The organism is Pelagicoccus mobilis (genome assembly GCF_016595505.1).
GTDB classification, from domain to species: domain Bacteria; phylum Verrucomicrobiota; class Verrucomicrobiia; order Opitutales; family Opitutaceae; genus Pelagicoccus; species Pelagicoccus mobilis.
The window spans coordinates 1-57,671 of record NZ_JAENIL010000016.1; the positions used below are offsets into that span (position 1 = coordinate 1).

The window sequence follows — 57,671 nt, forward strand, 5'->3', positions numbered from 1 at the left end:
ATCAAGAAGCCACCAATCACAAAGTTGATCACAAACGCCGCCACTCGTTTGTGGTATGATGATGGTTTAAGCTGGTTCATTTATTTCTTCCGAACAAGTGATTCAATGATTTGTGGATAACATCCTGACCGAAACGGTCAGAGGCAAATCTTTTCTAGGTAAATACGCCTAATCCCAATTATTAATCATCCCTTTTGGAGTGATATCTAAACGTTTAGATATCATTCTATGATCAAAATACCAAAAAACGTCCTGAACCTATTCCAGGACAAACTCGAACAGGAGCAGATCCCCGAAAGACAAAGGCCATTCTACGAGATGTGGCTCAGGTTCTATCTCGATTTCTGCGACAGGAACGACTGTCCGGAAAAGGCCCCCAACAGCGTCGACCTCTTCGTTATCAATCTAGAAAGCAGAGGAAAGGGCCAGTTCCAGCAGCGCCAGGCAGCCAGGGCGGTGAAAATCTTCCAGGCTCTAAGTGAACAGGTCCCCCCTTCCCTTTGGGACCAGACGATCGAACATCTGGAGCGCAAGATCGCCACTCTGCAATATTCAGGCAAAACTCTGTCGACCTACAGGCACTGGGTTCGCGCATTCAGAGACTATCTCGAGGAAAAGGATCCCGGTTCGGTAACCGCTGCCGACGCAGCCAAATTCTTCACTCATCTCGCCGTCGACCGGAAGGTAGTAGCAGCCACACAGAACCAAGCATTCAATTCCCTGCTCTTCCTGTTCGCGAAGGTCTGGGATCGACCATTCAAAGGCTTTGACGGAGTGGTCAGAGCGAAGAGATCAAACTATATCCCAACGGTATTATCCAGAAAAGAGGTGGATCTCGTTCTGGACAAGGCCAGCCATCCAATGGGCCTTATCATGCGGATGATGTACGGGTGCGGGCTCAGGCTATCGGAATCGGTAAACATAAGGATAAACAACCTGTGCTTCGAGACCGGCTTGCTTACGATCCGAAACGGCAAGGGAAACAAGGACAGGACGGTACCCTTACCGCGATCAATAACCGACGAGCTCCGGAAACAGATTCGCAGAGTGGAGGCGCTACACGTCAAGGATCTTGAAAGCGGATACGACGGAGCGTTCATGCCTACCGCGATGTCCCGCAAGTTCAGGAGCGCTTCCAAGCAATTGGGTTGGCAGTGGCTCTTCCCGGCCCGGCAGCTGACCCACGTGCCCACCTCCGGCGAGACGCGACGCTACCACGCTCACGAATCGAAGGTAAGCGCCGCGATTCGGCAAGCCGCGCTCGAAGCGGGCATGCACAAGCGCGTAACAGCCCACACCTTCCGGCATACCTACGCCACTCATCTGCTTCAAGCCAACTACGACATACGCACGATCCAAAGGCTACTAGGCCACAGCGACGTCAAGACGACCATGATCTACACTCACATCGTCGACTCTGGAACCGTCAAGGAGCCCAAGAGTCCTCTGGATTTCTGACTTTAACAAATGACGGTGGCGGAGATCAGCTTCGCCACCCAAGAAAAGCTCTGATTCGGGCTAGTTGATCCGTAAACAATCGAGAATACCGCCTCCCTCGCCTCTCGAGCGCCAGCGAAGCTGTCACGCGAGCGGCATCCCTGCAGTCCGGCTTCGCCCGTACAAGCTGACATTATGCCCAATTCGCTCACGCTGCGCTCACCCTCGCTCGACGCGGCAGCGTCTTCGGCTCGGTCGCGAACTTGACATAATGTGGGATTGTACGCTTCCGGGCCGGTCGGCTCAAATTCGAGGCGTACAAAGAAACCTCCGCAAACGTATCTACGATACAGATACATGAGTCGACGGGCCTGCCGTAACCCAACTCGTCAATAGGAGGACGGATTCGCGAGACGGGTCCTTCATGCCCGCCTTCGGCAGGCAATCGGACGCCACTAACCCTGTTTTTTGAACGAGTCGGGTTTACTCAGTGACGCGAACAAGTCGCGGCGCGGCCTGGCTCCGCAGGCTTCAAGAGCCTGAAGCTTCAAATAACTATGACACTTCAAGACATTTGCGACCTCCATGCCAAGGCGGTCCTTTCCGACGCTCCCGCATCCTGGGAGGAAACGCTCCACAATCTGGTCAAGCTGCCGCAGTCCGACCTCGACAAGGAAATAGCCCAAGCCATACGCATGACCTGCTACCTTCAGTTGGAACGCTGGCAGGAGCTGGAAACCTTCTCGAGATGCCTTATAAGTCGCTTCGGTTTCGATCACAGGGAAGCGCAGGTAGGATACTGCATCTCCCAGATCTACCAAAAGAAGTACGAAGAGCTCCTCGGCTATATCGACTCGCTGATCTCGCGCTGGCCAAATGAGCCCAGGTTCATATTTTTCCGAAGTCGAGCCAGATTCGAGTCAGGTGACGCAGAGGGAGCCGACGACGACGCCCGCAGGTACAGCGCGTTGGATCCTCACTGCGCATGGGTTCTATACTTCCTGGAGCTTGAGAACCGGATGCACGCGCGAAGAAGCCAGCCGTAGATCAGGCCGCGATCTTGATCCTTCTGATTACCTTATGGGGAACGTTGCAGTGAATCGACGTATAGCGGAACCCGTTCGCCAAAACCGTAGTCTGCTCCCGCTCCTCGAGGAAGACGGCCCATTCCTCGCGAAATTCGTCGATGAAGCTCACAAGCTCGACACGTCTTACCAACACGGTCCGGCGCGTATCCAGATACACCCACATCACGTAGTCGGCCTCGCCCGAGTACCCTTTCCTGTCCGCTTCCTTAACGGAGTAAAGTTCGATAGGGATGGTGTCCCGTCGGAACCGTCGAGGATCCCTCGATAGCAGCTTCAAGTCGATTCCTACCTTTCCGCCCGGAAGGGTCAGGACGACGTCCACACCTCTACGGTCAAGTTCCGGAGCCGCGAGCTCCAACTGCCGAGCATCGGGAAAGTAAGGCCTCAAAAGGTCCTGCAGAGGTAGTTTCGCCGAATCTTCAAGCGACTTCCTGAGACGTTTCTCGAACGGGATCGCGGTCTTCATTCTTCCCCTATCGGACGCGCGATAGCGACTGTCCAGAGAAAAACATATCCAGTTCATCGATACGCATCCCCCTGCATCTATCTGCACGTCGTTTCATTTCCTCCGGATTCGCGAAGGAAGCGCTCACGGCGCTGAAACGACTCCCCTGTCCACCAAACAAAACCTCAACCTAGCAATCCTATGATCACAAGCATCAGCCTACAGAAACTCAAAAAGGCTATCGACATCGTCGACCACATATCCACCAAGACGAACCTAAACAGGCAAAGCGTCTCCTTCCATCACGGAGTCTTCACGTTCCCCCAACTGGGCAAGCGACGAATCTACGTTTCGCGATCGCTCCAGTGGTTCAAATACCAGGGAAATCTCGAACACTACAACGTCATCGAATTCGAAATGATGTCGGAAGGGCTGAACTTCTGGCAGGCCGCCCACAAGCTCGCCGAGGAGTACGACATCGAGCTGACTTACACTTGGTCCGCCAGGCTCGAGGACTACTGCTCCGCAGAGGCCCGAAGATCGAGAAAAGCGAAACGGCAGTTTCGAAATAGTCATGGCTCACGACAAAGATAAGCTGGTCGACGCCCGAGGGCTTCTCGAAACGATCTTCCATCCGAATTCCCGCCCTTCCTTGCGCTGGCTCCGCCAGCTGCAGGCGGACGGCAAGATCCCCTACTACAAGGTCGGGAACCTCGTCTTCTACGACGCCAGCGAGGTACGTGACACGCTTCATCGGCTACAGCGAAAACCGACCTGATCGCTCAACGAGCCCATGCCCTGAAGGCATGGGCTTTTTTCAATTCGAACCCCTAAAGAAACGGAAATCATCTCACACTATGAAATTTGACCAAGCAGCGCTGAACTACCGCATCGCATCGGCCTGCGACTCACCCAAGGCATTTGCTGACGCTCTAGCCGCGCTCGAACAGGTACCGCCCTCATCCGACTACGAGGAAGAACTGCTCTGCATGAAAATGGACTGCCTCATCCGCCTGCGCCGCTGGACAAAGCTGATAGAGCTTACTTCGGCTCTAATCAAGAAAGACAAAGTCGCCGATCCAAACGTCTGGATCGGACTCATCACAGGGCTCGCTTCCTCGCTCCAACATGGCAAAGCGCTGGAGAGCGCGGACAAAGCGCTTTCCGTATGGCCGGATGATCCACACTTCATCGTATTCAAGGCGCGTATACAGGCGTTGCGCGAGGAATGGGATCAGGTGGACAGTCTTCTGGTCCAATACCACGAACTGGACGCCTACAAAGACGCTTACACGGAGCAATTGGCGAGCACCGTTCGAATCGAATGGATTCATAACCTCTTCGACTGCGGCCCCTCGAACAACTAGCACAACCGAGGCTGGGCAAACTCTATTGCCCAGCCTTTTCATTTCCCCGAGCGCTTTCTTTTTCTTCTTTCGCCAGCTTTCTTCTTTTTCTTTTCCCAGCATCCCCCCGAGCGCATTTTCAATCTCCAAACTACCCATAATCAATTCCTCAACCACCCATATCCCCTGAGGTATTCAGTTCAATTGGACAAACAGAGCTTCAGCAAAACGGAACACACCCGAATCACCTAGTTTTTAGATGAAGGAACTTTCCAGCACGCCCACCAATCCCCTGCTACAGATCCCCAACCCAAAGGAAATTGAAACGAGAGAGATCCTTAAAGAGTGCATCGAAGCGAGAGCTTCTCTCGCTTACCTGAGCCGGGTCTACGATTCCTTCAAGCCTCAGAAAGTCCTCTTTGAGAACCTCGCTACAATCGAAACACTATCGGTTTTAACAAAATCAAAGGCTTTCGAAACTGCTAGATTTGATGTGGTTGCTGAACTCAAGAAGCTCTATGTGGGCCAGAACTCAAGAAGCAAACTGAGGGACATTCATCTCTTCCTACAGTCCAGCCACCAAAGTACTTGGGTGAAAAAACCAAGCGTTATCGAGCTTTATGAAGAAGCAGCAAAGACTGTAATGCTAAGTGAACAAGACGAGGTGTTCACAGCAATGGAAGATCTAATCGATCCAAACAATGCTCACTTTAAGAACGTGAGCGCCTGGGTGGATTTCGAGCTGTCATTTAGGGAAGACCATTTGGATCCATTAATTAACCAAGCGATCAGTCACGTATCCTTTCGAAAACTCAATCACTACAAGGGCAATGCCGAATTAATCGGCAGCCTAGCCGATCCTCTCACAATGAAGCTCCGAAAGCTACTTTCCTACCCATGCCTGACATTACACCATTACTTCTTTGAGAACAAAGACGAATACGAGGCTTACCTCTCCGAGTTCAGGCAGCAAGGTCACTGGCGCCAATGGGTCAGCTTCTACTGCTCGGCAACATCGGACAGAGCTCAAAAGATAACCAGATGGTCAGATCAGCTAGTCAACCTGTATTCAAGAACCGCTCATCAGATTTCTAGACTCATCCCCGCGAACAAAGCGAAAGACATTACCGAACTAATCTTCACGCGTCCCTTTTGCCAACGGAACGATGTCGAACTCTGCCCCAATATTGCAGACAACGAAACCCTAGCAAGACACCTCAAACGCCTAGTAGAGCACGGCATCCTAGAACAAGAAAAGCACAGCTACACCGTAGTATACCGCAACCGAGCGCTAGTTGACCTCATCCTTGAAGCGATCGAGTAGACTCTAGAATCAATCGCTGACCAACGAACAGGGCCGCCCAATACAGCCCTTGGATAGCGAGCCCCCAGGGGCGTAACCGAACTGTAGAAATGCATCTCGCTTGACAGCTCCGCTAGCACCCGAGATGCGTGTCAACTATCCTCAAAGTCCAAGAATCCCCCAAACAGCCAGCAGCTAACGAACGCAATCCCATAGCCTTCAACGTCTTCCCTTCAGGCTTGGAACCGGAGCAAACTGAGTAGCAATAGGTATACCAAAGATTCCTAACGAGAATGCGTTATTGAAGCTCACGTTTGTAACAAAAATCGGCCAGTTCGTGGACGTGAATAACAACTGGATGCCCTCGTATTAGCGGGAAGAAGTTGTTACTCCAGCGAACATCCGCATCATCTTTCAGACAAGAAGGAAATTGAGACAAATGAGAAGGTGAAGTCCCTTCATTATTCTTAACCTATCGCTATGAAACTAAATACGATTCAGCCAAAAAACCGCGTACATAGAGATTGTCATGGTGTTTGGGATTCTGAGAACCTTTTCGATTTCGAGATGCTAACAATAGTCGTCGCCAACGACGAGGAACGGGAGATTTTCTTCCCGTTTGGCTATACGGGAAAACTTTTCTTCAAGTTCGCGGAACTGCACGAATGAAGCAGTACTCGAAGAAGGTCCGAGAACTTTCCGAGGACGAACGTTTCGCGGGAGTTTTAAGGGATGCGAGCTTTGGAGCTTTTAGCGTTGGTCCAGCCAGGTTTGGTAGGCCTGGACTAGGCGGGCTATAGTCTCGCGACAAAAGGATCCTCGAAGTTTATTGATCTTTCCCTCTGGAGGACTGAGGCGTGTATCCGAATCGATGAGACCGCTTGATTTTTGTGTTCAGTTTCTAGATACTTGGCTTGTGCGGTCCAGTCTAAGTTGTTCACAAGGGGGGCGAGAACTCCGAAGGAGGAAATTCGCCGCAGCCCCCTTGTGAGTAAGTTTAACCTGCCATAAGTGCAGGCAGCACGAGTCGTGATCCCGAGATGCGAGGAGATCGTTATTGCATTTTTATTAAACCAGTAATGGACATACTTAAAGGCACGTCCTAAAATGCGTCTTTGCGTAGCGCCAAAAGAGTTCCGGCTGCAATGCCTTCAAGGCTTGGTGCGCAAATGTGAGCACGTCCATCGAACTGTGCATCACCAACAGCAAGACATTTCATGTTTCCTGCTATCGCAGCCGCAACACCTGCTTTCGCGTCCTCGACCACCAGACACTCTTCGGGTGCAATGTCTAGCTTTCTTGCAGCAAGCAGGAATACCTCCGGATCTGGCTTGGAGTTCTTTATTTGATTTCCATCTGCAATGGCATCGAAAGTGTCTGCCATCCCTATGCGAGCGAGAATCGTGGGAGCGTTGCGACTACTAGACCCTATCGCTACTTTGATGTTAGCTGTTTTGAGTCCGTCAATCAGTTCCCTTGCACCAGCTAATATATCAACCCTAGAAAGGTTGCTTAACGAATCGCTGTAATAACCATTCTTTTTAGTCGCCAAATCAATTTTTTCTTCCTCACTGAAATGACGATCTGCTTTTTCAAGTATGATATCGACACATTCCATGCGACTCACACCACGAAGGCGATTATTGATATCACGATTAAATTCAACACCCGCCTCATCTGACATTCGCTGCCAAGCCTTGTAGTGAAATTCATCCGTAGACACGATGACGCCGTCCAAATCAAAGATTACTGCCTTTATATTCATAATTGTTTGTTCGTTAAAGGAATTTTCAGATTTTAGGAATCAGGTGTAAGTAGCCTGGCGAGCGAGATTAAGCCCGTCTGTTCTGTCTTTTGGTTTCGCACCACTGGCTCCTTCCTCGACTGGGTTTTGTATTCCAGTTTGATCCCGGTGGGTATTGGGCAATGGAATACATATGCCATCCGAAGTAACGGAATAGAGTTCGGAGAAAACAGAGATTTTAATAAAGCCAGTGCCCTCAAGCTTGAAAGAAACAGTCTCTGTATTGATTTTGACAGATAGAACGGCATCGTCTTCCACGTGAATTTTAAATCCGAAGCCATTCCAACTCGCAGGAAGTGTTGGACAAAATGACAGTATATCACCGTCAGTTTTCATCCCACCAAAACCATAAACTAAATTCATCCACGCACCGGCCATACTCGTCACGTGCAATCCTTCACATGTGTTGTTATTGTAATCATCCAGGTCGAGTCGAGAAGAGTAACGGGCATACTCATAAGCTTTTTTATGGCGACCCAAGCGAGCTGAGAGGATACTATGTATCGCTGGAGATAATGAAGATTCGTGTGAACACCGTGGTTCGTAGTAGTCCAAGTTTTTCTCTAGAGCTTCTTCCGAGTATTCGCTACCAAATAGAAAAAAGAATAATAAGACATCGGGTTGCTTGATTAGGTCGAAACGGAAAAGGTCTACATATGGCCATTTTTTCTGAACCGGAAACTGATCATCGGGAATATCCAGATAGTCGATATGTGGCATATTGAAGAACCCCTCATGCTGTTCAAAGATACCGGAGGATTCATCCAACATGGTATCCATATTCTCAGCCTTTTTTTTCCAATCCGACAACTCCGCTTCTTGAAGTTTCGTTTTGGCTTTGATTGCAGAAAGGGCTTCGGGGGCTTCTTTAGATAATTCATCCAACACCTCCAACGCCCATTCAAAACTCTTTTTAGCTAATATATTGGTATAGGCGTTATTATTAACCATAGTGTGCATTTCATCAGGCCCCATAACACCCCAATAACCGAATTTTCCGGTGCGTTGTCCCCACCCTCCCCTGGAAGCGTAAAACCGCGCCACTTCGATCAAAATTTCCGCACCGTGATCCCTGAGAAATTCTTTGTCTCCTGTGATATGGACATATTTCCAAATACCGTAGGCAATGGCTGCGGAAACATGGATTTCCAGGTCTCCATGTTGCCAGACATCGCAAATTTCATCACCGTCGATAGTACACATGGGATAACGGGCCCCTTCCAAATGGAGTTCCCTGGCACGTTTTTGGGCACCCGGTAGCGTATGGTGGCGATAGGTCACTAAGTTTTTGGCGGCCCGGCGATTATTGAAAAGATAGAACGGCAAACAGTATGTCTCCGTATCCCACCAGGTAACCCCCCAATAGTGCTCACCCGTAAGCCCCTTTGCTCCTATATTATGCCTAGGATCTTCACCACGATAGGTCTGGAGCAGGTGGAATATGCAAAATCGAAAACCTTGTTGGTTCTCATCATCGCCTTCAATTGTAACATCAACCTGCTTCCACACGCTCTCCCAGTAGGAGCGTTGATTTTTTAAAGCACTTTCCCAAGTCGTATTCTTTTCAGCTTTCAACTTGAGGAAACCCGAAGTCCAAACTGTATCATCACTCAGATCCGAATCTTTTTCACTGTGGTTGGCGGCGATTCGAGTGATCGTTTCAACTTTATTCGGTTCCAACTCCATTTTGACAGTTGCTCCAACCAATCGGTCAAGATGGAAAGTGGAAGTCTCGACATCGCGGGAAGTTTTTAAGTGAAGAGATGAAAACACCCGATGACCGCTTGATGAGGTTCTGCCAAGAGAAGCAGCATGGGTTGATGATGCTTCGTGTTTTAACAAAGACCATGGCTGCGATTGGCGGAGATTATAGGTGACACCAAAATCAAGCCCGACGTCGATCTCCACTACACCGGTAAAATTAATGGCTTCTAGCGATATTTGCTGCACGCCAAGATGTGACGTGTGCATCGAAAGCATCCGTTCAAACTTGATCCTTATGGATTTTCCTGACGCTGAATCCCAAACAAAGGACCGTTCGACGATTCCTGTGCGCATATCTACTTTTCGACTAAAATCGCGAAATGAGATCTTTGCTAAATCAAGCAACTCATCGTCGAGTCGAATGCGCGTATATAACCAATCGACGCTATTGACCATATAAGTCCAGCCATCAGCAAACCCCTTAAATTTGGTAGAATAGATGTGCTCCCCACTCTCATAAATACCATTGAAGAAGCTTCCTTGTGTTGTTTGGCCAGAATAGCCTTCTTCGAATGAACCTCTAACCCCCATAAATTCATTAGCCAGCGCGAAGATGGATTCACTCACTTCCGAGCGTTCTTCATTGAACCCCCTCTCTTCTACGACCCAGGGTGCTATCTCCAAATACCTATGTGCTGTTTTCGCCATAACATTATACTTTAATAAGTTATAGCTACAGCATAGATCCGTTGCTAAAAATGAGCCTTAACAATACAAACAACGATTAGCACGATACCGTGTTGGCACTATGAACACATTGGAACTTCGTGACTATTTACCTGGTTTGTATTTCGTAGGTACTGAAATATGGTTCACCATCATTTTGCGGGGAAAGCGTGTTTGATCTTCAGGAAAGAGAATTCGGTGTCCCGATACCCGTAGGCCATTCTCTTGATTGCCTTTATCTTGTTGTTCATCCCCTTCAGCACGCTGGTGTTGAGCGGATTCTTCGCCGACGCTAGGATGCCTCAGCAGGCAGGGCCACAGCTCTTAGAGCTGTTCCTTCAGCACGTAGACAGTCGCCAAAGGCAGGTCGGCCTCTATGAGCGTTTCAAGTTTAGCCCTTTGCTTGCGGTTTAAGTTGTTTCAGTTCCTGAGCAGAAGCCAACGGCTTCGTTTCACCGCCCCGGTACGCCGGCTTGTCGGATCGCAACGCGTCGGCGAGCACCGTTGCGTAACGATGCCCCTTGTGCAGGGCGAACTCGTCGATGACCAGGCGGCGAACCTCGCTCCAGAAGACCGAAGTCAACATGCGTATCAGCCTTGTCTATGCGTTTGACCGTGTTCCACGAGTGAATACATCCCTGACAGGAAGCAGCTCGCAAAGCTCCTCAACGTAGCAAACCAGCTGCGGCGAAGCCGCAGTCTGCCAATCCTCGAGAGGATCGAGTCAATGTTCGAATCCGACGCCGACCGCTACCTCGCCAAAACCGGCATGGCCGACGCGGTACGCTACGCCTGGGGGCAATGGAGGAAGCTTCGCGAAGATCTTCGAGCATGGCGAAGCCTGGATCGATAACAACCTCGCCGAACAGACCATACGCCCGACCGAGCTGGGGATGAAGAACTGGCTGTTCGCCGGCAGCCCCAAAGCTGGTAAGACGGCCGCCATGACCTACACGATCCTGGAGTGCTGCCGCCGCTGCGGAGTGGAGCCGACAACCTACCTTGAGGACGTGCTTGAAAAGCTGCCTAAAATGATGGAAAGCGAAACTAACCAACTCACGCCCGCGAGCACAAAGAAGAACCAAGTCAATCGGCACTTGGACAGACGCTCGCCTACGGATATCTTTCCTAAATAGGGTTTCTAGGAAAACTACTCAACCACCTTACGCATAGCATCCCTAAGCTCTGCAACGACTTCAGGGTCATGAGGAGCTAGATTTCTGACCTCACTGGGGTCCTCTGCCAGGTCGTACAATTCCCAGTTGTCAGTATCACCGTTAGTCTGGACGATCTTCAAGTTGCCCTTACGAAACGAATAGAAACCTTTATAACCACCAAATAAATACTCTCTCTCGGGGGAAGGCTCACCAAGGAATGCAGATTTCATACTGACTCCAGCAAGAGGACTTGTGGGAACGCCATCGACCGACTCCGGGTACTCAGCCCCAGCTAACTCCATTAAGGTGGGAGCCAAGTCTACTACAGAAAATGGAGAGTCTTCGATACGGCCCCGATCAATGACCCCCGGCCAAGAAGCAATACAATGCGTTTGCATACCTCCTTGATGGCCGAATTGCTTGAAGTAGCGATATGGGGTATTTCCCAATGCAGCCCACGGCGCTGAAAGCGAACGATATCCTTCCGCCGGCCCAGGCGGCATCGCCATATCGCGATTAAAATCATAGGGACAGGCTCCATTATCAGAGAAAAAGAGAACAAGAGTATTTTCCGCTTCTCCAGAATCTTCCAAGTACTTCAAAAGACGCCCTATATTCCGGTCCATCCTCTCAACCATAGCTGCGAAGACCGCCATCTCTAGACTGTAAGCATCTTTCTCTTCTATGCTTAACGCGTTCCAAGGGCGATAATAAGAGGCCTTGATGCGTTCGGTAACATAATTATCCACGGCAGGAGGCTGACGAGCAATGTTTATATTGTTACTAGGGGAGCTAAGCACAGCCCCTTCTTTTAACACACCCAGATCGAGCTGCTTTTGAAAGCGCTGCTCACGAATCACATCCCAGCCAGCGCGATATACATCACGATAAATCGCGATATCCTCAGGAGTAGCCTGGAGGGGAAAATGTGCCGCGTGATAAGCAAGATAGAGAAAAAAGGGCTGGTCCGAGTCGTCCCTCTCTCGAAGAAAACGTAAGACATAATCAGTCGTCGCATCAGTCTTGTGAAACGGCTTTGAGGTTTGTAGTTCCAAAACGTCCAGTTCCTCACCATCGACCTCAAAGATGGCGCGCTTGTCGCCTCTATCATATTGAGGGAAGCCACCATCGTCACGGAGCATGAAAGGCGAGAAAGGACTTAGAAACCAACGATCAAAGCTATTCTTAGCGTAGACGCGCTCCGGAACCCACCTCATTAGATGTTCTTTTCCAGCAAAAAAGGTGCGATAACCTGCGTCTCGCAATAGCTGAGGAAAGCCAACAGCTCCCGAACCCTCCCGATACAAACCAGTCATGATTGCCGAGCGAGTAGGATCACATTTTGAAAGGTTGTTAAAATCTGCGAATCGCATCCCCTGGCTGGCCAACCTGTCGAGATTCGGCGTGTTGATCTCTGCACCATAAGCACCGATATCCGAGAATCCAATGTCATCACCAACGATGATTACAATGTTCGGGCGCTCGCCTGAAGCGGATAAACTAAACGCTAGGACTCCCCCAAGAGCTAGCAGTAACAAGAGATAAGAGTTCTTCATAAATCTAAACATTCAGAAAAATCACAGTTGAAGCATACTGCTGGTGAAAGCAGTTGCGGTCGGGTTCAGGTTCATTGTCGCAAAAAACGCTGCACGGTCCTTCCGCTTCACGCTACTGCCTTTCCGCTGCTTTTGGAGATGGACCTGAAATTAATCAGAGAGTTTCCCCACGGCGATCCAGCATCTCTTTTTCAATTTTCTCCATCGTTTTGCTGTCGAGTTTATAGAAAATCATTAGCCCGGCGGCTGCAAAGAAGAAAACAGAAGGCACTATGCTCCACATGAAACTTATGCCTTGCAGCGCTCCAGGGGTTTGCTCCTGCCCCTTAACAAAGCCAGCAATGTCCAAAATATAGCCCGGAATCGCACTCCCTACGGCTGACCCGAATTTGATGGCGAACATAGAGGCTGAAACTGTTAAGGCAGCAATGTTCCGCCCGGAAATCCACTCGCCATATTCCGAGCAATCTGTATACATAACAAAGAGCAGCGTGATAATTAACCCAAAACAGAATAAACCAACGGTATATACAACAAGCGTTAACGCGTATTGCTCAACGGGAACAAAATAGGTCAATACAACCGAAACGCCAAACAGTGTATTTACCAATATCATCAGTATTTTTTTGTCGACCAATTTCAAAACATAAGGTGTCAACAGTGCACCGAACAACTGAGCTACAGTTCCAGTTGAAAATATCAACGAAGTGCCATCCATCCACCAGAGCACCTTCTCATCGACTAGCCCCATATTATATTTCGTATAAAATGCCGTACTGGAAATCCTTGCCACAAACCCAACAATCGATATAACAGAACACAATGCTAAGATGATCCAAGAGGTGTTATTCTTAAGAATAGCGAAATCCCCTTTGATACTAGATTTATTTTCTCTGGGACTAATCCTTTCCCTTGTGGCTGCAAAGGTAAAAAAGAACAGGGCCATAGATAGGATGGCAAAAAGAATGATAGTTAGCCTGAATCCAAGAACTTCATCCCCTCCGCCGAGAAAAGCAACGAGGGGTTTCGCGCAGGCTCCGACAACTAGCGTGCCCAACGCTGCAGAAACGAATCTAAATTGAGTTGCTTTGGTTCGTTCCTCAGATACTGGCGAAATCACTGCTAACAATGCAGAATACGGAACATTGATGGCAGTATAGGCCAACATCACGAGGGAATAGGAAACATAAGCAAAGACTAGCTTACCCGCTCCAGATAATTCAGGCCCTAGAAAAAGCAAGTATCCAAGTAGGGCATAAGGAAGCGCCACCCATAGAAGAAACGGGCGATATTTACCCCACCTAGTATTTGTACGGTCTGCGATTAGCCCCATTGCTGGATCACTAACAGCATCGATCACCTTAGTCACCAAAAACATAGTCGCAGCACCAGCTGGCGATATCCCCCAAACATCAACGTAATAGTACAACAGGAAGATGTTAAAGAATGTCATGTAGAAATTTGAAGCCATGTCTCCGGAGCCATAGCCTAATTTTTCTACAAAAGATAGTGGGGCAGTATTCGATTTGGAGGTAGCCATTATTTTCCTGTATGATCGCTGATTGACTAGGTATCAAATATAGGGATTAATCGAGTAATCAACCATAACAATAAGTATATCGATTAGCACAAAAAACAAGACGATAGTTAAGTGCCCTGAGAACGATGATAATCCGCTAGAGCGGAGATTTCAGATTCTAAATTTCGTGTTGAAGCCAATGATTTAGCCAAAACTTATCCGATCATGCTCGATGACTGTCTAAACTGATCTATTTCGCCCAAACTTCAAGGGTGTTGGCGCCGGCGATGAGGTCGATAAAAGGGCCCACAATCGTGTGGCATTTGGGAACCGGGACTTTGAAAACAATCACTGACGATTTCATAGGATGTAGTGAATTTTCGATACTTAGGGCGGCTGCCTCCCCGGTTCCGCCGAGGATCAAGCTCTGCGTTCTCGCTCAGCTTTACAAGCTCAGACCTAATACGACCTTACTTTACTAGACTGTGGTGGTCTTTTTGTTTGTTGTGTTCAGTTTCTAGATACCCGTCTTGCGCTCTCCAGTACGAGTCGTGACCCCGAAATGCGTTTAAGCTGGCGGACGAAATGGATGCGTGCCCTTCAGTGATCACTTTTCCTGCGCTACACCCCTTTGTTTGAAAATCGCTTCGAATTTAGCGGTGACACTCCTAAAGGCGTCATCTCTAGAGATATCCTTGGTCTCGTGTGGGTCGCTTTCGTAGTCGTAGAGTTCGGTTGCGATCACTTTTCCCGCACGTTCTCCCGCCCGATAGTCCATTTGCAGCCATTTAGTGTAACGGAAGCGTTCGTCCCTGAGCGAATAGCCCATCACTGGATCTTTTTTCGAGCCGCGAGGGTACTGGGCTAGGGCCGCGGATCGAACCGAGGAGGATGGATCCTTCATGAGTGAAACGAGGCTTTTACCCGGAAGATGTGGGGGGATTTCTAATCCGGCCAGTTCGCAAAGGGTTGGGAAAACATCCACGAATTCGGTAGGAGATTGGGTTTGATTTGCCTCATAACCTACCGGGCTGACGAAAACGAGGGGTGATCGGACGGATTGCTCATAGTTCGTATGTTTCGTCCAGAAACTATGGTCTCCCAGATGAAACCCGTGATCGCCCCAAAGGCAGATTATCGTCTTTTCGGTCAGGCCAAGTGTGTCCAGATGCTCGAGAACCTTCCCGACCTGTGCATCCATGTATGTAACGGAGGCCATGTATCCGTGGATGAGACGTTTTTGAAGATCCTCCGGTAGATCGGGTATCCTGGGAATATCGCTGTACTGTCCTAGTTCACCACTTTCAGCGCCCCTACCTTTGTGCCCAATTACCGGGGAGCCCATGGGAGGATCGCTAAAGGCAGCTATCTCAATTTTCTCGGGATCATAAAGATCCCAGTACTTTTTAGGTGCGGCGAATGGCAAGTGTGGTTTGTAGAAACCTACAGAGAGGAAGAAAGGCTGCTCTTTCTCGGCCAAGAGGTTCAGTGTTTTGATTGCAGCACTAGCCACTGCACCATCGTCGTAGGCATCGTCTGGAACGTCTAAACACTCCGTGGAAGGCAATACCTCCGAACCACCGAGTTCTACCATTTTCCTGGCCTTAAGGTATTTTGGGTGGAACACCTGTCCTTCTAATTGTTTTTCTATTCGTTTGGCCGTTTCGATGGTTTCTTCACTCACATAGTCTCTATAGTGAGGCATTGAGCGGACTACGGGTATACTCTCATAGGGGACGCTCCAAGACGGAGCATCTTGATCAGTATTGTTGTCCACGCAGCGAGGGTCATAGGTTTTTCCCAAGCCAGTTGTTTGATAGCCTTGCTGACGAAAATACTGAGGGAGCGACAAGACGTCAGGGTTGATGTCTCTCATCTTGGTTACCAGATCCCAAACCCGGGTCTGATCAGGATATAGGCCAGTCATAATGCTTGCTCGCGAGGGACCGCAAACCGCCTGCTGGCAAGAGTTGTTAAGGAAGACAGTTCCCCGCTCGGAAAGTCGATCGATATTAGGTGTCTGAATGACCTCGTCCCCGTAACAACCGAACAAGGGCTTAAGGTCATCTATCGGGATAAACAACACATTTAAGCGTTCGGAGTCTTCAGCATAGATAAAGCCTCGAAGACAGAGCACGAGCGAGAAGGAGAGAATGAAATAGCTCTTCATAAAATCAGAATTATATTTTTATCTTGCATGGAAGGCTCACTGCCTTCGCTGCAGCTTCTGGGGCCACTGATTGCGAAGATTCGCTAAGGATCCTAGTCCGCCATGGAGAGCGACCGCTGTAAAGCTCTTGACGATATTGAGCGCACATAGCCACAGCTGCATAAAGAGTATCAAAGCGTATTCCCTCTTGGGCAAGCCGATCGATATTCGGTGTTTTGCAATCCAAGCTGCCGTATGCGCCCAAAGTGTCCCGAATCATATCGTCGGCCAAAATGAAGACCATATTCAACTTAGTTTCCGCATGGGCGGATAGGCAAATGATTACGACGGTGAAAGACAGAGTGACCCAGCGGCTAAGAAAAAAGCCACCAAGACTAGCCGTCCGCTCATATGGGATGTACTCGCTCACAGCGAAGGCGACGCGCCAAGATTTACTACATGGTCCAAAGCGATTTCACGCGAGGAATGTCCTGCCATGATGCGATACCGACTTTCATCGACAACAAAGGCCTGCTTCTCCACATCCCACCAAGCTAGGGATTCGATAGGAATTTCAAGCTCTACCGAAACGGATTGACCTGCCTGTATTGCTACTTTCTCAAACGCTTTCAATTGGAGGTCCGGTTGATATTGCAGGGAATCCAAGTTCTTTACGTATATTTGCACTACATCTTGCCCATCGATATTGCTTTGATTAGTAACATCGAGGGAGATCCGAATATCGTCTACGTCGTGCTCAACCTTCATATTCGAATACTCAAAGGCACTATAGCTGAGTCCTTCTCCAAACCCATAGGTTATATTATCGCGAGCATACATGTAAGTTCGCCCTTTTCGTGGCTCATAGTCATCGAAATCCGGAAGTTTCGATGCATCCTTATACACAGTCAAAGGCAGATGGCCAGATGGGTTGACACGCCCCGTGACCAGCTCGGCGAGCGCGTTTCCGCCCTCCTGTCCAGGAAACCATTGGTAAAGAATAGCTGAGACATGCTCACCAACTTTGTCCAGTTGCGCCGTCGTTCCACCATTCACTACCAAAAGGATATTCGGATAGGTTTTCGAAAGTTCGGCTATCTCTTCAAGCTGCTCCGCCGGGAAGCTCAGATCCATAATATCCAATCCTTCGCGTGCCATGGAGTGGGTCAGACCGCCACAGTAAACCAGCAAATCCTTGGCCTTATCGACCTTTTTCTGTGTCAGGACGGGCTCCATCCAGCTCAGTTTAACAAAGATTTTTTCACCCGGCTGGATGCCACCGTAGCGAGGCGGCTTGTCGTAATACTCAATCCTCACATCAACGCTTTTGCCCGCTTCCAGACGAATCGGTTCACTAACCTGATGTTCCGCCGAGCGCCCCCACCAAAGGTCGAGGATCTGCTTTCCGTCAATCCAAACGCGGGCTCCCAATTTGGCCTCCAGCGAGAAGATATGCTCGCCAGTACGGTTCGGCACCAAGCTACCAGTCCAGCGAATGGACACATTAGGTTGCGGAACGAATGGATCCACATGAGTCAGAGGCTTGAGCCACTCAAAATCGATCACCGGGTCGACGCGAGTGCCTGCCGGAGAGCCTTCTAATTTGATATTTGAAAAGTATTCCCCCCTCAGACCGCGGGTGGCTGGATCGCCCGGCACGTGTAGGTTCGCTTCAGGCACGACACCCCATGTTCCACCCATCAAGGTGGAAATTTCAAAGTCTCCAGCAGCTATATTAGCAAACCCATCGAGAGGCGATACTGTGGGCTTCGTGGGCGTACCACTATATCCGCCGAGCGGCGTTGCGGTGACGTACGGTCCTGCCAATACAATACGATCATATTTCGATTTAACTGCCGGAAGCGTTTTGTTTTCGTTCTTCAGCAACACGGCACCTTCACGGGCAATTTGGCGAGCGATAGCTACGTGCTCATCGCAGCCGACTACGTCGGTGGAGATTTTGGTGAACGGATTATCTTCATCCGGACGCAACAAGCCTAGCTTGATGCGCGTGGAGAGGCTTTGAGTGACAGCCCGATCCAACTCAGACTCTCTAAGCAAACCACTTTCGATTGCCTGTTTCGCCCATGCAGGCTCCCCATCGCAATAGACATCGCATCCGGCGTTGATCATAGCCGCAGCGGAAGTAGGTCCGTCCTTCGTGAAATGGTGCTCCTTGAACATCCACCTCGGAACAAGTACATCGGTCACTACGGTTCCGCGGAAGCCCCATTCGTCGCGCAAAACGTCTTTCAACAGCCAGGAATTCGCAGAGCAAGGGGCGCCGTTAACCCCATTATAGGCAGACATGAAGGACTCCACACCCGCCTCATGTATCGCCGCTTTGTAGGCCGGAAAATAGAACTCCCGCAACGCCCTTTCAGTCACTCCTGGGTTGGTTTCCAAGCGGTTATACTCCGTGTTGTTGCAGACAAAATGCTTCACCGTGCCCACCGTCTTCAGAAAATCTGGATGATCACCCTGAATCCCAGATACAAACGCTACACCCATGCTCTTGTTCAGAAGCACATCTTCTCCGTACGTTTCCTCAGTCCGCCCCCATCGTGGATCACGAGCAATGTTGACTACTGGACTCCATATTGTGAGGCCATGATAAATTCCCGCAGCGTCCCCAGGAGTATCGGCGTGGTGTAACGCACGGGCTTCGTCACCGATCGCTGTCGCCATGGAATGAATTAAATCAGTACTCCAGGTAGAGGCCATCGACAATGTGATGGGAAACTGGGTTGCCTTTCCACGACGTGCCACGCCATGGAGAGCCTCGTTCCACCAATGGTGGGCAGGAATGCTGAAACGCTCCACAGCTTTGTTCTGCATCTCGATGAGTTTCAATTTTTCATCCAGCGTCATTTGAGCAACTATCTCGGCTGCCATTTTGTCTGAGCGATCATTCAAGGCAGTTCTATCCGGAACAGCCGCAGCAGCGCTAGCCATCGTCAGTAGTGTCAATAGAATTTTAAGTTTCATTTATTTGCTATAAAGTATATAATTCTGAATACAGCCCTCAAGGGGCCTAAGTAAGAAGGAACGCACCAACAATTTGCATAGCAATTATAGGCCCACCCTAGGTCGCGTGATGCTCAACTACCGCTGCTAGAACATTGATATTAATCAGGTTTTCCTCAGTTGATCCCCTCAGCCCGTCATTTTTTCCAATTCACGTCCTTTCGTTTCTGATACGAGCTTTGCAACAAACAAAACGGATAGCAGGGCGCAGAAACCATAGAGTCCGTAAGAGCCACCCAAGCCGACGGTAGCCAAGAGGACAGGGAAAGAAATGGTGATGGCAAAATTAGAAATCCATTGGAAGAGTCCGCTGACTGCCAGACCTGAGCCTCTCAATTGATTTGGGAACATTTCACCGAGCATTACCCACATGACAGGCCCCCACGAGAGGTTAAAAAAGAATACATATAGATTGGCAGAAATGAGAGCGACGGGCCCAGTAGTACCCCCCAAGACTAGCCCACCGTTTTCATCTACTCCCGAATTCACAAATGCGACCGCCATCGCCACCAAGCAAACAAACATACCGAGAGAACCACCCAACAACAGGGGTTTCCTTCCAATTCGATCTATCGTGAGGGTTGCCACGAAACAGGCTCCAATGCTCACAGCCCCGCTAATTACGTTTATCATCAACGCTTGGTCCTCAGAAAACCCAGCAGCTTGCCACAAAACGCTTCCATAATAAAAAACCACATTGATACCAACCAATTGCTGAAAAGAAGCGAGGCCTATACCAACCCAAACAATGGGCCGTACGCCATACTTTTGATGAGCGATATCTTTAAATCTCGGACGATGATCGCCGGCTAAACTCGCCGAAATCTCTTCCAGTTTCAACTCAGCCCGAGAGCCCATTAGCTTACGCAACTCCTTCAATGCTTTCTCCTTCTGGCTGCTGGCCACTAAATATCGGGGGCTTTCCGGAATAAAAAACAGAGCAACGAAAAAGCAGATGGCAGGACCTAGCTCGATCCAAAACATCCACCTCCAAGCCTCAAATCCCCAGGCAAATTCAGAGGTGGATCCTCCAGAGTATTTCGCAATCAGGTAGTTGCTCAAAAAAGCAAAGAAAAGTCCTGCAACAATCGCGATTTGCTGTATGGACGAGAGAGAACCCCGATATTTGGCCGGAGTCACCTCGCTAATATAGGCAGGAGCCATAACACTTGCTGCACCAACTGCGACTCCGCCTACAATCCGATAAACCACAAATTCTATAGATGAGCTGGCAATACCAGAACCGTAGGCACTTATTATAAAAAGGACCGACGCTACAATCAGGAGTGTTTTCCGTCCATATTTGTCAGCAAGGTTCCCCGCAAAGAAAGCACCAAAAGCACACCCCAAAAGCATCGAAGCAACATTAAACCCAGTTCCTGCACTGTCAGAATCAAATGCTAGTCTGAGACCATCTACGGTACCGTTTATCACACCGCTATCAAACCCAAACAAGAACCCACCTAGGGTTGCTATTAAGCTAATAAAAATAACAAATCTGAAATTTGTTGAACTCGCTTCCTCGCTACTAAAATCGTACTTTTTCATCGTTCTTAAGGATTGTCTTTTCCCTCTAATTCTACCGAACCTAGATTAATTGTTCGAGCACCCCCTTTAAAACATATACTTTCTCGGGATACTCCAAAGTGAGATTCTTAGCCTGTATATATCCGCTCAAAAAACCGGGATCCGACCATCCCACATAGCTATCCGTAACAGAGAGGATGCTTGACCTTTCTTGAATCTTATCGATTGGACTAACATCGAGTGATGCGTCTCTGGCTGTTGCGCTGAATAGCACTATCCAAAAAATCGATGCTTTCCGGGGACAAACGGGCATAAACTTGTTTATTCGAGGTAAATGTTCCCCTCAATTATGCCCGAATCTTAAATGCAGTGCCTTATTGATCTTTCTTCGACTAGCACGATTCTTATTCCATTTACAAAACGGTTTGAGCAGATGATGTTTCAGGCCATACTGACAGGATGAAACGACACATGGGAAAAGATGATGATCGCCGCCAGGTGGCCGATATCCTCAGAACCGAAAAGGAGGTGTACTTCCCTAAAGGCGGAGCTCTCTGCAAGGCGTTGCGAAACCTGGAGAAATTGTTTGGCACCGTTTCTTTATCGAAGACGGCAAACTCAAGATGGCCCGCCACAATACGAATCACCTCAATAGTATCGCCATAAGGACCGTCCCCCACTCCTCCCCTCGAACTCAGGCGAGGTATAAAATGTCGCCCGATCCATGGAGGGACGACCTCCCGTTCGTCCGCGTTGGAGGATCAGAACGACCACGGACGACTCCAGAGAAACCAAGTATCGAATTCGAAACACCAAAAAAACTAAACGATACTATAAAACACACCCAAAAGATCAATTTCCTCTTCACCTGCGGGCTTCAAGGTGCTCACCAAGCAGAGCAGCCAATCGCTCCACTACCGGCTTGTACTCCGGATGAGCGGCGACGTTCCGATTCTCGGGTCGGTCCTTTTTGTGATCATAGAGCATATCTTCTTTGAACTCGCCCTCTTTGTCGAAGAAACGGGTATAGTTATAACGGCCATCAATGACGGTTTCTCCCTCCTGCCAACGACAGAACACAAAGGGATTCGGAGCGTACTTCGGCTTGGTCAAGGTCCGTGCGAAGCTCTTGCCATCCAAGTGCTCAGGCAATGGGATTCCGGCCAAGTCGCAAAGGCTAGGATAGATATCGACGAAACTGACAAGCGACTGCGACTTCTTCCCCTGTTTCTTTCTGGGGTCACAAACAATCAAAGGCGAACGCATAGCATCGTCGAAATTCGTATGTTTTCCCCAAAAGGTGTGCTCTCCAAGGCTCCAACCATGATCACCCCACAAAACGATGATGGTGTTGTCAGCCAACTCCAGTCGCTCCAACCTATCGAGAATCCTTCCAATAAGCGTATCCACATAGCTGACACAAGCATAATAGCCATGCCGGAGGTTGATCGCAGTTCCTTCGTCTATTGGCGTCTTACCATCAGGTATATTCGTGTAGTTGCGCGTCTCGTTCGAGTTGAAGAAGGCGCTTCGCGGCATGTCATCGGGCAAGAACGAGTTCTCGGCGAGAGTGATCTCTGCCCTGCCATAGAGATCCCAATACTTTTTCGGGGCGTTAAACGGAAGGTGCGGACGGATAAAACCGACCCCCAAAAAGAATGGCTCTTTCTTTCCAGCCAACGTGTCGAGCTTAGCGAGAGCCATATCAGCGGTCTTGCCGTCGTAGTAACCATTGTCAGGGATATCAGCCGCCTCCCATGCTGGACCGGGTGCCCCCAAGGGAAGCTGTTTCAAGTTGAGATGTTCATTCTCCGGGCTCCGATAATCCCGCCAAGCCTCTTGCTGCTCTAGAGAGTTTGGAAAATCAGGGCGGACAGAGGGCTCCGACCAACTCTGAGGGGCATCGTCGGGATCGTGAAACACCTTGCCAACCTGCGTCGTGAAGTAGCCGTTCTTTTTGAACTGCTCAGGAAGCGTCACCACGCCCGGAGCATCAATATCGACTCGAGAGTTGTAGGTGATAAAACGATCCGGCAAGGGGTACATCCCCGTGAGCAAGCTAGCTCGCGACGCCCCGCACACCGGGATCGAACAATAGGCCCGCTCGAAGATCGTCCCTCGCGACGCGAGCCGATCGATATTTGGAGATTTGACCGAACTACTCGCTCCATAACACCCGAGCTCGGGTTTCAAATCGTCGACTGCGATAAAGAGAACGTTTGGCCGCTCAACCGCTGAAAAAGCGATCTGGAAGCAAAAAAGAGCAGCTATCGATAGTTTGTGTAAAACTCGTGTATTCATTTAATCTTTCCAACACTTTACTTCCCATGCTCCCGGCTCGAAACATTTTCGCCACGATAAATTGGATACTCTCGAATTTGACAGCAAACTGGGTCGTTATCTTTTTTTGCCCCATCCGGACCGAACCGAGTCTCCATTTATTTTGGCTCAGTGATCTTGTACGGGTCGAGCTTTTTGCCTTTTAGTGAACCGACCTGACCCTCCGGAATCTTGTAGTTGTATTTTGGATCCTGAATATCCAACTCGTGCCGTCTCACTTTCAGAAACTTTGCCCAATCGCCTTCAGAAAGATAATCGTTTTGGTTTTTCATCCAACTAAACATCTCCTTCTTCAAGCGAGCTTTAACAGAAGCAAAACGTTCATCCGATGCGAGGTTCTTTAACTCGTGCGGGTCGGCCAGCGTATCGTAGAGCTCCTCTTCGGGCCGCGACTTGTACTTTCGCGCTCCCCTTTCGAGGAAGTAATTCACTGGTCTACCCGCCGCTTGCTCGCGTTCGACCCGCTCCAGACTATTGAAACTATAGATGTAGTGATAACGTCCATCATGCACCGTACGCTGCGGGAAGACTTCACGCTCTTGAATACCCTGGCTATGCGCAACCCCATACACATAATCATGATTCTCCCCGCTCTTCCCTTCGAACAAGGGCAGGAGGCTATTCCCATCGAGATCAGACGGAGCGTCTCCTCCCGCCAAATCCAAAACAGTCGGCACAAAATCGGCATAACTCGTTAGCGCATCAGTGCGGCCCGCTTGAATCTTCCCAGGCCAGCGAACCATGAAGGCGACATTCAAGCCTGAATCGTAAACTGTAAACTTTCCTCGCGCGGTTCCATGGTCATCCGAATAAAACACGATCGTGTTCTCTGCTAACCCATGTTTCTCAAGCATTTCTAGGACCGCTGCGAACTCCCGCTCCTTCTCTGCTATACTGGCGTAGTAGCGAGCAACATGCTTGCGGCGTGGTTCCGTATCCTTCACAAAGGCCGGCAAATCGACATCCTCCGGGCCAAACGGAGTCTCCTTGAAGTAGGGACTATGTGGATACTCGCTTGTGACCAACATGCAAAACGGCTCATCCGCCGAAGCCATGTACGCATCCATTTTTCCCAATGGGATTCCAGGACGCGGCTTCCCCTCGACCTCAACCGGCATGAACCACTGCGACCATTGAAACTGATCTTGTGGGCCCACGTGGGACTTGCCAGCTAGAACAACATCATACCCGAGCTTGCCGAGGTACGAAGGTAGCGTCTCGACTCCCTTCCGGATCTCAGTGTGATTAATGAAACAGCCATTGCGAATGGGGTACAAGCCAGTGTAGAGCATCGATCGACTCGGAGCACAGATAGCCTGCCCAGTGAACGCCCGATCGAAGACGAGCGCCTGATCAGCAAAGACATCGGTCGTCGGGGTCGGAGCCTTAGTGCTTCCGTAAGCCGAGTGATCGAACAAGCTCTGGTCGTCTCCGAGAAAGAAAACCACATTCGGCCGACTGCCTGAGAGAGATTCCGCGTGCGCGACGCTGCAGATAAGTACCGCTATAAACCCAATAATTAAATTCTTCATAATTTTATTCCTGATTCAAACTCGTTCAATTCACACAACCACGACCTTGTTGGTGGTTTCATAGTGGGGCTCAAGACCCACCTTTTTCGGGTATATTTCAGTATACCCATAACATTTTTGAATAGTGGTTCGCACCTGTGATTTTTCTAACTAGAAATCGTATTGGTGGACTTATTCTGACACCCAAGTTTTTAGCCATTTGTAGTCGGGCTCGAGACCCACCTTTTCAAGGATGAGTTCATTGAGTGGACCGTCGTTTCCGAGCGGATAGTCGGCTCGAGCTTGAGGGCTGTTGAGATTGTCCTTAAACAATGCGATGCCGGAAACGTTCATGTGGTAACGACTGTGCCCTCCTGCGGTGACGATGTTTTCCTCCACGACCATTGGCTTGTCCATGTCGCCGCCACTGGCCTCGTCGAGATAAATGCCAGTAAATGGGGCTTCTGCCGCCCATCGAGAAGGACGGGAGTGGTGAATGTAGTTGCGGTAAATGCGGGTGCCCGGTTGCCGGGAGAGCGTGTAGATCCCACCCGCATCCGAAAGCTTTTGGGTGATGTGATGAATGTCGTTATAGCGGATGATGTTTTCCTCCATCACGCTGCGATGATGAGTCCAACCCCATCCAACACTGATCCCGGAGTAAGGGGTATGGCTGATCTCGTTGTGTTCGATTGAGACCCTTCGCCCAAATCCAACCGTTATGCCATTGCTTCCTGGATACTGAGTTCCAATCTGATAGACATAGTTGTTCGCGATTCGGATGTCCTGAGTGATCACTCGCACATCCTCGGGTTGGTAGGGCTGGTGGATTTCAAAGTCTGGATCGGAAAATTTGGCGATTAGCATACTGGTACCCGAAATATCATGGAACACGTTGCCCACGATGGAGGAATCAACCACACCCTCGTGGAAATCAAGCGCCGCTGCGTTCCCTAGATGCGTGAACTTGTTTTCATGAAAAGTGATGTTTTTCGCGTAGTTTACCTTTACCGCGGCGGCGGGGCGCCCGATGTATTGTTCATTCCCGACTGTTGGGTCGATGGAGTATTGACATGCCTGGGTCGGCATATAGCCGGTCTTCGAAGGGCGTAGCCAGTTCGAGTGCTTGAAGGTAAGCCCCTCGAATGTGAGGTTTTTAACTTTTTCATCGGGAGTTCCTTTGACCTCGATCAAGGATTCCAGCACAGGGACAAACACTTCAGCCTCGCTCATGTTCTGCCCGGGAAATGGCTTGTAATAAAGCAGATCCGCTACCGTATCCAGAAACCACTCACCTGGTTGATCGAGAAAGACGTAAGCGTTTTCAAAGTGATACGGTTGATCCGGGTGTTTGGGTGGATAGTCCCGGTCGAAAAGAATACGGCGTTCGGGCTCTTTCAGTTTGATTTTGGAGTAACATTTTTTCTTCCAGGTGTCTTCGTCGCTGGTGGCCTCAAACGACTTGACCCGTGCGACCTGCTCCGTCCAGTTCATCTGGATGATCATCTCCAGATCACCAATGGATTTCAGAGGATCCGTCGACCTGCAGGGCACGAAGATTTCTTTCTCATTGATGTTCCAGAGCGTGATGCGGAGGTACTCGCCGCTATTGGGGTGGCGTGCCCGGGTGGTGGCGTTACCGCCGATGTAGACTTGTCGGAAATTCAGCCCATTCGCCGGAGTTTTCCAGATGCCCTTTTCATGCTCGACCCACCCGTTCAGACTCATACCGCCGCTGATTACCGGATGCGTTCCCTCCATCCCACGATAGGAAATGTGTTGGTTCTTCCTTCCTCCATCTTCGGCACCAAAGCGGAGCGTGTCCCTCAGAGCATAATGCCCATCATCGATCCATACGGTGATGTTTTCTTCACTTTTTTCCACGACCTCAGCAACGGCCTTTTGAGCTTGTGCGAGAGAGGCGAAAGGTTGTTCCTTAGTGCCTGGGTTTTGGTCATCACCGGAAGTGGATACGTAGAAAAGCGTTTCAGCTTGAAGCACTCCGTGCGAGAGCACACTCAGGATAAGCAATATTCGTTTTAGTTTCATGGTATGTGCTTGGGTGGTTTCTTTTATTTTAGTCCAGCAGGCGATTTTCCTCAAACAATTAATGCAACAATACAGAAACGGGGTGCTGAAGGGATTCTCGTAGAAATTTGAATCCTTGTTTCAAATGCCATAACTTTTTTCACAGAATATCAGTACGGTAGCCGCTTGGGGTAGTCATTAAAATCCAGTCTCATAGCCGGTTCCTAAAAGGAAAACATAGAGCCTAATCGAGTAATTATCCTTAACGATAACAATCTCGACTAGCACGAAAACTAAGAGATCAGCTGAGTGCCCTGTGAATGATGACCATCCACAGGGTAAGATATTTCAGATTTTAACTTTTGGACTGAAGACAATGATTTAGCTTAAGCTTATCAGCGCATATTCAATGGTTTGTCTAAACGATCTACTTCGGACAAACCTTGAGGGTGTTGGTGCCCGAGATGAGGTCGATAAAAGGCCCCACAATCTGAGCGTTTGGGACCCGCGACTTTGAAAATAATCTCTGACGATTTCAAGAAAAGAACCATCAGGATTCACAAATGGAATTTCGGATTGAAAGGCTTCGCCAAGATTGCCAGTCGAGCCCCACTCCATTCCAGCGGTCGTGGATCAGGTTGTGATGAATGCGAACATCAAGGGGGGGGCGTGTTATACCATCAGCAAAAAGCTTCGATCAAGTTACAGGAAGCAGAAGCGTTTGCTGAGGCGCGTAGCCATCCGTTCCCAAACAACGAGATCACGGAGCTGGGATCGTCACGGTAGTCGCAAAGGATCTCGATGGGATTGAGCTCGAGACTGTACGGCGACAGCGCTACGACGCGCACGCCGTCAGAAACATTTTCGTGCTCCGAACTTTCAGGATGGGAGTCGGCGCCGTCCCATAAAATGCACGTGCTCGTGATCTGGATACGCCATATTGACCTCCCCAAGGAAGGTTCCAGTCCAGCGCCCTACTCAAGCTGGGCGCTTGCACGAAGATGCTTCTCCCCTCGAGCAGATCGATAGCCCTGTAGCAGCAGCTCCACTGGCAGAGCGTCAGCCAGAGCTTGACGGCGCGAGCACCCTCATGGTCAAGTTCCTAGCAATCAAGCACGAGATCCAAGAGTACTTGACTGCGATTGACGGGAGCCACCTTTCTTCTACTTTTGGCTTGGAGGTGAGAGAGTAGGTTCTCCTTGGAGATAGCCGAGGTCAGCGAGAAAACGGTCCATCGCGATGATGGTTTTGTAATGATGCTCCGCGTTCCCCTTGTTGAAGAAGCCGTGTTTTTGGCCCTCGTAGAGGATCAGGTCGCAGCGAGCTCCCTTTTGCTTCATCTTTATTCTGTACAATTCTGCGGTGGAGACAGGGATTAGTTGATCGTCAGTCCCAAGCAGGACCAGAGTGGGGGGCGCGTCGGCAGTGATATTGTGGAGAGGCGAGAAGTCCTGCCAGTAGGCTTCAACTACACTGTGGCCAAAACCTTCTGGGCCATTGTCAAAAACAGGGTTGAAGAGTACGAGTGCCGCGGGGCGAGGGCTTACCTCAAGATCGTCGGTTTCTTCATTAAAACCGGATATGAGAGCTATCGCTGCTGCAATGTGCCCACCTGCAGAACCTCCTCCGGCGATAATCCTGTTTGGATCGATTCCGAGTTTCGCGGCGTTTGAGCGTACCCAGCGCATGGCGGACTTTCCGTCCTTAACGCACTCTGCGGGCGTTGTGCCGTGGACGTTTCGTGTTCTGTAATCTGCACAGATCGCGACGATGCCGCGATTGGCTAGGTATTCAGATTGTGAATAAAAGTGGCTAGGTCCTCCTTTGGCCCAACCTCCGCCAAAGAAGAATACGATGGCGGGGCGTTTCTCCGACTTTTGGTGATTGGCTGGTTCGAAGACGTGCAGTTGAAGCTGCGTATCACCAATCGTTTTAAATGTGATTTTCTGGTCAGGATCTCGAGCGTATGACGCTGCGATACCGAGAAACAGAAATGAAAGAACTAGGATGGCAGCTCGTTTGGATAAAGGGCTTTTTGGCAGCATCTCGATAAACTAGCGATGGAGCGTGAACTGTTGAGGATACAATTCGACTGTTGGTTTTTGCAAAAAGCGACAAGCGGATACGTATAATAGCGTTTCAGCTTGAATCAATCCATGTGAGAGCACGCTCAGGATAAGTAATATTCGTTTGAGTTTCATAGCATGAGCTTTGGTGGGGCTTTTTATTGGTTCATCACCAAATGTAGTGGAAATACTCCTGCAATGCCTGTTCTACCACCGATGAAAGAGCGAGGCATCGTGTTGAAAACTTCTTCGCTAAGATAAAACGGCACAGGAGAATCGCCACCCTCTACGACAAATTGAAAAAAAACCTATAGAGGATTCGTAAATATCGCTGCAGCAGCGGATTGGGTTAAATTAGATTTTGTCCACGCGGCCTAGCATCCAAACGTATTTGCACTATATATTAAAAGCAGCACCTCCCTGTCAGCGATTCATTAGAAAGCCACAGAGACAAGCATCCAACAAAGAGTCTGCACTCCTTCACTCTCTCAAGTCCAATACTCCGTCCTCTATCGATTCCGCCATCTCGATGATCTTTTCAGCTAGATTAGAACCTGACACCAAAAGGACCCCGTAATACTCCTGTCTAATCCGTTTATCCGGCTCATCATGAATCAAATTAGCCATTCCGAGTACTTGATGCAGAGGAGTCAAAAGCTCGTGTGTAAATCGGTTTTTAGGTGTCGCTTCCATAAGCCTACAATATTACTTTCACTATTTCCCAGATGTCGCAAAACATAACATAGGTGAGATTTCAACTTAGAGACTTTCTAACAAATCGCTTTCGATTGAAAGACATACAATTCAAGCTCAAAATATTGGCTTTCGTTGTGAGGCATACCCGGAGGGTATATCGACGTAGCGAAGCGAAGATGGCGAAGCAAATGAGGAAACGATATTTTCAACCGAAGAGTATGATTTCACGAAGGAATTGGAATTATTGGACTGTCTCTTAATTGCTAAAACGGCGCCTTTACCCTGATCATCCAACAATCGAAGGGACCCCCTCCCCAGAACGTACCGACCAGCCCGCATCGTCGAGAAAGATAACGACCACGCTTGGCCTAGCCTGGGCCGCGAACGCACAGACAAATGTAATTACCGATAAGAAAGCAACCGACAGATGTCTCATATCCCTATTAATAAAATATATCACCGACACAACAATACCACAAATCATATATATATAAAAAAAACCAGATCCAACCGCCTCAACCGAAGGCAACTCCGCCGAATACTCCAAGTCGAATCAGCTGGAAGATCCGCATGTTGAATGCGTCGAGCGCGAACCGTTTCTCCTGCATGGCGTCCACAGAGAACCATAAATATATTCTCGAACTTCTTAACAAATTTCTGCCAAGCGTACTTCCCAACCTATTCGATCTCATACAAGAGCGAGAAGTACAATAATGCGGTGCTCTGGGTACTCCGAAACGACTTGATTCACCCAATCCGGAACGACATCGTGCTGTTTGCACTTAAGAGCGTCCGCCCCCTGAGGAGGCGGACAATCTGACTTATTTCAATTTCCGACGTCATAAACCCGCAGTTCGGCAAAGTTCATAAGGCCACCGCCAACTTTTCGAACACCTACATATCGATATGCAGTGGTATCAGAGACCCACCCTTCCCAAGTGCCCTCTGCAGCAAACGGTGCCTCAGTTTTTCTGGCAATCACCACACCTGCGTTGATATCCGGTGTATTCATTCCGACAATCTCGAAATTGGAACGAGCCCACTCTTGGTCGTAGCCCTGACGAGCAACCATTTCAACTTTTGAAATCTCTTTCGCGAATTCAAGGTCCACGTACCACCAATGGTCTCCTGCACCACCAGCGCTATGCCAAATAGTCGCGTCGTCTCCATCTACAGCTTTGCTAGCTGCAAAGGTGAGACTGTTATTCCAATCGCCCGAGCTAGTTGCTGTTTTCCAAGCGGCTACATTCATCCCAACGGATTTTGGAACAATAGCCTCAAACACTCGAAACTCGGCGAAGTTTGTTTTGGTGTCCTTATTCTTTTGAACTCTGATGTATCGATACGTTCCTGAGTTTTGAACAGTACCTTCCCAAGTCCCTTGGTGAGGAAACCCGGAGTTGATGCGTCCTAAGGTTACGAAATTCGCAGGGTCTGTGGGAAATCCCGGATCGTTCGACCCCAATATCGTCCAACCCCGTCTGGCTTTCGCATCATCAAAGTTTTGCCTTGCCACCATCTCAAATTTGGCAACCTGGTACTCTTGACCAAGGTCGATCTGCCAGTATTCGTAGGGTACCGGGTCGGCCCACCAAAAAGTGTCGATGTTGTCATCGATGGCCTTCGACGCTACCTTAGTGCTGTCCCTCTCGGAGGTCGCTGTGGCCGTACCGCCTAGAGCAAGATTCGTACTGCCCGAAGGGGTAGGTTTTGAATGAGCCAATGAACTCGCAGAGAATTGTACCCAGTCAAAAAAGGAGACGACCTCGCCATTCACCTCAGGGAATACAATAAAGAGATCATTTGTGCCTGTAACGGGGCTTATTATTGGAGCATCAAAATCAAAAAAGTTACCAGCAGTGGCAAAAGGTCTGATCTCAGCAATTAGCGCACCTGTCGGACTACCCAAGCGCAACTCAACGGTTGCCAAGTTACTATCTGTCCGCAGACGAGCGGTTACCCCGTTGACGCCTGAACCAAACTGAACATCTGCCAATTTGACCCAATCGCCTCCGTGTATAGAGTATAAAACATTACCCGCGAGGACTTCATTGGTCTCATTGAAATCCTTACCCTTCATCTGAGTCAGTGCGTCCCGATTCGGGTTTAAAGGATCAGGAAAAACGTCGGCCTCAGGAGTACCATAATTGTACATACTCGCAACTTGTATATCGCTCAAAGCTCGATTATAGATTCTGACATCATCGATACGACCTTCTACGCCACTAGCTATTTTGAGATCCTGAGTCGACGTGCCGATGGTGCCAGTGTACGCGAGTTCCGCCTTCTCCTGATCATCGACGTAAAGTTTCATCTTTTCACCGTCGAAGGTTCCGGTAATCAAATGCCATGTGTTTACCTGCAAACCGTGGTTAGTAATTCTGATATCGTGATTACTGCCACCTCCCAAAATTCTAAATAACAGGGAACCGTCAGATTTAATAAAACCCAAATTGTAACCTAGCTTGTTACCCCAGTCTTGCTTATTTGCCAATACGGGAAAGTTTGAGGCGTGGTTTTGAATGGTCTGATCTAAGCGAACCCAAGCTGAAACAGTTATCGCCTTTGTCGGATTAAGCTCTGCATCATGAGCCACGTTGAAGGTCCCACTCCCGGAAAGCTCAGCTGACTGTCCGAAAATTCCTTTTTCCCAAACCACTGGACTCGCAAGATTGTAGGTAGCGTCATTATCCGTAGCGTCGCCCAAGGCTACGTCTAGTGCGTCCGAACCCGTCCCTTCGTCAAAACGCCAATGAGCCAAAAGGTATTTTCTATCGCCTGCGGCTTGGATGATTTCATCAGCTTCACCCGTCCAGATAGCAGACGGGACGTATGTAGTGTTTTGAACATAAACATCCTGAACCGTATTTGAGACGATTCCGTCGCCAAGACCAAGGGCACCTTCGTAGTCCTCTTCATTTCCGATGGTTAGCGCAGAGGAATAGTTATCAGTCACTTCGATATCATCTTTGGCTTCGATATGGAAAGGGGGAAGACCTAAATCGAATGGAATGGGAACTGAATGCAGGTTAACCCAGCCTCGATGAACATCACTGGGAACCTCTACCACATTGCCTCTTGCTTTGTAATGACGCGTACCTTCGTCAAAGTAAATCCCAGCGTAACCACCATCGGACGCATTATCCGATGGCTTAATGTAATTTCCGTCCACAAAAGAATTTGGCTGCTGGCCTAAGGTGTAAATACCAGCACCATCTCTTTGTGTTTCGTTGTAGTCAGTAATGTGATTAAAGCTAACGAGATTATCATTAGTTAAAAATTGGTTATTATTTCTCCAACCCCAACCAATGGAAACCCCTGTGTAAGGCAGATTTTTAAGCGTGTTTTGTAGGATATGCATCCGTTCGCCATAGTATGCAGTGATACCTGGAGCACATGTGAACTCAGCTCCTGCCCACGAAATATCGTTATTTATAATCTTAATATCTTTAGGCGTGGCCTCTCCCTCGCGGACATTTATTTGGTCATGCAGCCTATCTCCCACCACGATTGCCTCAGCAGAAACATCCACAAAATCATTACCTATTATTTCTATTTTCGCAGTATTATTCACTAGATTTATTCCCGAACCACCCACATTGGTCACCATGTTATTCTCGAATCGGATATACTCTGCATCTTCAAGAATAATGGCACCAGGGATACGGTTTACGGTTCCTTGATCCGTGATGTAAGAGCCAGCCTGCGCTGAAGTAAATCCCTCTATACTCGGATAATCCCATTTTGTATATCGAAATTGGAGCCCACGAATCACGATATTAGTGACTCGTTCGTTCAAATCGGTTCCCTTTATTTCCAGCAGGCTGTCGGTGCGAGGTAGCATAAATTCAGCGTCATTTAACACACCGTACCCCCCTGCCCAGTAGACAAAGAGCTCTTGGGTATCCCTTTTGTAGTACCACTCACCATCTTGGTCGAGTTCTTCATATGCGTGCAGCAGTTCAAAATGCTCATCGTAATCAACCTTCCCAAAACCAGTACCGCCCCAACTAGCGTAAGGCTGTTTAAATTTAACGATGTGTTGACCGCCACCGGCATCAACGATGTCAAGGACTTTACGTCGGTGATTATTCCACTCTATCCTATAGTTCAGTTCGATGTCTGTTACATTGAGATAAGAGCTTTGGAGATCGCTTGAGTTAATGTAAAAACCATCAAAATCGGTGTAAGAGGTATTAGGATCGTCCCATCTTTGAGTGCCGACCAAAAGGCCAGGGGCTTTCGCAATGGGAAGTCTCGACCCATCAGAAAGCCAAACATTTCGAATATACTCAAGACCAGCCGAGGACACATCGAGCCTGTGGATGTTACCGCCCACAGAGGACCAACCACCTTTGAAACGCACTTGCCCCCTGATGACCACTGGATCAGGACCGGGAGCAGCTTGCCATATCACGTTGTGACCATTAGTACCGCTATCCGCCTCTTCCAACACGAATGGCTGACTGAAGTTGTAATACGGACCCTTGAGATTCACAATGATATCAGAGTTCATATTATTATTGAGGGATCTGACTTCAGCTCTAGCTGCCCACAAACCACCAGGGTTTGCTTCCGTAAAGTCAGTCCCACTTCCAGTAGGAGAAACCCACAATACTGTGGGAGCCGTTGCGTAAACGAACGACTGAAATAAAAGGAGGAAAACCGCTGAAATGCAGTACTTCGAAATCATGACACAAACCTTTCTTTAACGTTTTTAGGGGATCTCCATTAAAGCGGGAGACCTGGTTGAACTCGCAGGCCTTGATGTCTCCAGAGTCCCAACCGGATTGGAGACCGGATTGGAGACAAATTCGGGGGTACAGGAAACCGTAGCAGGTTGACACGTCAAAGTCCTTAACGATTCCAAAATCACTAGCATGATTTTCACACATCTCCGACTGACTTATTTAAAACAAACGGGTTCTTCACGGATCTCGGTTTAAAGGTCCCTTCCGGTGGAGAGGTCTAGCAGGTCGCATATCTTCAGGCGCACGAACTCTTCGTCCCTGTATCCACAAACTTGACGTTCTAGCCATCCGATCTTGCCGTTGAAACCTTCCTGGCTGGCGCTGTTGATGCCCCCAGAAGCCCAACAAGCCTTCGCCCCGCTTGCGGATCGTCTTGGCCATCCGCTTGAGGCAACGCACCTTGAGGCTCACCTGGCTTCGCAGAAGCTGGTATCGCTTCCCCTTGAGCTCCTTCTTCTGCTCGTCGGCGAACTTGTTCATCGCCTGGCGGTGCAGCGCGTCCACGCGCTCGTTCATCAGCTCTACCACGGGACACGATATCGGCGTCGAGAAAGACCTCGACGAGACACGCGGCGTGGGCGTTGGACATGCCCATGGCAACCTACTTCGATCTGACGTGCCTCGCGCTTTAGCCGGGGCTCGAAGGGCTTGCGCGCGTCCCCGCTCTTGCCTTTGCCCACGAACCGGCCCCTGCCTGTCGCCCTGGACTCTGACCACGGTGATGAACCCGAAACTCCCGCCCAGGTAGACTTCGCCTACGCCCAGGCGGAGCGCCGAACCGACGGCAACCTTGCCGTACTTTCGGGCCAGGCGCCGTTTCACAATCTCCGTGACCGTTTCGCAAGGCAGCCCGGTGACGCGGGCGATGGCGCCGATGGACATTTCCTTGCGAAGTGATACTACCTAGAAAAAAATGGACCAACCCCAAAACCTATAAACCCGTTTTATAAATCAGGGTTTCATTTATTCTCGCCCTACCTCCGGCGATGAGTTCGAGCATATGCGTCCTGTTATCAAGCTGCTGCACCAACGCCACCTGACCGCTTAGATTGTCTTCCGTGACACCTTCGCAACTCCAAACGTCCAAGCTCGCAGGATACACCTCCCATGTGACTTCAGCAGGAACGGGGATCGGTTTGTTTTTTATTTTTCACAGCATGATCCCATGTGAACCGCTCGGGCTGCAACGAGATGATGCCATTGCGAAAAACAAACGGATTGGAGTGGTCGCCCTCTCTTTGAAATCCGCTTAGTGCCCCCTCTAATCTGCGCGCATAGGCCAAGCCATCTTCGCGAACCGAATCCGCGGTTAGAGTCCATTTTTCGGATACAGGTTGCCCATGCAGCCCGACACGTCGAATCGCAGGGCGATAATCGACTGAGGTACCACTCGGCCAGGTGCACGCTCATGTACCCAGAAGAACTCTTTTGTCCGTCAATCAAGATCAATGCGACTCATTTTTCTGGCGCATTTTTTCGACCTTTTCCTTATACTCCTTTATGAAACGATCATCATTTTCCTTATTGTCTCTATAATAGACGCGAACTTCAGAGAGCTTGCGGTACATATCTTCCTGAACAGCGGCATATTCCGGATCTCCATATACGCTGTTCATCTCGGTCGGATCTTTTTCAAGGTCATAAAGCTCCCACTCATCCACATCGTAATAAAAGTGGATCAGCTTATATTGTTTGGTTGCTATACCATAGTGGCGTTTGACCATATGCACTGAAGGATACTCGTAATAATGATAGTAGACGGCGTCGCGAGTCCACTGATCTGTTTGGCCCTTCAACAAAGGGACGAGACTTTCGCCCTGCATATCCTCGTGTTCCTCAACCCCAGCCAGTTCAAGAAAAGTCTGGGCAAAATCGAGATTCTGAACCATTTCATCGCTAGTGCTGCCAGATTTAACTTCCGCTGGCCAACGCATTAGCAATGGGGTTTTAAAGGATTCATTGTACATGAAACGCTTATCAAACCAGCCATGCTCACCCAGGTAAAACCCTTGATCCGAAGTGTAAACAACGACCGTATTTTCAGCTAGACCGGCTTCGTCTAGATAATCCAACACTTCACCAACTCCTTCATCCACCGATGCAATACAGCCCAGATAGTCCTGCATGTAGCGCTGGTATCTCCAGCGCATCAATTCCTCCTGAGACATGCTTGCGTATCGATCGACAAAATCCTGATTGACCATCTCATAGCTAGCATCCCATTTCTCCCTCTGCTCGGGAGTGAAGCGATTCAAATCAACCATCAGCCTTTCGATGTCCCAGCTACGCCCACTGCCAAGGTGAGTATTGGTCGTGACCGGTTCAACTCCCAATTTTTCCATGGTTTCGGGATACAATTTAGAGTCCCCCGCCCAGTGCATGTCGTCCAATAAGTTCATTTCGGCAGTCTTCGCTGCAGTTCCCCTGCCTTCGTAATCATCAAACAAGTTGGCGGGTTCCTTAAACGTTTTTTGGGTGTATTCCTCGTGATGTCGTTGCGCTGGTAGCCATTCCCGATGAGGCGCTTTATGTAGATAAAAAAGCAAAAATGGCTTAGAATCGTCACGCTCTTCCTTCAACCAGTCCAACGTCATGTCTGTAATGATGTCGGTAACATAACCTTGAATCTGAATGCGTCCCTCGTTTTTGGTGATGAAATCCGGATTGTAATAGCTTCCTTGCCCAGGTAAAATGCGAAACTGATCGAAGCCTTTGGGGTTGTTGCCAAAGTGAAGTTTCCCAAAGAGTGCTGTTTGGTAACCCGAATCATGCATCATTTGGGGAAAAGTGATTTGCGAACTGTCAAACGGACTGAGATTGTCGATTTTTCCGTTCAGGTGGGTGTGCTTCCCAGTAAGGATTGTTGCCCTCGAGGGAGCACAAATCGAATTCGTAACACTCGCATTTGAAAATAGGATTCCCTCTTTGGCTATCCGATCGATATTCGGAGTTTCTATCAACCTATTATCATAGGCGCTAATCGCTTGGTATGCGTGATCATCTGACATTATAAACAGAATGTTAGGACGATCGTCCTTACCATGCAGCAATGTAGCCATTGCAAGGCAATTTAATAGGATAATCTGAATATGGAATTTCATAAGTCTATTGTAGGAATATTTTTTAGCCAATGTTAGCCGCAGCGGTAGACATTTTAAGCACTCATTTCAGCCAAAGACACATAGAGATTTTCACGAAGCAGAACTCCAACCAATAAGGCTCTTGAAGCGGTTTAATGTCCAAAATCTGATTACACAGCCATCTCATAGATGTAGTGAATTTTAGATACTTGGGGTGGCTGGCACGCCGAGTCCATCAAGAATCGGCGAGTAAAAACGAGAAAAAAGCCAGCCAAGATCAAACTCAGCATACTCGCTCAGATTTGCAAGTATCATACCTGACACTACCTCACTTTGTTAGACAGCGGTGACCTTTTTGTTTGTTGTGTTCAGTTTCTACATACCTGCCTTGCGGGGTCTAGTCCAAGCTGTTCACAAAAAAGCCCCCCCCCCGGGGGAGAAACGTAGCAATTAAAATCAGCAGTGACGCGCAAGAGATAGAAGAGAGAGACTTAATAAAAGAATTGAGATATATTTAAGCATACTCATAACAGGCCTAATTCGTTCTTCGCACCTACGTGCTTTTATAAAAAAAGCGGCTCAAGACAAAGCCGCTAGTAATATATATTGGCCGCACGGAGCAATCTCTGGCCATCTGAATTTTGCCTCTTACGAGTCCAAACACGAATCGTCCGTCCCAACAGGAACGGACGATTATAGCGAAGAAAACGATTTTCTAGAAATCGAAGGTAGCTGTAAGGAATACCTCACGGCCGCCGTACAGTCGATAGATATCGCTGTGCGTTCCTATACTTTCTGCCGCGTAGGTTCCTTCAAAGGCCTCCACTGGGTTGCGATGAACGGGAAGCAGGATGTTGTCATCGAAAAGGTTCTTCACGTTCAGTTGAAGCTTGACCTTTGTTTCGCCGATTTCGACTGGGTAGCTCACCCAAACATCAGTGAAGAAGGACTCATCCCCGAAAACTGGGCTGTTGGGATCTTGGTACAATCCGCCCGGCACAGTAGGGTCTCCCTTTATTTCATAACCGATTGCCGGAGCATCTTGCCATCTCAAACCAGCACCCAATCCAAGCCCCTTGAACTTGCCATCCTTAAAGCGGTAGCTGTTCACGAGGTTGGCCCGCCATTCGACAAGGTTCTGGGTTAGGGTTCCTTCACCGAGGAGGTGCGTCTTAAACGCTGCGAATCTATTCGTCATAGCGCCTTCAATGGGGTTACCGCCATTACCCAAGAGCTGACCCGCTGGCTGATCGATAATGGCATTCCCTAACCTCAAGAGTTCATCAGCCGCCGTCTGGCCAATCCCAGTTTTCACCGCCTCCTGTTGAGATGCATTGAACGAGATGTTCCATGAATCGGTAATCTGACCAACAAGTTCGAACTCAACTCCTTTTGAGACCACCGACGTAATGTCGCCAACACTTTGGTTGGTGGTTACCGATGGGAGCCCGCCGTTAGGGTCGGGAGTGACCGTCCATCCGATAGATTCCAGAATCCGCGGATCTGGAAGCGGGTAATTAGCCGCTGTAATCTCTGCTGCCGTGTTGTTCTCAACAACCTGTTCCGGAAGCAGCGAAAAGAACTGGTTGTAGAAGCCAACGATGTCAGCGTCTGCGACGTTGTCTTGCGAAGTCTCGTACCAGGTAGCCTTGAAGGTCAGCCTGTCATTAAAGGTAGCTGAAAAGCCGTAGTCAGTCGAAGTCCCCTCTTGGGAGGGGAAAAAGCCGCCGAACGGATTTCTCGTCGGGCTACTGGGTTTGAAGTTCTCTGACTCGTTGTAATGTAGACTGAGGTCGAGAAACTCCGGCAGCAGCTTATCGATAGACTCTGGAGCATGAAGAACAGTCCCAAAACTGAAGGTGTCTTTTTGCTCATCAGTGTCTGGCACATCCGCATAGCCATATCCAGGCGCATTGAGCGAACGGGTTCCGAAGACATCGGGAGTAGGTTGGCCTGGGGCCCACTCTTCGAAACTATCGTCTCTCCATCCCGCCGTAGTGATAAGCGTGTCAAACCAAGACGCCTGCCATGCCAAAGCCAATGATTCTGTAGACGACCTCATCATATCCGCGATATACACAGAATAGTCCCTGTCCGTAAAATAGTTCGACATCGGGAATGTTCCCGTCTGAAGAGTCCTTGTCGCTACGTCCGTGTACGTGATTGTGGACTCTGTACGGTACGGGACGTCATCAAGGATCCCCTCAAGTCCGAGCCCTTCAGGACCGGCGAGGCCGAATAATGGCTCTGATATGTAATGAACGTGAGTGGCACTTAACCCATTTACCACAGTGCCCGAAGCGGCGTTATGACCAGCAGGACCGCTTAGATCCGGACGGTAGGTCTGCATATTGCCTTGGAGTCTCGTCTGCTCTCTATCAGACTTGTCCGCTAGGAAAGTGAAGACGTGATCGCCTAACCACTTGCCATTGTCACCAAGCACCTGCTCGCCCAAGAACTTGGCGTAAGCGGTGAATCGACTGGTCTCGATCTCATCCGTGCGATCCTGCCAGCGTGGTCGGACCGCTATGAACGCCCGGCCAAAACCTGGATTGTCCGAGCCATCAATCAGGTGCGGGGTCAAGTCGATCCCAAGGTTGTTTGAACGAAAGCTAAATCCGCCGAAATTGATGTTGCCGTGGTCGACCGATTGCTTGTCGAACGTCAAATCGAAACCGAGTTGATTCTCGAAGAAACTTTGCTGAAAGGATGCATTGACGGCGTCGAAGTCGAAGGTGCGCCTGTCATTGTTTCCGGTGAGCTTCTCCGTTCTGTAATCGAAAACCGAGCGGTCGAGGATCTGCGTCGTTTGCATCCACGTAGCGTACGGGTTTTTCGCCGTATTTCGGTTGTACCTTGATAGGCCGACCAGAGCCAGGTTCCTCATATTGTAGTTCCCCCGTTTGTTCGCAGCGATGACGTCATACTGCGGATGCTCTGCCGTCACCCTTGGACCGAAGAGCCCTTGACCGGCCGGAAGGGCAATAAAGCCATATGAAGAATCTAGTTCGCCAGGCATGTAGGCACTCGCAGGACCGCGTGGAGGATTGGCCACCAAGAGATCGAAGTAACGGAGATTCTGACCATCGACGGCGATGAAGCCATTGCCCGCCGCCTGACCTGCAGGAACTGTCGGTTGACCAATCTCCCACCAGTAAGAGAACTCGTCTCTCGGAGGCGCTACACTGGGATTGGAACCTTCCCCTTCGCCGGTCTCGTAGCTGGCGACAATCTTTCCGTTTTTCCAAGGGCTATAATCGGCCGTCAGATAGAAGCGCTCCTGATCATTGAAGGCACTCGTCTGTTCGTATTCCTTCTGTTCGGACAAGGCGATCAAGCGCAAAGCGAGCTTATCTTCAATGATTTGCCTTCCCACATCAAGCTCAGTCCTGAGACTGCCAAACTTATCCATCCTAATTTTGAGGCGTGTTCGATCTCCACCCGCTTGAGACAAGGAACGGTCGATGATACCCGCTGGGCTTCCCAAACCGAAGAGTATATTGTTCGCTCCGCGGTTCACGGTGACACGATCCGTATTGTAGGAATCCATTGGTATAATGGACTGGAAGAATCCCCTGGTGTTATCCGCAGCGGCAAGGCCACGGACGCGGGTGGCCGAATTGAGCTCGAGCGTTCCCAAGGTGAAATCCAAGCCCTGACCACTCACGCGGTTAACGGTCAGGTTTCCGCCAAGGCCGCCAACCTCTGCTCCCGTAGCGAACACCAACAGCTCCTCGGCGTTGGTGGCACCAAGATCATCAAGAAACTCCTTGGTGTAAGAGCTCACCGAAGCCGCCACATCCTTGAGGTCCGTCTTGATTCGAGTTCCGGCTAGGGTCGCAGTCGAGCGATAGCCGACGTCCTCTTCGGCTTGCACCACAAAGGGCGAGAGCTCGAAAACATCCTCTTCTTCATCCGCTTCGGGCCCATTTTGGCCAAAAGCAAGCATCGCCGGGCAGACGATGGATAATACAGACAATTTAATTTTGTTCATAGTTTGCTGATATAGTGTTTCGCTGGGGTTGCTTCGTTTCAGCATAGTAAACGTCGACGGGAATCTGAGTCCGTTTTTATGGATCAACTCAAAGAAGCAGTCGGGGTGTACAGCTGAGGGTAATGTCTAGATGGGACATCAACTACTCACTTCATTGATATCCAACAATAGACTTTCTAGATCTTAACAGTAACAGAAGCTCCCCACAGCAGCCTTGATTATTCTAACACCGACTAGCACAATCTTACAACCGCAATGACCGCAATGAATTGAACGCATACAGCAACACACCACCAACCTCTCCTCGAAGGAGCCGCAATTGAAGACTGTAGCGAAAACACTTGCAGAAATTCGGAATACAGTCGCGAGCAATAGATTCGAAAAAAAGGCTCTAGGCGAATTCCGAAAGGGTTTAGTGCGCGTCAGGTCCTTAAGAACAGTCGCTAAAGACCATTCGCTGGGGGCCACAAGCAGAAAGGAAATCCCGGACCACGACTACACAAAACAGTGGCAATTCGACGGATGCCAAACCCTACAACTGGATCGACTGAGGGCACAGAGCCACTACGACTTTACCCGCGACCGCCAAGAGGCAGAGCTGAGCGAAGTCTAATTCCCCAAAAGCGCCGCGGCCTTCGAGGCCACCAGCGGCTCCGCGTGCTCCATCCAAACAGGGATGGACCGGCTGGAGCCCTGCCCCGTCAACCAGTTGAAAAACAATCTCCCAGATAGGCGGGTAGTCATTATAAACAGCCGAAGCGGCGTTTCATCTAGTGCCACATGAGAAGGAGGCAGGACTAGTTCTGTCGTTGGTATCGAATAAGAGCAGAGCTGTTCACTGCTCACGTTTAGACTGTCGGCAACTTGTTGAAGACAGCCTGGAGTCTCGGAGTTGCTCTCGGTTTCTTGGAAGACACGGGAAACGAGAGCGTCGGTGATTCGCATCCGACTTCCTCTACTGATTCGTGGGGAGGTTTTGCGAGTGAGTATGGCGACGAGAGCGGATGTGCCCCAGAAGGGAGAGAATTTGGCAAATCGAAAGGATCGTCTTGGCCTGTAAAAATTTACCACGATCGAGGCGGCGATGCGAAAACTCCTTATCCACCTCAACGGCATCACAAAAGTAGCGGCATACATCGATTGCCCCAAAAACAGTTGCTCTAGGTTTCGATATTGTTTCGGTACTCGGTTGCACTCAGATTGTTGATCCGCTTGAACTGCCTCGCGAAGTAGTTGCTGTCGTTGAATCCAACCTCGAACGCTATGTCTGTGACGCTCATCTGGGTCCCCGCCAGCAATTCCATGCTGAGGCGGATACGAAGATTGATGAGGTAATCCAACGGAGCCATGCCGGTAGCATCCTTGAAGCTTCGGCTGAGCTTTGGTTGTGTGAGATTGGCTAGATCAGACATCTTTTTCAAAGTCCAAGGGGTCTCGGGTTTTTTTTCTATAGCGCTAATTACGGGTTCGATTAATACCAACGCCCCTGCCTTCCTTCCTGAATGTTGGCCGAATTTCCTCGATAGGAACAGAAGCAGATTTATCATGCTGCCTTGATGGAAAGCCTCGTACCCTGGATGTTTCTTCTGTTGCTCAGAATACATGGATTCCAAATTGTTAACGGCATGTGCAAGCTCGGCTGGCGCTAGATTCAGTCGGCTAGAAAATCCATGCTGCTTTCGGTAGCTGGGCTCCAAGGAAAACATTGCTTTGTAACCAGGAACTCTCGCAAGGGAGTCCAGTGGCAAGTTGAGGCCGACGGGGCTGTACATTACATTCATCAACTGCAGATTGTTCTTTTGGAGAAAGCAATGCCTCTGATTGTCCAGAATACAAAACACGTCTCCAGCTGACACTGGATACTGGACTCCCTCAAAGAGATGCATTGCGCTTCCGCCGATTACAACGACCAGTTCAGGGTGGTCGTGGGTGTGACAAATGCCTGTTAGGTCTTCCGGCTCCGTTTCACTATCGTCGTTTTCGGCAATAGCTTTCCCGATGATCATTGGGTGGTGGGGGTGGCTATGCCAAAAATGCATTCCATTGACCATAATGGGAGCATCCATTGGTACGGATGAGGCCTCTGGCACATTTGTTCGGTAGCCCGATGCAGATACAAAACTCATAGGCTCATAAAAAACCGAGCTACTTTCTCTCAAGTAGGTCAAGGACTCAATCTCTTTTTCCTACGACGGAATCCGCCGGGTGCGTTTAGAAGTTATTTGAAAAGCCTAACTTTCGATGAGCTTTTCCTCAAAGATGCACATCATAAGGCAGCGTTAGGAAAGAAAACGCTCCCCATGAACCAGCTAGGCCAAGCGAGCGGGAACTCGCGTCGATGACTAGCAACGCCCAAGACCTTCAGAAGAACCGCCATCAAGCCGAGAGCAAAGTTGTGGAACATATCCTGGGGAATCCGGCAAGATCGCCCTGCAAGGATGGGCTGACGCGGCCAATGCGAACTGCCAGCGGGGAGCCGAACGAGACCGCCCCCCCCCCAGTATCATTTTCTTGTATACTTATTTCTTTTGTCGTGCACCGCCACCACCACCGTAGTAGGGATGTCCATCAAAGACCGTCGTTTCTGGATCCAGCGCACGCGGGTCATTGAGCTTCTTCAGACGTTTTTGCATTTGGCGACGAAGCTTCGCGAGCGCAGCAGCGTACTCGGGATCATCCGCCAGATTGTTCACTTGATCCGGGTCCTTTTCGATCAAATAAAGCTCTTCAGCCGGGCGCTTGGCAAAGCTGAGTTCATAGGCCCGAGCGAACTCTTCATTTTTGTCTCGGTTCTCAATGATGTGATCCGTCATCGGCCCACTATCACAGTCGGCGTACGATTGATTAGGCATGTTTGTATTGCCGTCATCGCCTGGAGTTCCGGCGGGCCAGCGATCCGGAAAGTAGTTCCGGATGTAGAGAAACTCTGGCGTGCGAATACCACGTGAAGGGTACCCGTTCATATTGGGAGCCTCTTGAGCAGGCACGTGTCGTTCTCGACCGAATACAGCAAACGGACGGTTCTTCTTGTTCAAGCGACCCGACTCCTTCGCCCCTAACAACCCAAGGAAACTACTTCCGCTCATCTCCTCCGGAATCGGCGTCTCCGTCACCTCAAGCAAGGTCGGAGCGATGTCGGCAAACGAGACAAAGTCCTCGATCTCACGGCCCGCCCTAATGCCTTCAGGCCACATGACCGCAAACGGGACGCGCACTCCCGAATCGTAGAGATTTCCTTTGCAACGCGGGAATGGCATACCGTGGTCTCCGGTCATAATGATGATCGTATTGTCGAGCAAACCGTGCTTCTCCAAAAGCTCGATCGCACTGCCCACTTTGCGATCCCAGCGCTGAACCTCGAAATAGTAATCCGCCACATCTCGGCGCGCGACATCCGTATCAGGGTAATGGCTGAACAAATGAACCTTCGCCGGATCAATCCCAGAGTTCACCCCAGAATCACGTTCGTATCCACGGTGCGGGTCGGTTGTCGACAACCAGAAAAAGAAAGGCTTCTCTTCCGCGTCAGTCTGATCGAGAAACATCTCAAAGCCATCATACATCGGCCCGGTCGGAAACTCTCCATGCACTTTCCTCCAGGAATCGATCTTCCCCGGGCCCCAAGTCTTCGGTTTGTCACGGCCAACAATGTATCCATTATCCGCTAGCAGATGGATAAAACTCTCGTGCTCGGCGGGCAACGAACTCCAGAGATTGCCTCCCCGTTCTAGCTCCCAATGATACTTGCCAGTGATTATCGCATTGCGACTCGGCGTACAGGACGGGCTGGATACATAAGTTTGGTGAAAAAGTATGCCTTCCCGAGCGATGCGATCGAACGTTGGCGTCTTAACCCCCTCGTCTCCATACGCCCCCGCGTGCGGCCACCCCCAGTCGTCCGCCAAACAGAAGAGAATATTCGGTGTCTCTGCCGCCCAAACAGAAGAAACACAGGCCCAAAATAATCCGATAATCCACGTCTTTTTCATAAATTTTCTAGCCTCCAAAAAACCGACCACAACTCAATTCCCGATTCGCCACGAATGCGAGTGATATCCCAAAAACCAGCGGCAAGCTCAAACCCGACAAACAGGCAATACTCCTTCGCGTCCTGTGGGAACAAACCTTCGAGTGCATTGACGGTACGGATACAATAAAAGTCGACGCGCGTTTCACTGCAGCACCCACCGCGACCTCGAGAAAACGGCTTCCGACCGGCGGTCCTGAGAGAACCCCCGAAACCGGATACCCGTATTACAAAACAGGATACCTTCTCTACATCTTCGAAAACAAGACACCACCGACAACATCAGCGAACCCCTAAGCCAAACCAACGAGATTAGCCAGAGGTAAACTCTCCCTCTACAACCAGCCATTCAATTGAGCGATACGGCCGAAGATACTGATACCGTACCTTCCCTTGAGCTCGCCGTCGTTGTCGATGAACTTCTTGACGAGCGGCAAGGCTGGCTCACCCATCCAGTCGATCACATTGTGAAGCATCCACTCGTTGTTCGTACCTTCGAACAGTAGCCTTTCCAGACAAGCGAGAGCTTTCTTTGTTTTGCCGAGCTTGATCAAGGTCCAAGCCGCCATGATCCGCACTTCGTGCGAATCGTCCTCAAGTGCCTTCTCTAGCGTTTTCCTCACTGGAGAAGCATCTTGCTCCAACAAGTGGATACCGACGACAGCCCACCAACGCATACCTTCGTCAACATCGGACAAAGCATCAACAAATGCATCAAGGTTTCCCTTGTCGCGAGAAAGGGCCCGGTCAGCGGCATCAAGGTAATCCGCGAGCGGATACAGCTTCGGGTCACGGACCATCGCGTAAATGGTGAGTCCGTTTTCGGCAGCCCGTCGTTCTCGCATTTTCTCTGGCAGCAGCCCCGAGTCGTGTAACTCGAGCTGCTTCCTCCGCAGAGCCGCCTTCAATTCCGCGATCTTCGCCTGATGAGCCGGGCTATCGATCAGATTGTACACATTATCAAAGTCAACCTGGTTGTCATAGAATTCCTCCGATACGCGGGGACGGAAGAAGCGTCCGGTGATGTCGTCTGTTTTGCCTTCGCGGTGATGCTGCTCCCAAGCAGCCGTACCCTTCGCCTTCCAAAGATAAGCCAGATGCTGTCCAGCCGGAGCGAAGGGCATGTAATTAATATGGTAGGAGTAGTGCTTGCCACGCATCACCCGCACGTTATCGAGGCGCTCGTCCGCTCGCTCACGAAACGCGAGATGGTATTCAGGCTCGGGTTCGATGCCCTCACCTAGGAACACTGTTCCTTGATACGTATCCGGAATCTCAGCACCGGCGAGACTTAGCCAGGTCTTTGGCATATCGATGAAACTCACCAAACGATCTACCGTGGTTCCAGGCTCCATTCCGGGATACAGGTGCTTGAACCTCTCTGGGATACGGACAATCAGCGGGCAGTGAATACCGCTCGAGTAGACGAAACGCTTGCTTCGGGCCATCACGCCGCCGTGGTCGGAATTGTATATCACGATCGTATCGTCCGCCAATCCGTCCGCTTCCAATGCGGCAAGACATTTGCCGAGTATCTTGTCCATGCGCTCCACCGCATCGGCGTACTTGGCGTAAGTCTTCCGGATTTCGGGTAGATCTGGGTGATACGAGAACAGCTTCATCTTAGCCGGATCGGTTTTCGTGTTCTCCACATCACCATGGGCTCGGCTCTCATGGGATTCGTTAATGTTGTACACGCAAAAGAAGGGCTGTCCCGGCTTTCGCTCGCGCCACCCGTAGATCTCCTTCCCATTTCCGTAATCCCACGGCTCCTTGTCTTCGCGTCCGCCTATATTGTAGTCGGTCTTGCCGGGATTCGAGGTGTGGTAACCAGCTTTTTTCAGCAGATCCGGATAGTAGCGGATTTGGTCGTGCGGGATCTCGTTACGGCTGCGCATCGGCTGCGTTCCGTTGGAAATCCCGTACATGCCGGTAATCCAAACCGAACGCGTGGGAGCACAAACAGCTGCGTTGTCGAAACAGTACTCATAGCGAAACCCTTCATCCGCTAGGCTGTCGATCGCAGGCGTTTGGGCATTGGTTCCACCATAAGCGCTGATCCAATTTATACCGTTATCCTCGCTGGTAATCCAGAGGATGTTCGGTCGCCTTTCCTTTCCCGCAACCGTGAACGCCACGGCAGTCAAAATCATCAGAGTGATCAATCTTTTCATACTACTCAAAAACTCCACTCACCTTAACTGTCCATGCATAAGCGCATGGGGCAGTGGAAGGGGTAACGGCGGGAACTTCGACTTCGATCGCGTCCCCACGCTGCTTCCATTTCAGCTTGCCAGGAAGCCCGAGCAGCGAAACTTCAGCGTCCTTAGCAACCTTGACGCCTTTGATGAGCATCTTGTCCTCCGGATAAACCGGGCAAATCGCATAGAGAGCGTCCCCTTTTTGCGTGAACCACATCTCCTTGGTGGCGAAACCCTCCTGTGGATTCACCGTTAGCTGCATGATGTCGAAACCGGATTTGTACTCCCCGCGCTCCGCATCCTGGATCTTACCCTCGGTCCATTGGCAGCTTTTCTTCCAAGCCTTCGTCCCGTAGATGGCTTCACCATTGATCGCGAGCCAGTCGCCGATCTCCTTCATGCGCTCCTGCTGGATCACTGGAATGCGTCCGTCAGCCGTAGGGCCGATATCGAGCAGGAAGTTCCCTCCGCGACTGACGATGTCCACCAGCATGTAGACGAACTTCTGGCCGGTGTTGTAATCGGCGAGATTCTCGGTACGGCTAAAACCGTAGGAATGAGCCATGCCACGGCTTTCCTCCCAGGCGATACTCGGATCGTTTAGACCGGAACCGTACTCGGTCGTATAGTAGCCGCCGTGGGTGTGACGGCATCCTTTGCCCCAACGGTCGTTGATCACAATCTCATCCTTGCTCGGAGATTCATTGAAAAGCCATGCCAGCATTTCGGTCGAACGCCATGTCGTATCCGGATGTTCCCACTCTCCATCACTGAAGATGACCGAAGGAGCGTACTTGCTCACCACATCCTTAAACTGCGGAATCATATGCTGGTCCACATAAAGATCCACGTCGCTCGCGTAGAGCGGATTGTACCACTCGTAGAGCGAGTAGTAGATGCCCATCTTCATCTCGGTCTTGCGAACAGCAGTGGTGAGTTCACCAAGCAAGTCTCGTCCAGGACCAGTGCCAACGCTATTCCATGGACGCCCCCAAGACCGGTCGGCCTGCTCATTGGGCCAGAGGCAGAAACCGTCATGGTGCTTCGAGGTAAGCACTACGTATTTCGCGCCTGAACTCTCCATGACCTCCGCCCACTGATCCGGATCAAAGAGCTCGGTCTTGAATTCAGTCGCGAAATCTGGATACGTGAACAACGGACCGTAGTTTGCGTCGTGAAAGGCCTTCGTTTCCTTGTACCCTTGCTTCACGCGTTTCTCGTCCACGAGATTCCGCCAATACCATTCCGAATAAAATCCGTTCTTCGAAAAAGACGGCACACTGTAGGGACCCCAATGAATGAAGATCCCAAACTTGGCATCTTTCCACCACTGAGGGGTCTCTCTCGCGTCGAGAGATTGCCAATTCGCTTCGTATACAGGAGCCGCATACGCGTTCAGAGTAAATCCGAACGCCAATACAAACAGGAGCAGTTTCTTCATGAATTTTATAACAATCAGTTCCAGGCACTAGCAGCTAGCTAAAGGTCATTGAACATCAACCGGTTAGAACCAAAAACATCTAAGTCTCTCGTATCGCGTTCCATAAGCAGCTGACGAATAGGGGCTTCGGAAAATATATTCACACTGATCACTTGAAGGATTCGACTCATGCTTTGTTCGATACGCAGGGTCTTATCGGTTGGCATACGCGAGGCTGGCTCGCGTAACCGTTCCGCGAATACCCACCGCGTGGAGCAATTTGGCTTGCGATTCGAGGCAGGCCTCGATGTCGCACAAGCTTTCCCCGCAAGCGAGCTGCGCGGAATACCATGCAAAGGAACTGGTCCTTTGCCGTGAAGCTCCTGCATGCCCGAGGCATGGGATGGTTGGACACGCAACGATCGAACTCCTCGCGTACAATCACATCCGCTATTTGAGAGAAGACGAGACGGCCAGCATCCATGCCCGCCAGTCCCACCAAGGCCAGAATCCGCTGAAATCCAATTCAAACGCGTCACACGCAAGCAAATACCTTTCTCCCTGATATCCATGAGTTTGCAAAACCAAAACCAGTCCCTTAGCTGGACCCTATTGACCTGCAGTATAGATCCGTTGCCCTGGACGAGCCTTAACAATACAAACAACAGTTAGCACGATACCATATTGGCACTATGAATACTTTGGAACTTCGTGGTTGTTTCCCAGGATTGAAATCTGAAGGTGCCGAATTCTATCAGGGAGTTTCCCAAAGGCGATCCAGCATCTTTTTTTCAATTTTCTCCATCGTTTTGCCGTCGAGTTTGTAATAAAGTGGTTACTCCCGATCTGAACAATCTCTCTAAAAGCAATCAGGAACAATCCGATTCCAAACAACGTTGTTCGCATTTAGAACACCGGAGTGTCACTGCATCATCACCGCTAAGCTCGATCAACTCACCTAACCTTTCAGTTAAATCTTCTCCAGCAGACATAAGCGCTTCAAAATCCCTCCGCGATTTTTCACTCCCAACTTCGATTTGGATCAACTGAGCGTACCCAAGAATCTGATTCAGCCGATTAAAAAGGTCATCGCTCAACCGCGCCTGCTTTCCTTGGTTCATCTATACGTTACAATATCTAAAGGTTCAAAACTCAGAAGCGATCACCTAACAACAACCGGCTCTTCCAAACCAAGACTCAAGTACTGCTCTTGTGGTGCCTCACAACGCTCTAGATTCTCTCTGAGAAGCGATAGCATCCTTTTTTCAATGGTGGCCGAACTCAGGGGGTTCGCCTGCTGTGGGTCTTTCTCCAAGTCATAGAGGAGCGTTCTAGAGAAGTCTCCTCTATTTTTGTTCATCTTGAACTTCAAGAGCTGACAGTTCTTGGAAAACGAAAAAGGTTCCACCAGCTCGACACCAACAAACTCCTCTGGTGAATATCGATGACTCATGTGGCATGGCATAAGAGTATAGTGCCCTATCTGCGGCACCGAATCATCACGCCCTCTCATGTAAACGTAACGCCCGTCCGTCACATTAACATGCTTACCATAGTATCCAAAAATCGCTGACTCACGGACCGGGCGATCACTGCTAATAACTTGAGCCAGGTCCTTACCGAGCATATCAGGTCGCAAATCAACCCCATGGTTTCGCAAAATAGTTGGCCCTAAATCGATCGATGGTTGAACGAGAGAGCTCCGACGTTCCCCTTTTATCCTACTTCTCGGGTCCCAGACAAACAATGGCGTATGTGCTATTTCGTTGAATACGGGCATCACATTCTTCAACCAGTTTTCGTGTTCCCCCAATAAAATACCATGGTCCGTCCAAACCACGAACATTGTATCGTCCCACATCTCATACCGATCCAACTCATCCATCACCCGCCCCAAGCTCTCGTCGCACATTCTGATTAGCGCCGAGTAACAAGCTCGGAGGTGTTGAGTTGTCTTCTCATCATAACAATCAGAGCCTACATGAGGCCAATCCGCCACAAGATCCTGCTCCATAGAGTCTTTGTAATCCTCAATGAACCTCTCTGGAACGAAAAATGGCTCATGAGGATCGAAGCACTCTATTTGCAACAACCAATTGTCCGCATCGTGATTCCTTTCAATAAACTCGATTCCTTTATCAATCGTGCGCGTCTGGCAGTGAGTAGACTCGGAGGACATGGCCCCCCTGTTCTTCCAGTCCTGCACGACCAAGCCCTTATTCAAATTCGAATTCTGCGAAGCCGCTGACGATGGCAGCTCAGGACTACCAACAAGGCCGACCCAGGGATCACCCTCCTGCCCACGAACGGACTCCCAGGTTGAGTAGCGGGTGTGGTAGTTCGAACCACCATCCTCCCAATAGTGGTAATGATCACTAACTAAATGTGTGTGCACTCCGCTATTTTTAAGGATTTCCGGAATGGAGTCATCAAATGGCTCCAAGGGTCCCCAATCCCTGTGAAGAAAACCTGGCCGAGCCGTATGAAAATCCCGCCTAGAAGGCATGCACGGCATTGAGCAACAGTAACTGTTGTCAAATGTTGCAGTTACGCTAGCAAGTCGATCGAAGTTCGGAGAATCTATCTCCCCCCCATAAGGTCCGAGATGTCTCCGGTTTAGCGAGTCGAACATCAATACAATGGTCTTCATCCTAGATATCTTGTAACAGCAATTTCGAAGAAACAAAAAACCAGCAGCGATGAGTCACGAAGGGCCTGATTCGAAACAACAAGCCGCTTCGTTTCTCTTGCGATTTTAAATACTTCCGTTAGCAGATTCTCCACATCAGTTCTTCACACTAAAATCATCAAACGAGGCAATCTGCTTATAGGTATTGACCCCGACCTGACCGGACGCGTGATTCGAGTCCGTGGCGCTGACTACCAGAACATCATTAAGGTAGCCAAGTAAGCTGCTGCCCGATACTACAAACTTGAGACTGTAGAAAGTGTCCGCGTTCATAGTTACTGACGAACTTGCTAGATCGGTCTTCCCACCACCCAAATTCCTTTGAATCGCCAGCGTTCCCGCGGCAGGTTTATAATACAGCAAATAGTAATTACTATTGTTGGAATACCGAGCTAAGAGACCCGTTTGCGATGTACCCCAGCTGCTTGCCTTCACGTCTGCTTCAACCGCATAGTCTGTCCAAGAACTCTGCCCCGCAAAGCTCCTACACGTCCCCGTTGCGTTATCGCTCTGAAACACTGTGTTCCCGCTATCGTCAATGTGACTGAACCCGTTTATGGTATCGGTCCATGGCGATGGGTCTGGTTGCGTTTCGAAATCGTCCGAAAACTGGGTTTGGTTCGGTGCCTTCTCGATGAAGACGAGATATTGCACGCCCGCAGTACTGTTGCCTTCCATCAAACCTCCCAAGACCATCAGAGTGTCCCCGGACAAGTAGTCCTTCGTCCAGATATCCATAGTTTCCGTGGTGACGCCATCCCTGTGGCGAAGCGTCGAGGACACGTTGGTTCTCTTTACAAATCCGTATTCAGATAGCCAATCAGGCTCCAATCCTGCGGGAAGCAAAGCATGCACGATGGCGTCCTGCTCGAGCTCTATGGTGCTCAAGTTTAGATCGGAACGGTTTCTATCTTCGAAAGAACTTGTGAAGAGGTAAAGATCCCCTCCGTAGCCAATGTTATCCACGTCATCGATAGACCACGCTGCGTCTGGATACACTTGCAAATGATCAACTGCTTTTCGAATCGTGTAGGCGATGTCGACATCGCTCTTCCTTCTGTATTGAGTTACGTCAAACGGCAGCTTGTAGCGCACCGCCACACCTTCGCAATTCATACCGGTGTAGTAACGCTCCCCTAGCGAGTCGTTGAACTTTTTAATGAAAAGAGTCGAAGCATAAGGGATATCCTTACTGAAGTCGCTCCAGGTGGTTCCGCCGTCAGTAGATCTCAACACGCCAAAGGTGGTTGCGGCCAATACTTCCTGTTCGCTACCGTAATCAGCGTATATATCAAAGTACCGATAGCCTTCATTCGGCGTGGGTTCGCCTTCCGATGGATCCGTCGTGTGAACGAGCATCCATGTTGATCCTCCATCCGTACTCTTATAAATTCCATGATCACCTCCCTTGTCGTTGGACGCGGCAAAGATCACCGTAGAGCCGTTGTTGTCGACCGTAGCTAAGGCCTCGATTTTATCCGTACTCATTACCCTCGACCACGTGCCGGTCCCAGCATGCTTGAACACGCCTCCTTGGGAATTGCTAGCATCTGCGATATACAGTGTAGATGAAGAGTTCGGATCGATTCTAATCTTCCTTATGTACATCCCACCCGGCAAACCGGAATTCATAGTCGTCCAAGAGGCGCCCGAGTTGACGCTCTTGTAGACGCCTCGGTGCTCGGCAATGGTCTCTAGATCCACTCCGCTAAGCGTTTGCCACCCACTCGAATCTCTAGCTCTAGCTTCTCCATTTGTGAACGCCAACTGCGCGAATACGGTCGAACCGCTGTAGAAATTGACCTGCTTCCATGTAGTCGTATCATTGAAGAATACATCGAATGTGATATCGACTTCTTCTCCGCTTTGGGACGAAACCAAGGAGTACTCTGCCTTGGCAGTATCACCTGCAGTTTGGCTCTGCACCTTGAGCACGCGATCGCCTTTATTGGGAAAAAGAGCTGTATCCACGAATCCATTACCTGTTTCAGTGAACGTCCAATCAGGGATACTCTGGCCCGAGCTATAATCGTTAAAACTTTGGGAGTAGACGCTCGTCCCTCCATTGTTGATTTTGAGTGCATCGATGCGAAATTCTCCAGCCTGATTACCTATTGAGTAAATGAACTTGTCCAAACCTCCAGAGATCGGACTTTTGAAGCTCAATCCAGTCGCCGGACTTACGAGCTTCCCATAGACATATACGTAATAAAGCTCATTCACCGTATCTAAGCGCACGCGAATGTTGTAGAAAGGCGTGCTGCCCACAGTCGCATAAAGTGTTCGGCTCGTCAGTGCGTCGGCAGCACTCAGTGGCGTGGGATCCAGTACCAGATCAAAAATATTCGCCTCCGGTACGCCACTCATCAAGGGATCATTTTTTTCATCAAGTCGATCATCCCCTGCAATATCGTTCTTGAAAAAATGCGGTTTCGTACGGTCCGTGAATTTCGCAAACTGGTTGGAGGGAAAGCCAGCCCACGCGTAAACTATGTTGGAATTGTCGGGATCCGAAACGATACCAATCCCCTTACCCTGCTTGCCGTTGTCCGGATCGCCCATGCTCTTCCAACTATTTCCATAATCGACACTTTTCCAGAAGCCGCGATCTGCTTCCGCGTGATACATGATACTGGGGTCGTTGGCGTCTACATGGATGTCATTGCCTTGAGCGCCTTCCATTCCCCAACCTCGGTGGATTCCAAAACGTGTGTAGGACGACGACGAGGTAACCATGGGAATGAAATTCGCCCCCGAATCCACGCTCTTAAAGATGCCGGCTCCGTCTCCGGTAATGATCAAATGATCGTTGGAAGAGGTGGTCGCCTGCACCATGAGGCTTTGTGGAATGAAGAAATCCAAGAAATTCCGGCTGTAGTTGTTCAGCCCCGTCCAATTCGAACCGCCATTCGTGGTTCGGTACACAGCACTGCTACTGCTACTAAATCCGACTTTGTACGCCGTATATACTCGATTTGCATTAAGCTGGCTGATCGCAACGTCATAGAAAACTCCCGTTTGACTGAACAAGCCAGTCGGCGGGTTATTGATGGACATTTTCGTCCAGTTTGAACCACCGTCCGTTGTCTTGTAGATGCCCCCTACATTGCCGGGGTTGTTTTGCACATACAAGGCTTGGTCCGTCAGGTAGGACCTCATGTCCGCGTAAGGCATCATGGAGGCGTACATGGTATTCGGAGTGGTTTCGCTCACCGCTACGCTGAACACGCAATCGTGCGGAAGTTCGTTTCCGGAGGATCCGTGAATCTTGGTCCAGGTCGATCCTCCATTGGTTGTCTTGAACAAGCCGACATCGGAAGCTGCAAAAACGATATCTTCGTCGGTCGGATGCACTGCGATTGTATTGATACTGGCGTAAGACTGCGATCCTGGAATTGGAAGCGGCGTCCTCACCTGCCAGGTCAAGCCTGCATCCGTACTCCTGAGAAACTCCGGCTGAGTCGGAGGCCCACCAAACTTGCCCTTAAAGTAGAAGGTCTTGTTACCGCTCGCAGCGTATACAACGTTGGAGTCGGAAGGGGCAAACTCGATGCTGGTAAAGAGGATTTCATTATCGTTCGAATGATATACTGACTCCAAACTATAGGTCCCTATCGAATCTATCGAATCGTAACTCGTCCTCAAAATGTGCCCATTCAAAGTACCGACGAGCACGTCCCTCTTATCGCTGGTGCCAGGGATAAATTTGACCTCGTATCCATTTTTCCTGGAGTTTTCACCTCCCCAGCCTGTGAGCTGCTCTCCGCCTATCGGCATAAAGCTGTCTCCCTCGTCAGCACTCACCCAAACACCTCCCGTATCCAGACCAAGGGCCACTTCATATTCCGTAGCAGAGGCTCCCTCATTAATGTCAATCGCGCCAACGAAACCGTTGCCTCCCATTCCACCAGCGTTGTACCAACCCGTCTTATCAGTACTTCCACAAAGCGAAGTACCAGCCGTAAAAGTTATAATTATCCCCCCAAAAGCAACGCTTCGAAGCTGGCTTCCTAGTTGAGCAAAGGCATCCAAATGATTCCTCAAAAAAGTACTACATACTTCAGGAAATCGAAAAGGCCAAACATACAGAGACCACAAAGACTTCATACGATTCATATAATGGGGGGGGGTGTAGATTACATTCTGACGCGACCTTCCGGCATTCAGAATAATTTAAACGAGACTAAAAACGAGTGCTGTGCCTTGATTGGGGTAGGTCACTTCATTGCTATACGCTTCATTTTAGGATACCATCTAGATAACATAAACAGGTCAACCTCACTGAAGTCGAACCCGTTCGAGGCGACTTAAAATTGAGAAATGGTGCGAAGCATCTAGATAACCACTCTTATTTTTGCCCTAAGGTTTCATAAATGCTCAGTCGACAGCGAGGTAGTTTCGTAGGAATTGCTCAACTGCGGAGTTGGCACTGAAGTCATTCTACCTCCCATTGCCATCCCGCAGCCATTCCGCAAGCTCATGACCTTCGACAAGCTGCCGACTCCGCCGTCCGTGGGCAAGACGCGGCGGAGCATCACGACGATGCCCCCTGCTCTCGCGTGAGCTTGCGAGTCTCGATTTACCGAACAACGTGACAAAGCCATCGCACAATCCAGCAGCAAGGATTTTCTCGTTCTGGAAAGGCTTTTGGGTTCGCGTTTACTTTATCTCGGTACGTTTTTACGAAACCTGGGAGTCTACCGACCAACCGTAGGATTCGAGATGCTTCCGGTTTAGCGAGTCGAACATCAATATAATAGTTTTCACCCTGGATATCTTGTAACAGCAATATTGAGAAAACGCTCTGATCCCGATCTACCCGCTCACGCATAAGACAGACCGGATTCTGAACGACAGAAAAAATCATTAGATGCTTTATATAAATCTGAAACCAGTACTGAAGAGTCGCGAAGGACCTGATTCGCAGCATCAAGCAACGTCGCTTCTCTTTGGGTATCAGATTTTCTCGACATCAGTTCTTCACGCTGAAGTCATCAAACGAAGCGATCTGCTTGTAGGTATTCACTCCGGCTCGACCGGAGCTGTGGCTTGAGTCAGTGGCGCTGACTACCATTATATCGTTAAGGTAGCCAAGCAAGTTGTTGCCCGATACTACAAACTTGAGATTGTAGAAATCGCCCGGGTTAAGCGTCGCTGGCTCACTCGCTAAATTGGTTTTTGTACCGCCCACATTCTTCTGAATGGTCAGCGTTCCCGCAGAGGGCTTATAAAACAACAAATAATAATTGCTGTTGTCGGAATATCTCGCAATGAGGCCCGCTTGCGAGCCGCCCCAGCTGCTTGCCTTCATCTTTGCTTCAACTGCATAGTCCGTCCAAGAGCTCTGTCCGGCGTAACTTCTGCAGGTGCCCGTTGCGTTGTCGCTCTGGAACACGGTGTTGCCGCTATCGTTGATGTGGCTAAACCCATTTATGGTATCGGTCCAAGGAGAAGGGTTTGGCTGCGTTTCGAAGTCATCCGCAAACAGGGTATTGTTGGATGCCTTTTCGATGAAGACGATGTACTGCATGCCCGAGGTAGGGTTGCCTTCCTTTAGGCCTCCCAAGACCATCAGAACATCCTCAGACAAGTAGTCCTTTGTCCAGATATCCATGATTTCCGTGGTGACGTCATCCCTATTGCGGAGGCTTGAGGACACGCCGCTTCTCTTCACGAATCCGTATTCGGACAGCCAATCAGGCTTCAATCCTGTGGGGAGCAAAGCATGCACGATGGCGTCCTGCTCGAGTTCTATGGTGCTCAAGGTAAGATCGGAACGATTTCTGTCTTCGAAAGAACTTGTGAAGAGATATAAATCCCCTCCGTAGCCAATATTGTCTACGTCGTCTATAGACCACGCCGCGTCTGGATACACTTGTATATGATCTACTGCTTTTCGGACCGTGTAGGCTATATCTTCACTGCCCTTCCTTCTGTATTGAGTTACGTCAAACGGAAGCTTGTAGCGCACCGCGACGCCTTCGCAATTTAATCCGGCGTAGTAACGCTCCCCGAGTGAGTCGTTGAATTTCTTTATGAAAAGCGTCGAAGCATAAGGGATATCTTTATTGAAGTCGTTC

39 protein-coding genes and 1 pseudogene (1 of these 40 running past the window's edge) are annotated in these 57,671 nt (G+C 49.7%); 11 read left to right on the forward strand and 29 right to left on the reverse strand.

Annotation, left to right across the window (positions count from 1 at the left end):
• Positions 1–228: 228 nt before the first annotated feature.
• A complete protein-coding gene (locus JIN87_RS10005) occupies positions 229–1,458 on the forward strand; it encodes an integron integrase (protein WP_200355419.1) in 1,230 nt (409 codons plus the stop codon).
• Between the two features lie 2 nt (positions 1,459–1,460).
• Here the strand turns inward: JIN87_RS10005 and JIN87_RS10010 are convergent, their stop codons facing one another.
• On the reverse strand, positions 1,461–1,796 hold the full coding sequence (locus JIN87_RS10010; RefSeq protein WP_200355420.1) for a hypothetical protein: 336 nt from the start codon (positions 1,794–1,796) through the stop codon (positions 1,461–1,463).
• Positions 1,797–1,994: 198 nt separating this feature from the next.
• Between JIN87_RS10010 and JIN87_RS10015 the strand changes: the two genes are divergently transcribed.
• Positions 1,995–2,483, forward strand: a complete 489-nt coding sequence (locus JIN87_RS10015) for a tetratricopeptide repeat protein (protein WP_200355421.1) — start codon at positions 1,995–1,997, stop codon at positions 2,481–2,483.
• Between the two features lies 1 nt (position 2,484).
• Here JIN87_RS10015 and JIN87_RS10020 read toward each other — a convergent pair whose 3' ends face one another.
• Positions 2,485–2,991 (reverse strand): hypothetical protein, encoded by a 507-nt coding sequence (locus tag JIN87_RS10020; protein WP_200355422.1) that lies wholly within the window; start codon positions 2,989–2,991, stop codon positions 2,485–2,487.
• Positions 2,992–3,171: 180 nt separating this feature from the next.
• On the opposite strand from JIN87_RS10020, the gene JIN87_RS10025 reads away from it, so the two are divergent.
• The 5 genes from JIN87_RS10025 to JIN87_RS10045 all read left to right on the forward strand — a co-directional run bounded on the left by JIN87_RS10025 (position 3,172) and on the right by JIN87_RS10045 (position 6,288).
• The gene (locus tag JIN87_RS10025) at positions 3,172–3,564 is read left to right on the forward strand and encodes a CHC2 zinc finger domain-containing protein (RefSeq protein WP_200355423.1); all 393 of its coding nucleotides are present in this window, start codon (positions 3,172–3,174) and stop codon (positions 3,562–3,564) included.
• On the forward strand, positions 3,545–3,748 hold the full coding sequence (locus JIN87_RS10030) for a hypothetical protein (protein WP_200355424.1): 204 nt from the start codon (positions 3,545–3,547) through the stop codon (positions 3,746–3,748). Before JIN87_RS10025 ends, JIN87_RS10030 begins: the two co-directional genes overlap by 20 nt.
• A 79-nt stretch (positions 3,749–3,827) precedes the next feature.
• On the forward strand, positions 3,828–4,337 hold the full coding sequence (locus JIN87_RS10035) for a tetratricopeptide repeat protein (RefSeq protein WP_200355425.1): 510 nt from the start codon (positions 3,828–3,830) through the stop codon (positions 4,335–4,337).
• A 238-nt stretch (positions 4,338–4,575) separates the two neighbouring features.
• Positions 4,576–5,640, forward strand: a complete 1,065-nt coding sequence (locus JIN87_RS10040) for a Fic family protein (protein WP_200355426.1) — start codon at positions 4,576–4,578, stop codon at positions 5,638–5,640.
• 459 nt (positions 5,641–6,099) lie between these two features.
• Positions 6,100–6,288, forward strand: a complete 189-nt coding sequence (locus JIN87_RS10045; protein WP_200355427.1) for a hypothetical protein — start codon at positions 6,100–6,102, stop codon at positions 6,286–6,288.
• A 433-nt stretch (positions 6,289–6,721) separates the two neighbouring features.
• Here JIN87_RS10045 and pgmB read toward each other — a convergent pair whose 3' ends face one another.
• The 4 genes and pseudogenes from pgmB to JIN87_RS29050 form a co-directional block, all read right to left on the reverse strand.
• Positions 6,722–7,384, reverse strand: a complete 663-nt coding sequence (gene pgmB, locus JIN87_RS10050) for a beta-phosphoglucomutase (protein ID WP_200355428.1) — start codon at positions 7,382–7,384, stop codon at positions 6,722–6,724.
• A gap of 39 nt (positions 7,385–7,423) precedes the next feature.
• A complete protein-coding gene (locus JIN87_RS10055; protein WP_200355429.1) occupies positions 7,424–9,835 on the reverse strand; it encodes a glycoside hydrolase family 65 protein in 2,412 nt (803 codons plus the stop codon).
• Between the two features lie 170 nt (positions 9,836–10,005).
• Positions 10,006–10,155: pseudogene (locus tag JIN87_RS29045) on the reverse strand (transposase); the annotation flags it as partial.
• An 89-nt stretch (positions 10,156–10,244) separates the two neighbouring features.
• On the reverse strand, positions 10,245–10,439 hold the full coding sequence (locus JIN87_RS29050) for a hypothetical protein (protein WP_200355431.1): 195 nt from the start codon (positions 10,437–10,439) through the stop codon (positions 10,245–10,247).
• A gap of 141 nt (positions 10,440–10,580) precedes the next feature.
• Between JIN87_RS29050 and JIN87_RS28560 the strand changes: the two genes are divergently transcribed.
• Positions 10,581–10,706: a hypothetical protein gene (locus tag JIN87_RS28560; RefSeq protein WP_267909378.1), complete on the forward strand. Its 126-nt coding sequence runs from the start codon at positions 10,581–10,583 to the stop codon at positions 10,704–10,706.
• A 40-nt stretch (positions 10,707–10,746) separates the two neighbouring features.
• Complete coding sequence (locus JIN87_RS10070) at positions 10,747–10,989, forward strand: transposase domain-containing protein (RefSeq protein WP_200355432.1); 243 nt, start codon at positions 10,747–10,749, stop codon at positions 10,987–10,989.
• A 14-nt stretch (positions 10,990–11,003) separates the two neighbouring features.
• Here JIN87_RS10070 and JIN87_RS10075 read toward each other — a convergent pair whose 3' ends face one another.
• The 9 genes from JIN87_RS10075 to JIN87_RS10115 form a co-directional block, all read right to left on the reverse strand.
• Positions 11,004–12,566 (reverse strand): arylsulfatase, encoded by a 1,563-nt coding sequence (locus JIN87_RS10075; RefSeq protein ID WP_200355433.1) that lies wholly within the window; start codon positions 12,564–12,566, stop codon positions 11,004–11,006.
• 154 nt (positions 12,567–12,720) lie between these two features.
• Positions 12,721–14,106 (reverse strand): MFS transporter, encoded by a 1,386-nt coding sequence (locus JIN87_RS10080; protein WP_200355434.1) that lies wholly within the window; start codon positions 14,104–14,106, stop codon positions 12,721–12,723.
• A gap of 586 nt (positions 14,107–14,692) precedes the next feature.
• Entirely contained in the window at positions 14,693–16,255 is a 1,563-nt protein-coding gene (locus tag JIN87_RS10085) for a sulfatase (RefSeq protein ID WP_200355435.1), read from the reverse strand.
• A gap of 10 nt (positions 16,256–16,265) precedes the next feature.
• Entirely contained in the window at positions 16,266–16,538 is a 273-nt protein-coding gene (locus JIN87_RS28925; RefSeq protein ID WP_345780791.1) for a sulfatase-like hydrolase/transferase, read from the reverse strand.
• Positions 16,539–16,660: 122 nt separating this feature from the next.
• Complete coding sequence (locus JIN87_RS10095; RefSeq protein ID WP_200355437.1) at positions 16,661–19,222, reverse strand: beta-glucosidase; 2,562 nt, start codon at positions 19,220–19,222, stop codon at positions 16,661–16,663.
• A 168-nt stretch (positions 19,223–19,390) separates the two neighbouring features.
• A complete protein-coding gene (locus JIN87_RS10100; RefSeq protein ID WP_200355438.1) occupies positions 19,391–20,809 on the reverse strand; it encodes a sugar porter family MFS transporter in 1,419 nt (472 codons plus the stop codon).
• An 843-nt stretch (positions 20,810–21,652) separates the two neighbouring features.
• On the reverse strand, positions 21,653–23,089 hold the full coding sequence (locus JIN87_RS10105) for a sulfatase (RefSeq protein WP_200355439.1): 1,437 nt from the start codon (positions 23,087–23,089) through the stop codon (positions 21,653–21,655).
• A gap of 137 nt (positions 23,090–23,226) precedes the next feature.
• Positions 23,227–24,660 (reverse strand): sulfatase family protein, encoded by a 1,434-nt coding sequence (locus JIN87_RS10110; RefSeq protein WP_200355440.1) that lies wholly within the window; start codon positions 24,658–24,660, stop codon positions 23,227–23,229.
• 171 nt (positions 24,661–24,831) lie between these two features.
• Positions 24,832–26,688 carry a right-handed parallel beta-helix repeat-containing protein gene (locus JIN87_RS10115; RefSeq protein WP_200355441.1) on the reverse strand — a complete coding sequence of 619 codons (1,857 nt, stop codon included), beginning with the start codon at positions 26,686–26,688 and terminating at the stop codon, positions 24,832–24,834.
• A 970-nt stretch (positions 26,689–27,658) separates the two neighbouring features.
• Here JIN87_RS10115 and JIN87_RS10120 point away from each other — a divergent pair.
• Positions 27,659–27,859 (forward strand): hypothetical protein, encoded by a 201-nt coding sequence (locus JIN87_RS10120; RefSeq protein WP_200355442.1) that lies wholly within the window; start codon positions 27,659–27,661, stop codon positions 27,857–27,859.
• On the opposite strand, the gene JIN87_RS10125 is transcribed toward JIN87_RS10120, so the two are convergent.
• The 11 genes from JIN87_RS10125 to JIN87_RS29055 form a co-directional block, all read right to left on the reverse strand.
• Entirely contained in the window at positions 27,831–28,712 is an 882-nt protein-coding gene (locus tag JIN87_RS10125; RefSeq protein ID WP_200355443.1) for an alpha/beta hydrolase, read from the reverse strand. The genes JIN87_RS10120 and JIN87_RS10125 overlap by 29 nt on opposite strands.
• Positions 28,713–29,213: 501 nt before the next feature.
• Positions 29,214–29,360 (reverse strand): hypothetical protein, encoded by a 147-nt coding sequence (locus JIN87_RS10135; RefSeq protein ID WP_200355444.1) that lies wholly within the window; start codon positions 29,358–29,360, stop codon positions 29,214–29,216.
• A gap of 895 nt (positions 29,361–30,255) precedes the next feature.
• Complete coding sequence (locus JIN87_RS10140; RefSeq protein ID WP_200355445.1) at positions 30,256–33,945, reverse strand: LamG-like jellyroll fold domain-containing protein; 3,690 nt, start codon at positions 33,943–33,945, stop codon at positions 30,256–30,258.
• Positions 33,946–34,357: 412 nt separating this feature from the next.
• Positions 34,358–34,696 (reverse strand): hypothetical protein, encoded by a 339-nt coding sequence (locus JIN87_RS10145; protein WP_200355446.1) that lies wholly within the window; start codon positions 34,694–34,696, stop codon positions 34,358–34,360.
• Positions 34,697–35,625: 929 nt separating this feature from the next.
• Positions 35,626–37,239 (reverse strand): sulfatase family protein, encoded by a 1,614-nt coding sequence (locus tag JIN87_RS10150; protein WP_345780792.1) that lies wholly within the window; start codon positions 37,237–37,239, stop codon positions 35,626–35,628.
• A 736-nt stretch (positions 37,240–37,975) separates the two neighbouring features.
• Positions 37,976–41,254: a TonB-dependent receptor plug domain-containing protein gene (locus JIN87_RS10155; protein ID WP_200355448.1), complete on the reverse strand. Its 3,279-nt coding sequence runs from the start codon at positions 41,252–41,254 to the stop codon at positions 37,976–37,978.
• Between the two features lie 1,160 nt (positions 41,255–42,414).
• A complete protein-coding gene (locus JIN87_RS10160) occupies positions 42,415–43,260 on the reverse strand; it encodes a helix-turn-helix domain-containing protein (RefSeq protein WP_200355449.1) in 846 nt (281 codons plus the stop codon).
• Between the two features lie 513 nt (positions 43,261–43,773).
• Positions 43,774–45,243: a sulfatase family protein gene (locus JIN87_RS10165; protein ID WP_200355450.1), complete on the reverse strand. Its 1,470-nt coding sequence runs from the start codon at positions 45,241–45,243 to the stop codon at positions 43,774–43,776.
• Positions 45,244–45,616: 373 nt separating this feature from the next.
• Positions 45,617–47,455, reverse strand: a complete 1,839-nt coding sequence (locus JIN87_RS10170) for a sulfatase-like hydrolase/transferase (protein WP_200355451.1) — start codon at positions 47,453–47,455, stop codon at positions 45,617–45,619.
• A 1-nt stretch (position 47,456) separates the two neighbouring features.
• The gene (locus JIN87_RS10175; protein ID WP_200355452.1) at positions 47,457–48,923 is read right to left on the reverse strand and encodes an alpha-L-fucosidase; all 1,467 of its coding nucleotides are present in this window, start codon (positions 48,921–48,923) and stop codon (positions 47,457–47,459) included.
• A 166-nt stretch (positions 48,924–49,089) separates the two neighbouring features.
• Positions 49,090–49,317, reverse strand: a complete 228-nt coding sequence (locus JIN87_RS29055) for a hypothetical protein (RefSeq protein ID WP_425606330.1) — start codon at positions 49,315–49,317, stop codon at positions 49,090–49,092.
• Between JIN87_RS29055 and JIN87_RS28175 the strand changes: the two genes are divergently transcribed.
• Positions 49,210–49,467, forward strand: a complete 258-nt coding sequence (locus JIN87_RS28175) for a hypothetical protein (RefSeq protein WP_234033340.1) — start codon at positions 49,210–49,212, stop codon at positions 49,465–49,467. The two genes, JIN87_RS29055 and JIN87_RS28175, sit on opposite strands and share 108 nt — an antisense overlap.
• 597 nt (positions 49,468–50,064) lie before the next feature.
• Here the strand turns inward: JIN87_RS28175 and JIN87_RS10185 are convergent.
• The 3 genes from JIN87_RS10185 to JIN87_RS10195 form a co-directional block, all read right to left on the reverse strand.
• Positions 50,065–51,552 carry a sulfatase gene (locus tag JIN87_RS10185; protein ID WP_200355454.1) on the reverse strand — a complete coding sequence of 496 codons (1,488 nt, stop codon included), beginning with the start codon at positions 51,550–51,552 and terminating at the stop codon, positions 50,065–50,067.
• 135 nt (positions 51,553–51,687) lie between these two features.
• A complete protein-coding gene (locus JIN87_RS10190) occupies positions 51,688–55,494 on the reverse strand; it encodes a WD40/YVTN/BNR-like repeat-containing protein (RefSeq protein ID WP_200355455.1) in 3,807 nt (1,268 codons plus the stop codon).
• A gap of 1,069 nt (positions 55,495–56,563) precedes the next feature.
• Positions 56,564–57,671, reverse strand: the final stretch of a protein-coding gene (locus JIN87_RS10195; protein ID WP_200355456.1) for a WD40/YVTN/BNR-like repeat-containing protein. 2,906 nt of this gene lie beyond the right edge of the window; 1,108 of the gene's 4,014 nt are visible here — the last part of the coding sequence; its start codon lies off the right edge, out of view — the gene reads right to left on this strand; it ends in the stop codon at positions 56,564–56,566.

What these genes read in the sequence shown, in the direction of transcription:
- JIN87_RS29050 (WP_200355431.1), bottom strand. Translation starts at nt 10,439, where the DNA reads ATGTTGACTTCGGTCTTCTGGAGCGAGGTTCGCCGCCTGGTCATCGAC.
- JIN87_RS10175 (WP_200355452.1), bottom strand. Translation starts at nt 48,923, where the DNA reads ATGAAGAAACTGCTCCTGTTTGTATTGGCGTTCGGATTTACTCTGAAC.
- JIN87_RS10185 (WP_200355454.1), bottom strand. Translation starts at nt 51,552, where the DNA reads ATGAAGACCATTGTATTGATGTTCGACTCGCTAAACCGGAGACATCTC.
- JIN87_RS28175 (WP_234033340.1), top strand. Translation starts at nt 49,210, where the DNA reads ATGTCGCACAAGCTTTCCCCGCAAGCGAGCTGCGCGGAATACCATGCA.
- JIN87_RS10020 (WP_200355422.1), bottom strand. Translation starts at nt 2,991, where the DNA reads ATGAAGACCGCGATCCCGTTCGAGAAACGTCTCAGGAAGTCGCTTGAA.
- JIN87_RS10055 (WP_200355429.1), bottom strand. Translation starts at nt 9,835, where the DNA reads ATGGCGAAAACAGCACATAGGTATTTGGAGATAGCACCCTGGGTCGTA.
- JIN87_RS10115 (WP_200355441.1), bottom strand. Translation starts at nt 26,688, where the DNA reads ATGAAACTAAAACGAATATTGCTTATCCTGAGTGTGCTCTCGCACGGA.
- JIN87_RS10080 (WP_200355434.1), bottom strand. Translation starts at nt 14,106, where the DNA reads ATGGCTACCTCCAAATCGAATACTGCCCCACTATCTTTTGTAGAAAAA.
- JIN87_RS28925 (WP_345780791.1), bottom strand. Translation starts at nt 16,538, where the DNA reads ATGGTCTTCATTTTGGCCGACGATATGATTCGGGACACTTTGGGCGCA.
- JIN87_RS10040 (WP_200355426.1), top strand. Translation starts at nt 4,576, where the DNA reads ATGAAGGAACTTTCCAGCACGCCCACCAATCCCCTGCTACAGATCCCC.
- JIN87_RS10105 (WP_200355439.1), bottom strand. Translation starts at nt 23,089, where the DNA reads ATGAATACACGAGTTTTACACAAACTATCGATAGCTGCTCTTTTTTGC.
- JIN87_RS10075 (WP_200355433.1), bottom strand. Translation starts at nt 12,566, where the DNA reads ATGAAGAACTCTTATCTCTTGTTACTGCTAGCTCTTGGGGGAGTCCTA.
- JIN87_RS28560 (WP_267909378.1), top strand. Translation starts at nt 10,581, where the DNA reads ATGTTCGAATCCGACGCCGACCGCTACCTCGCCAAAACCGGCATGGCC.
- JIN87_RS10140 (WP_200355445.1), bottom strand. Translation starts at nt 33,945, where the DNA reads ATGAACTCTGATATCATTGTGAATCTCAAGGGTCCGTATTACAACTTC.
- JIN87_RS10170 (WP_200355451.1), bottom strand. Translation starts at nt 47,455, where the DNA reads ATGAAAAGATTGATCACTCTGATGATTTTGACTGCCGTGGCGTTCACG.
- JIN87_RS10100 (WP_200355438.1), bottom strand. Translation starts at nt 20,809, where the DNA reads ATGAAAAAGTACGATTTTAGTAGCGAGGAAGCGAGTTCAACAAATTTC.
- JIN87_RS10010 (WP_200355420.1), bottom strand. Translation starts at nt 1,796, where the DNA reads ATGTATCTGTATCGTAGATACGTTTGCGGAGGTTTCTTTGTACGCCTC.
- JIN87_RS10015 (WP_200355421.1), top strand. Translation starts at nt 1,995, where the DNA reads ATGACACTTCAAGACATTTGCGACCTCCATGCCAAGGCGGTCCTTTCC.
- JIN87_RS10150 (WP_345780792.1), bottom strand. Translation starts at nt 37,239, where the DNA reads ATGGCTACATTGCTGCATGGTAAGGACGATCGTCCTAACATTCTGTTT.
- JIN87_RS10125 (WP_200355443.1), bottom strand. Translation starts at nt 28,712, where the DNA reads ATGCTGCCAAAAAGCCCTTTATCCAAACGAGCTGCCATCCTAGTTCTT.
- JIN87_RS10135 (WP_200355444.1), bottom strand. Translation starts at nt 29,360, where the DNA reads ATGGCTAATTTGATTCATGATGAGCCGGATAAACGGATTAGACAGGAG.
- JIN87_RS10190 (WP_200355455.1), bottom strand. Translation starts at nt 55,494, where the DNA reads ATGGGAGGCAACGGTTTCGTTGGCGCGATTGACATTAATGAGGGAGCC.
- JIN87_RS10030 (WP_200355424.1), top strand. Translation starts at nt 3,545, where the DNA reads ATGGCTCACGACAAAGATAAGCTGGTCGACGCCCGAGGGCTTCTCGAA.
- JIN87_RS10160 (WP_200355449.1), bottom strand. Translation starts at nt 43,260, where the DNA reads ATGATCATCGGGAAAGCTATTGCCGAAAACGACGATAGTGAAACGGAG.
- JIN87_RS10035 (WP_200355425.1), top strand. Translation starts at nt 3,828, where the DNA reads ATGAAATTTGACCAAGCAGCGCTGAACTACCGCATCGCATCGGCCTGC.
- JIN87_RS10110 (WP_200355440.1), bottom strand. Translation starts at nt 24,660, where the DNA reads ATGAAGAATTTAATTATTGGGTTTATAGCGGTACTTATCTGCAGCGTC.
- JIN87_RS10145 (WP_200355446.1), bottom strand. Translation starts at nt 34,696, where the DNA reads ATGAACGAGCGCGTGGACGCGCTGCACCGCCAGGCGATGAACAAGTTC.
- JIN87_RS10070 (WP_200355432.1), top strand. Translation starts at nt 10,747, where the DNA reads ATGAAGAACTGGCTGTTCGCCGGCAGCCCCAAAGCTGGTAAGACGGCC.
- JIN87_RS10045 (WP_200355427.1), top strand. Translation starts at nt 6,100, where the DNA reads ATGAAACTAAATACGATTCAGCCAAAAAACCGCGTACATAGAGATTGT.
- JIN87_RS10005 (WP_200355419.1), top strand. Translation starts at nt 229, where the DNA reads ATGATCAAAATACCAAAAAACGTCCTGAACCTATTCCAGGACAAACTC.
- pgmB (WP_200355428.1), bottom strand. Translation starts at nt 7,384, where the DNA reads ATGAATATAAAGGCAGTAATCTTTGATTTGGACGGCGTCATCGTGTCT.
- JIN87_RS10085 (WP_200355435.1), bottom strand. Translation starts at nt 16,255, where the DNA reads ATGAAGAGCTATTTCATTCTCTCCTTCTCGCTCGTGCTCTGTCTTCGA.
- JIN87_RS10025 (WP_200355423.1), top strand. Translation starts at nt 3,172, where the DNA reads ATGATCACAAGCATCAGCCTACAGAAACTCAAAAAGGCTATCGACATC.
- JIN87_RS10165 (WP_200355450.1), bottom strand. Translation starts at nt 45,243, where the DNA reads ATGAAAAAGACGTGGATTATCGGATTATTTTGGGCCTGTGTTTCTTCT.
- JIN87_RS10155 (WP_200355448.1), bottom strand. Translation starts at nt 41,254, where the DNA reads ATGAACAAAATTAAATTGTCTGTATTATCCATCGTCTGCCCGGCGATG.
- JIN87_RS10095 (WP_200355437.1), bottom strand. Translation starts at nt 19,222, where the DNA reads ATGAAACTTAAAATTCTATTGACACTACTGACGATGGCTAGCGCTGCT.